At 68.0% G+C, this 54,828-nt stretch carries 56 protein-coding genes and 2 tRNA genes (2 of these 58 running past the window's edge); 27 read left to right on the forward strand and 31 right to left on the reverse strand.

Going from position 1 to position 54,828, the window contains the following annotated elements; genetic code table 11:
• Window positions 1–194 carry the 3' end of an aminodeoxychorismate lyase gene (locus ACCO44_RS08265; protein WP_372469224.1) on the forward strand. It extends 691 nt beyond the left edge of the window, so 194 of the gene's 885 nt are visible here — the last part of the coding sequence; its start codon lies beyond the left edge, outside the window; it ends in the stop codon at window positions 192–194.
• 73 nt (window positions 195–267) lie between these two features.
• On the opposite strand, the gene pstB is transcribed toward ACCO44_RS08265, so the two are convergent.
• The 7 genes from pstB to ACCO44_RS08300 all read right to left on the reverse strand — a co-directional run bounded on the left by pstB (window position 268) and on the right by ACCO44_RS08300 (window position 8,400).
• Entirely contained in the window at window positions 268–1,047 is a 780-nt protein-coding gene (pstB, locus tag ACCO44_RS08270) for a phosphate ABC transporter ATP-binding protein PstB (protein WP_029262782.1), read from the reverse strand.
• Between the two features lie 29 nt (window positions 1,048–1,076).
• Window positions 1,077–2,177, reverse strand: coding sequence for a phosphate ABC transporter permease PstA (gene pstA, locus ACCO44_RS08275; RefSeq protein ID WP_372469225.1), 1,101 nt, complete (start codon window positions 2,175–2,177; stop codon window positions 1,077–1,079).
• Window position 2,178: 1 nt separating this feature from the next.
• Window positions 2,179–3,156, reverse strand: coding sequence for a phosphate ABC transporter permease subunit PstC (gene pstC / locus ACCO44_RS08280; protein ID WP_051662330.1), 978 nt, complete (start codon window positions 3,154–3,156; stop codon window positions 2,179–2,181).
• Window positions 3,157–3,261: 105 nt separating this feature from the next.
• The gene (locus ACCO44_RS08285) at window positions 3,262–4,362 is read right to left on the reverse strand and encodes a phosphate ABC transporter substrate-binding protein PstS (protein ID WP_262001249.1); all 1,101 of its coding nucleotides are present in this window, start codon (window positions 4,360–4,362) and stop codon (window positions 3,262–3,264) included.
• 151 nt (window positions 4,363–4,513) lie between these two features.
• Complete coding sequence (locus tag ACCO44_RS08290; protein WP_372469226.1) at window positions 4,514–5,503, reverse strand: NUDIX domain-containing protein; 990 nt, start codon at window positions 5,501–5,503, stop codon at window positions 4,514–4,516.
• Window positions 5,500–7,665 carry an RNA degradosome polyphosphate kinase gene (locus ACCO44_RS08295; protein WP_029262777.1) on the reverse strand — a complete coding sequence of 722 codons (2,166 nt, stop codon included), beginning with the start codon at window positions 7,663–7,665 and terminating at the stop codon, window positions 5,500–5,502. Before ACCO44_RS08295 ends, ACCO44_RS08290 begins: the two co-directional genes overlap by 4 nt.
• Before the next feature lie 51 nt (window positions 7,666–7,716).
• Entirely contained in the window at window positions 7,717–8,400 is a 684-nt protein-coding gene (locus ACCO44_RS08300; protein ID WP_029262776.1) for a response regulator transcription factor, read from the reverse strand.
• A 73-nt stretch (window positions 8,401–8,473) separates the two neighbouring features.
• On the opposite strand from ACCO44_RS08300, the gene ACCO44_RS08305 reads away from it, so the two are divergent.
• The 3 genes from ACCO44_RS08305 to ACCO44_RS08315 all read left to right on the forward strand — a co-directional run bounded on the left by ACCO44_RS08305 (window position 8,474) and on the right by ACCO44_RS08315 (window position 10,649).
• Entirely contained in the window at window positions 8,474–8,764 is a 291-nt protein-coding gene (locus ACCO44_RS08305) for a hypothetical protein (protein WP_105711395.1), read from the forward strand.
• Window positions 8,765–8,914: 150 nt separating this feature from the next.
• The gene (locus ACCO44_RS08310) at window positions 8,915–9,517 is read left to right on the forward strand and encodes an FABP family protein (protein ID WP_372469227.1); all 603 of its coding nucleotides are present in this window, start codon (window positions 8,915–8,917) and stop codon (window positions 9,515–9,517) included.
• Between the two features lies 1 nt (window position 9,518).
• The gene (locus tag ACCO44_RS08315) at window positions 9,519–10,649 is read left to right on the forward strand and encodes a folate-binding protein YgfZ (RefSeq protein ID WP_029262773.1); all 1,131 of its coding nucleotides are present in this window, start codon (window positions 9,519–9,521) and stop codon (window positions 10,647–10,649) included.
• Between the two features lie 18 nt (window positions 10,650–10,667).
• On the opposite strand, the gene ACCO44_RS08320 is transcribed toward ACCO44_RS08315, so the two are convergent.
• Both ACCO44_RS08320 and ACCO44_RS08325 read right to left on the reverse strand, forming a co-directional pair.
• Complete coding sequence (locus ACCO44_RS08320; protein WP_372469228.1) at window positions 10,668–12,185, reverse strand: amino acid permease; 1,518 nt, start codon at window positions 12,183–12,185, stop codon at window positions 10,668–10,670.
• 142 nt (window positions 12,186–12,327) lie between these two features.
• Window positions 12,328–13,146, reverse strand: coding sequence for a class I SAM-dependent methyltransferase (locus ACCO44_RS08325; protein ID WP_372469229.1), 819 nt, complete (start codon window positions 13,144–13,146; stop codon window positions 12,328–12,330).
• 60 nt (window positions 13,147–13,206) lie between these two features.
• Here ACCO44_RS08325 and ACCO44_RS08330 point away from each other — a divergent pair, with 60 nt between their 5' ends.
• Window positions 13,207–13,956 (forward strand): phosphoglyceromutase, encoded by a 750-nt coding sequence (locus ACCO44_RS08330; RefSeq protein WP_021199094.1) that lies wholly within the window; start codon window positions 13,207–13,209, stop codon window positions 13,954–13,956.
• A 66-nt stretch (window positions 13,957–14,022) separates the two neighbouring features.
• On the opposite strand, the gene phoU is transcribed toward ACCO44_RS08330, so the two are convergent.
• Complete coding sequence (gene phoU, locus ACCO44_RS08335; protein ID WP_029262770.1) at window positions 14,023–14,733, reverse strand: phosphate signaling complex protein PhoU; 711 nt, start codon at window positions 14,731–14,733, stop codon at window positions 14,023–14,025.
• A 216-nt stretch (window positions 14,734–14,949) separates the two neighbouring features.
• Here phoU and ACCO44_RS08340 point away from each other — a divergent pair, with 216 nt between their 5' ends.
• The gene (locus ACCO44_RS08340) at window positions 14,950–16,173 is read left to right on the forward strand and encodes a sensor histidine kinase (RefSeq protein WP_372469230.1); all 1,224 of its coding nucleotides are present in this window, start codon (window positions 14,950–14,952) and stop codon (window positions 16,171–16,173) included.
• Window positions 16,170–16,853 carry a response regulator transcription factor gene (locus ACCO44_RS08345; RefSeq protein ID WP_029262768.1) on the forward strand — a complete coding sequence of 228 codons (684 nt, stop codon included), beginning with the start codon at window positions 16,170–16,172 and terminating at the stop codon, window positions 16,851–16,853. Before ACCO44_RS08340 ends, ACCO44_RS08345 begins: the two co-directional genes overlap by 4 nt.
• 59 nt (window positions 16,854–16,912) lie before the next feature.
• Here ACCO44_RS08345 and ACCO44_RS08350 read toward each other — a convergent pair whose 3' ends face one another.
• Window positions 16,913–17,440, reverse strand: a complete 528-nt coding sequence (locus ACCO44_RS08350) for a hypothetical protein (protein ID WP_029262767.1) — start codon at window positions 17,438–17,440, stop codon at window positions 16,913–16,915.
• 136 nt (window positions 17,441–17,576) lie between these two features.
• On the opposite strand from ACCO44_RS08350, the gene ACCO44_RS08355 reads away from it, so the two are divergent.
• The 5 genes from ACCO44_RS08355 to ACCO44_RS08375 all read left to right on the forward strand — a co-directional run bounded on the left by ACCO44_RS08355 (window position 17,577) and on the right by ACCO44_RS08375 (window position 22,522).
• Window positions 17,577–18,059: a CarD family transcriptional regulator gene (locus ACCO44_RS08355; protein ID WP_017201416.1), complete on the forward strand. Its 483-nt coding sequence runs from the start codon at window positions 17,577–17,579 to the stop codon at window positions 18,057–18,059.
• Between the two features lie 71 nt (window positions 18,060–18,130).
• Window positions 18,131–19,354: a 2-C-methyl-D-erythritol 4-phosphate cytidylyltransferase gene (gene ispD / locus ACCO44_RS08360; RefSeq protein WP_372469231.1), complete on the forward strand. Its 1,224-nt coding sequence runs from the start codon at window positions 18,131–18,133 to the stop codon at window positions 19,352–19,354.
• Between the two features lie 100 nt (window positions 19,355–19,454).
• Entirely contained in the window at window positions 19,455–20,858 is a 1,404-nt protein-coding gene (gene cysS, locus ACCO44_RS08365) for a cysteine--tRNA ligase (RefSeq protein ID WP_372469232.1), read from the forward strand.
• Window positions 20,851–21,858, forward strand: coding sequence for a 23S rRNA (guanosine(2251)-2'-O)-methyltransferase RlmB (gene rlmB / locus ACCO44_RS08370; protein ID WP_372469233.1), 1,008 nt, complete (start codon window positions 20,851–20,853; stop codon window positions 21,856–21,858). The genes cysS and rlmB overlap by 8 nt, the downstream gene beginning before the upstream one ends.
• A 22-nt stretch (window positions 21,859–21,880) precedes the next feature.
• Window positions 21,881–22,522 carry an NAD(P)-dependent oxidoreductase gene (locus ACCO44_RS08375; RefSeq protein WP_262001241.1) on the forward strand — a complete coding sequence of 214 codons (642 nt, stop codon included), beginning with the start codon at window positions 21,881–21,883 and terminating at the stop codon, window positions 22,520–22,522.
• Window positions 22,523–22,630: 108 nt separating this feature from the next.
• Here the strand turns inward: ACCO44_RS08375 and ACCO44_RS08380 are convergent, their stop codons facing one another.
• Window positions 22,631–23,935, reverse strand: coding sequence for a DUF4032 domain-containing protein (locus ACCO44_RS08380; protein WP_262001240.1), 1,305 nt, complete (start codon window positions 23,933–23,935; stop codon window positions 22,631–22,633).
• Window positions 23,936–24,016: 81 nt separating this feature from the next.
• Window positions 24,017–25,120, reverse strand: coding sequence for an ABC transporter ATP-binding protein (locus ACCO44_RS08385; protein WP_029262761.1), 1,104 nt, complete (start codon window positions 25,118–25,120; stop codon window positions 24,017–24,019).
• Between the two features lie 231 nt (window positions 25,121–25,351).
• Here ACCO44_RS08385 and ACCO44_RS08390 point away from each other — a divergent pair, with 231 nt between their 5' ends.
• Both ACCO44_RS08390 and ACCO44_RS08395 read left to right on the forward strand, forming a co-directional pair.
• Window positions 25,352–26,284 (forward strand): DsbA family protein, encoded by a 933-nt coding sequence (locus ACCO44_RS08390; protein ID WP_372469234.1) that lies wholly within the window; start codon window positions 25,352–25,354, stop codon window positions 26,282–26,284.
• A gap of 41 nt (window positions 26,285–26,325) precedes the next feature.
• Window positions 26,326–26,398 (forward strand) — tRNA-Thr (locus ACCO44_RS08395).
• Window positions 26,399–26,432: 34 nt separating this feature from the next.
• Here ACCO44_RS08395 and ACCO44_RS08400 read toward each other — a convergent pair.
• Window positions 26,433–26,756 carry a hypothetical protein gene (locus ACCO44_RS08400; RefSeq protein ID WP_105711333.1) on the reverse strand — a complete coding sequence of 108 codons (324 nt, stop codon included), beginning with the start codon at window positions 26,754–26,756 and terminating at the stop codon, window positions 26,433–26,435.
• A 206-nt stretch (window positions 26,757–26,962) separates the two neighbouring features.
• On the opposite strand from ACCO44_RS08400, the gene ppk2 reads away from it, so the two are divergent.
• Together ppk2 and ACCO44_RS08410 are read left to right on the forward strand one after the other, a co-directional pair.
• Window positions 26,963–27,865 (forward strand): polyphosphate kinase 2, encoded by a 903-nt coding sequence (gene ppk2, locus ACCO44_RS08405; protein WP_372469386.1) that lies wholly within the window; start codon window positions 26,963–26,965, stop codon window positions 27,863–27,865.
• A 45-nt stretch (window positions 27,866–27,910) separates the two neighbouring features.
• Window positions 27,911–28,864 carry an aldo/keto reductase gene (locus ACCO44_RS08410; RefSeq protein WP_372469235.1) on the forward strand — a complete coding sequence of 318 codons (954 nt, stop codon included), beginning with the start codon at window positions 27,911–27,913 and terminating at the stop codon, window positions 28,862–28,864.
• A gap of 4 nt (window positions 28,865–28,868) precedes the next feature.
• On the opposite strand, the gene ACCO44_RS08415 is transcribed toward ACCO44_RS08410, so the two are convergent.
• The 5 genes from ACCO44_RS08415 to ACCO44_RS08435 form a co-directional block, all read right to left on the reverse strand.
• Window positions 28,869–29,552, reverse strand: coding sequence for a response regulator (locus ACCO44_RS08415; protein WP_372469236.1), 684 nt, complete (start codon window positions 29,550–29,552; stop codon window positions 28,869–28,871).
• Window positions 29,549–30,823: a sensor histidine kinase gene (locus ACCO44_RS08420; RefSeq protein WP_372469237.1), complete on the reverse strand. Its 1,275-nt coding sequence runs from the start codon at window positions 30,821–30,823 to the stop codon at window positions 29,549–29,551. The genes ACCO44_RS08415 and ACCO44_RS08420 overlap by 4 nt, the downstream gene beginning before the upstream one ends.
• Window positions 30,824–30,833: 10 nt before the next feature.
• Window positions 30,834–31,649, reverse strand: a complete 816-nt coding sequence (locus ACCO44_RS08425; RefSeq protein ID WP_262003866.1) for an ABC transporter permease — start codon at window positions 31,647–31,649, stop codon at window positions 30,834–30,836.
• Complete coding sequence (locus ACCO44_RS08430) at window positions 31,646–32,557, reverse strand: ABC transporter ATP-binding protein (protein WP_372469238.1); 912 nt, start codon at window positions 32,555–32,557, stop codon at window positions 31,646–31,648. Before ACCO44_RS08430 ends, ACCO44_RS08425 begins: the two co-directional genes overlap by 4 nt.
• Before the next feature lie 93 nt (window positions 32,558–32,650).
• Entirely contained in the window at window positions 32,651–33,277 is a 627-nt protein-coding gene (locus tag ACCO44_RS08435) for an SOS response-associated peptidase family protein (protein WP_029262752.1), read from the reverse strand.
• A 101-nt stretch (window positions 33,278–33,378) separates the two neighbouring features.
• Between ACCO44_RS08435 and ACCO44_RS08440 the strand changes: the two genes are divergently transcribed.
• Entirely contained in the window at window positions 33,379–34,290 is a 912-nt protein-coding gene (locus tag ACCO44_RS08440; protein WP_372469387.1) for a DMT family transporter, read from the forward strand.
• Between the two features lie 4 nt (window positions 34,291–34,294).
• Here ACCO44_RS08440 and ACCO44_RS08445 read toward each other — a convergent pair whose 3' ends face one another.
• Entirely contained in the window at window positions 34,295–34,858 is a 564-nt protein-coding gene (locus ACCO44_RS08445) for a nitroreductase family protein (protein WP_372469239.1), read from the reverse strand.
• Window positions 34,855–35,259: a peptide-methionine (R)-S-oxide reductase MsrB gene (gene msrB, locus ACCO44_RS08450; RefSeq protein WP_029262749.1), complete on the reverse strand. Its 405-nt coding sequence runs from the start codon at window positions 35,257–35,259 to the stop codon at window positions 34,855–34,857. The genes ACCO44_RS08445 and msrB overlap by 4 nt, the downstream gene beginning before the upstream one ends.
• A gap of 71 nt (window positions 35,260–35,330) precedes the next feature.
• On the opposite strand from msrB, the gene ACCO44_RS08455 reads away from it, so the two are divergent.
• The 4 genes from ACCO44_RS08455 to groL all read left to right on the forward strand — a co-directional run bounded on the left by ACCO44_RS08455 (window position 35,331) and on the right by groL (window position 39,002).
• Window positions 35,331–36,323 (forward strand): DUF2332 family protein, encoded by a 993-nt coding sequence (locus ACCO44_RS08455; protein WP_372469240.1) that lies wholly within the window; start codon window positions 35,331–35,333, stop codon window positions 36,321–36,323.
• A gap of 9 nt (window positions 36,324–36,332) precedes the next feature.
• Window positions 36,333–36,590, forward strand: coding sequence for a DUF3263 domain-containing protein (locus ACCO44_RS08460; protein ID WP_029262747.1), 258 nt, complete (start codon window positions 36,333–36,335; stop codon window positions 36,588–36,590).
• An 89-nt stretch (window positions 36,591–36,679) separates the two neighbouring features.
• Entirely contained in the window at window positions 36,680–37,258 is a 579-nt protein-coding gene (locus ACCO44_RS08465; RefSeq protein WP_029273976.1) for a LytR C-terminal domain-containing protein, read from the forward strand.
• A 124-nt stretch (window positions 37,259–37,382) separates the two neighbouring features.
• A complete protein-coding gene (gene groL / locus ACCO44_RS08470; RefSeq protein ID WP_029262745.1) occupies window positions 37,383–39,002 on the forward strand; it encodes a chaperonin GroEL in 1,620 nt (539 codons plus the stop codon).
• Between the two features lie 67 nt (window positions 39,003–39,069).
• On the opposite strand, the gene ACCO44_RS08475 is transcribed toward groL, so the two are convergent.
• From ACCO44_RS08475 to ACCO44_RS08485, 3 genes are all read right to left on the reverse strand, one after another.
• Window positions 39,070–39,357 carry a WXG100 family type VII secretion target gene (locus tag ACCO44_RS08475; protein ID WP_105711327.1) on the reverse strand — a complete coding sequence of 96 codons (288 nt, stop codon included), beginning with the start codon at window positions 39,355–39,357 and terminating at the stop codon, window positions 39,070–39,072.
• 120 nt (window positions 39,358–39,477) lie between these two features.
• Window positions 39,478–41,178, reverse strand: coding sequence for a sensor histidine kinase (locus ACCO44_RS08480; RefSeq protein ID WP_372469242.1), 1,701 nt, complete (start codon window positions 41,176–41,178; stop codon window positions 39,478–39,480).
• Between the two features lie 59 nt (window positions 41,179–41,237).
• Window positions 41,238–41,930 (reverse strand): response regulator transcription factor, encoded by a 693-nt coding sequence (locus tag ACCO44_RS08485; protein ID WP_029262742.1) that lies wholly within the window; start codon window positions 41,928–41,930, stop codon window positions 41,238–41,240.
• 94 nt (window positions 41,931–42,024) lie between these two features.
• Between ACCO44_RS08485 and ACCO44_RS08490 the strand changes: the two genes are divergently transcribed.
• Window positions 42,025–43,041, forward strand: a complete 1,017-nt coding sequence (locus ACCO44_RS08490; RefSeq protein ID WP_372469243.1) for a lysostaphin resistance A-like protein — start codon at window positions 42,025–42,027, stop codon at window positions 43,039–43,041.
• Window positions 43,042–43,065: 24 nt separating this feature from the next.
• Here ACCO44_RS08490 and ACCO44_RS08495 read toward each other — a convergent pair whose 3' ends face one another.
• From ACCO44_RS08495 to ACCO44_RS08505, 3 genes are read right to left on the reverse strand one after another with little or no spacing between them, the layout of a single operon-like run.
• A complete protein-coding gene (locus tag ACCO44_RS08495) occupies window positions 43,066–44,706 on the reverse strand; it encodes a DNA repair helicase XPB (protein WP_029262740.1) in 1,641 nt (546 codons plus the stop codon).
• A gap of 36 nt (window positions 44,707–44,742) precedes the next feature.
• Window positions 44,743–46,455, reverse strand: a complete 1,713-nt coding sequence (locus tag ACCO44_RS08500) for a helicase-associated domain-containing protein (RefSeq protein ID WP_105711325.1) — start codon at window positions 46,453–46,455, stop codon at window positions 44,743–44,745.
• A 10-nt stretch (window positions 46,456–46,465) separates the two neighbouring features.
• Window positions 46,466–46,741 (reverse strand): multidrug ABC transporter ATPase, encoded by a 276-nt coding sequence (locus ACCO44_RS08505; protein WP_105711324.1) that lies wholly within the window; start codon window positions 46,739–46,741, stop codon window positions 46,466–46,468.
• 118 nt (window positions 46,742–46,859) lie between these two features.
• On the opposite strand from ACCO44_RS08505, the gene ACCO44_RS08510 reads away from it, so the two are divergent.
• Window positions 46,860–47,240, forward strand: a complete 381-nt coding sequence (locus tag ACCO44_RS08510) for a cold-shock protein (RefSeq protein ID WP_029262737.1) — start codon at window positions 46,860–46,862, stop codon at window positions 47,238–47,240.
• The gene (locus ACCO44_RS08515) at window positions 47,224–47,796 is read left to right on the forward strand and encodes a DUF3027 domain-containing protein (RefSeq protein WP_262003852.1); all 573 of its coding nucleotides are present in this window, start codon (window positions 47,224–47,226) and stop codon (window positions 47,794–47,796) included. The genes ACCO44_RS08510 and ACCO44_RS08515 overlap by 17 nt, the downstream gene beginning before the upstream one ends.
• A 10-nt stretch (window positions 47,797–47,806) precedes the next feature.
• Here the strand turns inward: ACCO44_RS08515 and serC are convergent, their stop codons facing one another.
• Entirely contained in the window at window positions 47,807–48,919 is a 1,113-nt protein-coding gene (gene serC / locus ACCO44_RS08520; protein WP_372469244.1) for a phosphoserine transaminase, read from the reverse strand.
• A 101-nt stretch (window positions 48,920–49,020) separates the two neighbouring features.
• On the opposite strand from serC, the gene ACCO44_RS08525 reads away from it, so the two are divergent.
• From ACCO44_RS08525 to ACCO44_RS08535, 3 genes are all read left to right on the forward strand, one after another.
• Window positions 49,021–49,722: a metal-dependent transcriptional regulator gene (locus ACCO44_RS08525; protein WP_029262734.1), complete on the forward strand. Its 702-nt coding sequence runs from the start codon at window positions 49,021–49,023 to the stop codon at window positions 49,720–49,722.
• A 360-nt stretch (window positions 49,723–50,082) separates the two neighbouring features.
• The gene (locus ACCO44_RS08530) at window positions 50,083–50,832 is read left to right on the forward strand and encodes a M23 family metallopeptidase (RefSeq protein ID WP_036303711.1); all 750 of its coding nucleotides are present in this window, start codon (window positions 50,083–50,085) and stop codon (window positions 50,830–50,832) included.
• 309 nt (window positions 50,833–51,141) lie between these two features.
• The gene (locus ACCO44_RS08535; protein ID WP_372469245.1) at window positions 51,142–51,639 is read left to right on the forward strand and encodes an HNH endonuclease; all 498 of its coding nucleotides are present in this window, start codon (window positions 51,142–51,144) and stop codon (window positions 51,637–51,639) included.
• A gap of 174 nt (window positions 51,640–51,813) precedes the next feature.
• On the opposite strand, the gene ACCO44_RS08540 is transcribed toward ACCO44_RS08535, so the two are convergent.
• The 3 genes from ACCO44_RS08540 to ACCO44_RS08550 all read right to left on the reverse strand — a co-directional run.
• Window positions 51,814–51,886, reverse strand: a tRNA-Arg gene (locus ACCO44_RS08540).
• Between the two features lie 42 nt (window positions 51,887–51,928).
• Window positions 51,929–54,115 (reverse strand): MMPL family transporter, encoded by a 2,187-nt coding sequence (locus ACCO44_RS08545; protein WP_372469246.1) that lies wholly within the window; start codon window positions 54,113–54,115, stop codon window positions 51,929–51,931.
• A 60-nt stretch (window positions 54,116–54,175) separates the two neighbouring features.
• Window positions 54,176–54,828: the 3' portion of a prenyltransferase gene (locus ACCO44_RS08550; RefSeq protein ID WP_372469247.1), read on the reverse strand. Its footprint extends 241 nt past the window's final position; the window shows 653 of its 894 coding nt (coding positions 242–894); the start codon falls outside the window, past its right edge; its stop codon occupies window positions 54,176–54,178.

Consider the following 54,828-nt stretch of genomic DNA (forward strand, 5'->3'; position numbering starts at 1 on the left):
ATCTCGCGGCACAGGGTTTCGACGTCGGCTACGACCGCATCCCGGCGACGGATCTCCCGCAGGCGGATGCCGCGTGGCTCGTGTCGAGCGTCCGCCTCGCTGCGGCGATCACCGCCGTCGACGATGTCTCGCTCCCGGTCGACGCAGCCCTCACCGCCGACCTGAATCGCTACCTGCTCTCCCCGCGCGACTGAGCGTCGAGGCGTCGCCGACACGCGAGAGGGTCCGAGAACCGAAGTTCCCGAACCCTCTTCCGTCAGCCTCGACTCACCCGAAGCGGCCGGAGACGTAGTCCTCGGTGGCCTGCACGGACGGGGTGGTGAAGATGCTCGTCGTGTCGTCGTACTCGATGAGCTTGCCCGGCTTGCCGGTGCCGGCGATGTTGAAGAAGGCCGTCTTGTCGGACACGCGGGACGCCTGCTGCATGTTGTGCGTGACGATGACGATCGTGAACTCGTTCTTGAGCTCGCCGATCAGCTCTTCGATCGCGTAGGTCGAGATCGGGTCGAGAGCCGAGCACGGCTCGTCCATCAACAGCACCTCGGGCGACACGGCGATCGCGCGGGCGATGCACAGACGCTGCTGTTGCCCGCCGGACAGGCCGGATCCCGGGCGGTCGAGCCGGTCCTTGACCTCATTCCACAGGTTCGCACCGGTGAGTGACTTCTCGACCAGGGCGTCCTGGTCGCTCTTCGACATCCGGGTGTTGTTGAGCTTCACGCCCGCGAGGACGTTCTCCTTGATCGACATCGTGGGGAACGGGTTCGGCCGCTGGAACACCATGCCGACCTGACGGCGCACGAGCACCGGGTCGACGCCGGGACCGTAGAGGTCCTTGCCGTCGAGCAGCACCTCACCTTCGACGCGGGCGCCGGGGATGACCTCGTGCATGCGGTTCAGGGTGCGCAAGAACGTGGACTTGCCGCACCCCGAGGGGCCGATGAAGGCGGTCACGCTGCGCGGCTGGATGTCGAGGGAGACGCCCTCCACGGCGAGGAAGTTACTGTAGTAGACGTTGAGGTCGTTGACTTCGATGCTCTTGGACACGTGGATTCCTGTTCTGAGTTGTCGGGCGCTCAGCGGCCGGAGACCTTCGGGGCGAACCACTTCGCGATGAGACGCGCGAGCAGGTTCAGGACCATGACGATGAGGATGAGGGTGAGGGCGGCGGCCCACGCGCGCGCGACGGCGGCGTCGGGGCTCGTGCCCTGATTCATGTACTGGTTGTAGGCGAACACCGGCAGCGTCATCATCTGGCCGTTGAAGATGTTCAGGTTCATGCTCTGGGTGAAGCCGGCGGTGAGCAGCAGCGGCGCGGTCTCGCCGATGACGCGGGAGATCGCGAGCATGACCGAGGTCATGATGCCGGCGATCGAGGTCGGCAGTACGACCTTCAGGATGGTCAGCCACTTCGGAACGCCCAGGGCGTAGGACGCCTCGCGGAGCTCGTTCGGGACGATCCGCAGCAGTTCCTCGCTGCCGCGCACGACCACCGGTGTCATCAGCACGGCGAGGGCGAGGGCGCCCATGAAGCCCATCGAGATGCCGGGCTTGAAGATCAGGGCGAACGCGGCGTAGATGAACAGACCGGCGACGATCGACGGGATGCCGGTCATCACGTCGACGAAGAACGTGATGGCCTTCGCGATCTTGCCGCGGCCGTATTCGACGAGGTAGATGGAGGTCATCAGACCGATCGGCACCGAGATGACGGTGGCGGTCAGGGTGATGAGCACCGTGCCCCAGATGGCGTGCACGATGCCGCCGCCCTCACCGACGACGTTGCGCATCGAGTAGCTGAAGAACTCGGCGTCGAACCGTTCGACGCCGTTGGCCACGACCGTCCACAGCAGCGACACGAGGGGAAGCAGGGCGATCAGGAAGGCGGTGGCGACGAGCGCCGTCATCAGTCGGTCGATCGCTTTGCGACGGCTCTCCGCGATCGACGAGATCACCGTGATGATGACCATGTAGAGCAGGATGCCGACGATCGCTGTGCCGACGATGTTGAAGTCGGCGAGGCTGGATCCGGCACCGGCGGCGGCGACCCCGAAGATCGCGGCGGAGATGGCGAAGGATGCCGCGAGCAGGGCCCACGGCGCCCACGTCGGCAGCTTGCCGGAGGTGAGCGAGGCCGCGTTGGCCGAGGCGGGGGGAGCGGAGGTGAGGGTGGTCATGTCAGTTCGCTCCCGAGAACTCGGCGCGGCGCGCGACGATCCAGCGCGCCAGCGCATTGACCGCGAAGGTCACGACGAAGAGGATGAGGCCGGTGGCGATGAGCGTGTTCACGCCGGTGCCGTGCGCTTCGGGGAAGGCCAGGGCGATGTTGGCGGGGATCGGCGTCGGGTTGGTGGCGGTGAGCACCAGGAAGCTGACGACGGCCGAGGGGGAGAGCACCATGGTCACGGCCATGGTCTCGCCGAGTGCTCGTCCCAGGGCCAGCATCGCGGCGGACACCATGCCGCCGCGGGCGAAGGGGAGCACCGCCATGCGGACCATCTCCCAGCGTGTGGAGCCGAGGGCGAGTGCGGCTTCTTCGTGGAGCTTCGGGGTCTGCAGGAAGACCTCGCGGCAGATGGCCGTCATGATCGGGATGCACATCACCGCGAGCACGAGGGCTGCGGTGAGGATCGTCTTGCCGGTCGAGGAGACCTGGCCACCGAAGAAGGGCACCCAGGAGGCGTTCGTGTTCAGCCAGGCGTAGATGGGCTGCAGCAGGGGAGCGAGCACCAGCCCGCCCCAGAGGCCGAACACCACGGACGGCACGGCGGCGAGCAGATCGATGACGTATCCGAGGAAGGCCGCGAGCCTCCGGTGCGCGTAGTGCGAGATGAACAGGGCGATGCCGATGGCGATCGGAGCGGCGATGAGCAGGGCGATGAACGAGGCCCAGAGCGTGCCGAAGACCAGCGGCCACACGTACACCCAGAAGGATTCGCCCTTGAGGATGTGGTTGTCGCTGGTGTCGAGCTGGAACGCCGGGAGGCTCTGGATGAAGAGGAAGGCGGCGACGAGCGCGAGGACGATGAGGATGATGATCCCCGCCCCGAGCGCGGTGCCGGAGAAGACCCGGTCTCCGAGTCGCTGCTTCGCCTTGATCGGTGCGGGCGGCGCTTTGGCCGGTGCCGGTGTGGGCGCCTGCGCGGTCGTGCTCATGATCTCCCTGTTTCGGGCCGGGTAGATGTGGATCGGATACTGACCGGGAGGTGCCCCCGCGCCCCGTCGGGACGCGGGGGCACCGCTGTCAGTGGATCGGCTGGATCAGCCGACCTGGATCAGGTCGATCGCGGCCAGCACCTGCTCGCGCAGGCCGTCCGAGATCGGGGCGCTGCCGGCGTTCTCCGCGGCGGCATCCTGGCCCTCGGCACTCGCGATGTAGGAGAAGTACTCCTTCACGAGCCCCGCGACGTTGCTGTCCTCGTACTGCTCGCAGCCGATGAGGTAGCTGACCAGGGCGATCGGGTAGGCGCCGTCCGCGGCGGCGGACGGGTCGACGTCGAAGACGAGGTCGGCCTCGCCGCGGCCCTCGGCCAGCGGCGAGCCCTCGACGAGCTTCGAAGCGGCCTCCGCCGAGTACGGGACGAATTCCTCGCCGACGCCCACGGCGACCTGGCCGAGGCCATCGGCCTGCGATGCGTCGAGGAACCCGATGGCTCCGTTGCCGGCCGTGATGGCCTGCTTGACGCCGGAGGTGCCCTGTGCGGCCTCGCCGCCCTGGATCGGCCACTCGTCGGAGACCTCGTAGGTCCAGACATCGGGTGCCGTCGCGCTCATGTACTTCGCGAAGGTCTCCTGCGTTCCCGAGGGGTCGGAGCGGTGCACCGGCGAGATCGCCAGGTCGGGGAGCTCGACGCCGTCGTTCAGCGCGGCGATCTCCGGCGCGTTCCAGTTGGTGATCGTGCCCGCGAAGATGCCCGCGATGGTGGCGGCATCCAGGTTCAGGGCGTCGACGCCTTCGAGGTTGAAGGCGACGGCGACGGGCGAGATGTAGAGGGGGACCTCGACGATGTCGTCCGTGGTGCAGGCGCCGAAGCCGCCGGCGGCGATCTCCTCATCGTTGAATGCGCGGTCGGAGCCGATGAAGTTGCTGCCGCCCTCGAGGAAGTTCTCACGACCGGTGCCGGAGCCCGTGGGCTCGTAGTTGACGGTCACGTCGGGGTTGGCGGTCTGGAACGCGGCGACCCAGGCCTCCTGGGCGGCGGCCTGCGAGGAGGCGCCGGTGGCGTCGATGGTGCCGGAGAGCGTGGACTCGGCAGGAGCCTCGCTCGAGCCGGTGCCGCCTTCGTTCGCGGCGCAGCCGGCGAGGGCGAGAGCGGCCACGGCGCCGATGGCGCCGATTCGTGCGATTCGGGAGATCTTCACTGTGGATCCTTCGATCTTTGATGGGTGGGGCCCGGTGCAGGGCACACAGTGACGCTAGGGGCGACGGTTAACGAGACTCTCCCGAGCAGGTGAACGGCAGGTGAACGACGGGCGACTCTCTGGGGCGCTCCCGCGAGAAATCAAGGAAGCGTCAGACCTTCGGGACGTGGGTCTCGATCGCGATGATGCCCGATCCGGGATTCGTGGCGGAGAGGTGGACGACGGAGAACGCGGCCGGCTCGAGGTCTGCGGCGCTGCTGAGATACGACCCGTGGATGGTGCCGGTGGCCAGCGCGATCTCCGAGAGCAGGCCGGGCAGCACCGGGCCGTGGCTGCACAGCACGGCCGGCTTGCCGGCGCGGATGCGGCGTCCGACGACCGAGCGCAGATCGGACTCGCCGTCCTCCCAGGCGTCCTGGCTCATCTTGTCGGTCTTCACCGGCTTGCGATCGAGTGCACGGGCGAGCGGGGTGATCGTCTCGACGCAGCGCACCGCGTCGCTCGTCACGATCCGGCGCACTCCGAAGGCACGCAGCGGTCCCACGATCGACTTCGCCTGCTTTCGACCGCGCTCGGTGAGCGGCCGGGAGGCATCCGATCCGTCCCACTCCGAACGGGGCGTGGCCTTCGCATGCCGCAGCGCGATCACGGGGAAGGTGCGCAGCACTCCGTCGTCGACGAGGTTGGCGAAGAAGTCGAGGATCTCCAGGTCGACGGGGTAGCTCAGGCGCGCACGCGCCTTCTTCACACTGACCCACTCCAGCGCGGCGATCTCGCGGTTGGGCACGAACGTCGACTCCCGGATGGCGGAGTCCGTCGCTTCCGCTGCCCAGTAGTGCACGACCTTCTGCTTCTGGGACGCCAGGTGATACCGGCTCACACCGACCGACACCCCGAGCGAGACGCGGATGCCGGTCTCTTCGTGCACTTCCCGGACGGCGGTCTCGGCAAGCATCTCTCCGGGGTCGACCTTGCCCTTGGGCAGCGTGACGTCGCGGTACTTCGTGCGGTGGATCAGGAGGATGCGCAGCTTGCCGTCGACGAGTCGCCAGACGACGGCTCCCGCCGCGTACACGGCCTTGTCCGCCCACTTCGACCCGTTCGCGGTGTCGGGTGGGAGCTGCAGCTGCCGCCCGGTCATCGCACCGCCCGTGCGCGGCGACGCCGCTGGATCAACCCCATGGTCTTATCCTGCAGGTCGATCAGGGGCTTGCCGTCCGCGTCCTCGGCGTGGCGCTCCCAGACTCCACCGGCACCCAGGTGCCACGAGGTCGTCCCGGCATCCATCGCCAGGTCGAAGAACGTCTGCAGCTCCTTCAGGTGGGCGGGGTCGGTGACCCGCACCAGCGCTTCGACGCGACGGTCGAGGTTGCGGTGCATCATGTCTGCACTGCCGATGTACACCTGCGGGTCGCCGCCGTTCTCGAACGCGAAGATCCGCGAATGCTCCAGGTAGCGGCCGAGGATGCTGCGCACGGTGATGTTGTCACTGATGCCGTCGAGATCCGTACGCAGGCTGCAGATGCCGCGCACCCAGACGTCGACCTTCACTCCCGCAGCGCTCGCGCGGTACAGCGCGTCGATGATCTCCTCATCGACCATCGAGTTGACCTTGATGCGGATGTGCGCGGGCACGCCCGCTTCGGCGTTCTTGCGTTCGGCGTCGATCTGGCGGACGAGGCCCTTCCGGAGGTGCAGAGGGGCGACCAGGAGCCTCTTGAACTTCTTCTCGATGGCATAGCCGCTGAGCTCATTGAAGAGTCGGGTCAGATCCTTGCCGACCTGCGCGTCTGCGGTGAAGAGGCCGAAGTCCTCGTAGATACGGCTGGTCTTCGGGTTGTAGTTGCCGGTGCCGACGTGGGAGTAGTGCTGGAGCTTGCCGTCTTCCTCGCGGATGACGAGCGCGAGCTTGCAGTGCGTCTTCAGCCCGACGAGTCCGTAGACCACGTGCACGCCGGCCTTCTCGAGCTTGCGCGCCCAGACGATGTTGTTGGCTTCGTCGAATCGGGCTTTCACCTCGACGAGTGCCAGCACCTGCTTGCCGGCCTCCGCGGCGTCGATCAGCGCCTGTACGACCGGGCTGTCGCCCGATGTGCGGTACAGCGTCTGCTTGATGGCGAGCACGTGCGGGTCGCGGGCGGCCTGCTCGAGGAACGCCTGGACGCTGGTCGTAAACGACTCGTACGGGTGGTGCACGAGCACGTCCGACTTGCGGATCGCCTTGAAGATGTCGGCGCGGTTGCTCGATCCCGCGGGCTGGAAGGCCACGGCCGTGGTGGGCAGGTGCGGTGGGTAGCGCAGGTCGGGACGGTCGATGCGGGACAGGTCGAAGAGGCCGCGCAGATCGAGCGGGCCGGGGAGGCGGTAGACCTCCAGGTCGGTGATGTCGAGTTCGCGGACCAGCAGGTCCATCGTGACGTCATCCATGTCGTCGGTGATCTCCAGGCGGATCGGCGGACCGAACCGGCGACGGAGCAGCTCGGCCTCGAGCGCCTGGATCAGGTTCTCGCTCTCGTCTTCCTCGATCTCCACGTCTTCGTTGCGCGTGAGTCGGAACGCGTGGTGATCGAGCACCTCCATGCCCGGGAACAGGTCGCCCAGGTGGTTCGCGATGAGCTCCTCCAGACGCAGGAAGCGCTTGATCTCGCCGCCGCCGGGTACCTCCACGAAGCGGGGGAGCATGGGCGGCACCTTGAGGCGCGCGAACTCCTGCCGACCGGTGCGCGCGTTGCGGATGCGGATCGCGAGGTTCAGCGAGAGGCCGGAGATGTACGGGAACGGGTGCGCCGGGTCGACCGCCAGCGGCATCAGCACCGGGAAGACCTGGGCCTGGAAGTACTCGGACAGCGCGGAGCGCTCGCCGTCGGTGAGCTCCGACCAGTCGGTGATCTCCACGCCGGACTCGGCGAGGGCGGGGCGCACCAGCGAGATCCACGCGTCCGCGTGGCGGAGCTGCAGGGCGTGCGCCTCGCGGGAGATGTCCGCGAGCGCGTCGACGGGGGAGCGGCCGATGTTGGTCGGCACCGCGAGCCCGGTCATGATGCGCCGCTTGAGGCCCGCCACGCGCACCATGAAGAACTCGTCGAGGTTGCTGGCGAAGATCGCCAGGAAGTTGGCCCGTTCGAGTTCGGGCAGCGACGGATCCTCGGCGAGCTCCAGCACGCGCTGGTTGAAAGCGAGCCAGCTCAGCTCGCGATCCAGGTAGCGGTGGTCCGGGAGCTGGGAGTCGGGGGACTCGATGGCGTCGAAGTCATCGTCTTCGGCGTCTCCGAGGCCGGCGTCGGCGAGTGCGGGATCGATCATGGGGTACATCTAAGCACCGCCGGGTGACGCTCGTGTGAACAGCGTCCGTCCTCACCCGGCTGCGGCGATGCTCTCGTCCTCGTTGACGTTGAAGCGATAGCCGACGTTGCGCACCGTGCCGATGATCTGCTCCTGGTCGCCGAGCTTCGCCCTGAGCCGTCGCACGTGCACGTCGACGGTGCGGGTCCCGCCGAAGTAGTCGTAGCCCCACACCTCGCTGAGCAGCTGCTCCCGGGTGAAGACGCGTGAAGGATGCGTCGCGAGGAAGTGCAGCAGCTGGAACTCCTTGTAGGTGAGGTCCAGCGGTCTGCCGCGCAGCTTCGCCGAGTACGACTGCTCATCGATCGTGACTCCGGAAGCCTGTACGCGTGCGGGCTCGGCGACGTCATCTCGCCGCGCGAGTGCGAGACGCAGTCGTGCGTCGATCTCGGCAGGGCCGGCGGTGACGAGCAGGACGTCGTCGATGCCCCAGTCGCCGGAGAGCGCACTCATCCCTCCCTCGGTGACCACGAGGAGCAGCGGCGCGTCCTGTCCGGTGGCGCGCAGCAGGCGGCACAACGACTTCGCCGCCACCAGGTCATGACGACCGTCGACGATCACGACGTCATACTCCGGGGCGTTGACCAGCTGCGCGGTTTCCGCCGGAATCTGGCGCGCTTTATGGCTCAGCAACTCGAGAGCGGGCAGGACCTGCTCCGAGAGCGGAGCGTTGGTCAGAACCAGGACCAGGGCCACGCGCACTCCTCACCGACGGGCGATCGACGCCGTGCCGCCATGATACCGGGAGCCGATGCGCAACAATGGTGTCATGACGGAACCAGCACTCGCACCGCGTAACGCTTTCGTCGGTGTGATGGTCGTGTGGGCGGTGGCGTTCGTCGCCACCGTCGCGATCGGCATCTTCGTGCCGGAGGAATGGCGCGTGCCCTGGATGCTGGTCGGCTTCGGCGGAGTCGTTCTGCTCTCGTTCGCCGTGCAGCTCTGGTACGGGCGCACGCAGGGTTTCATCTTCCGGGTGGCGAGCAGCGTCACGGGCGCCCTGCTGTTGATGGGCCTCATCTCGATCGGTTTCGGGTTGGCCGCACTGATCCCGTCCTGACGTCGGCCCGGCGCGGTAAGGTGGAGCACATGGACCTCATGGCGCTCGAAATCTTCTTCATCGGCCTGCTGGGCCTCGCGAGCCTCGCTATCGTCTTCGTCTCGGCAGTGGTGCTGCGCAACCTCTTCCGCGGCCAGCGCTGACGCGATCGTGATCGAACTCCCCACCGACCTTCCCGCCGACCTCGCCCCGCTCGCGTGGTTGATCGGCGTGTGGGAGGGCACGGGTGTCATCGACTATCCGGTGGGTGACGAGCGTCTGCAGGGCGAGTTCACGCACCGGGTCAGCTTCAGCCACGACGGCGGCCCGTTCCTCAACTACTCCGGCACCGCGACCTTCCTCGCGGAAGACGGCGCACCGTCGACTCCGCTTCTCGCCGAGACCGGTTTCTGGCGGCTCGCTCGCCCGGCCGCGCCGGCGGATCCGGGTCCCGCACTGCTCCCACCCCTGGCTCCCCCCGTCGCACGCACGGTCGACGATGTCGAGGAGTTGCGCGCACCCAGCGGCGGCTTCCCGATCGAGGTGTCGGTCGCTCACTCCGACGGCGCACTCGAGCTCTACATAGGCGAGATCAACGGACCGCGCGTCGACATCGGCACCGATGCCGTGGTCCGCAGTGCCGGTGCGAAGGTGCACACCGCCTCCTCCCGCATGTACGGCCTGGTCGACGGTCATCTGCTGTGGGCATGGGATGTCGCGGCCCTCGGCACCCCGCTCCGTTCGCACGCCTCGGCCCGGCTGGCCAAGGTCTGACGTGTCGGGCTTCGGCGAGCTCGACGGTGTCGTGTCCGATGGTGATCGGATCATGCACTTCGGTGATGCCTTCCGCGAGCAGCGGCGTCTCGCCGAGGGTGCGGCCCTCGCCCCACTCGGCGACCGGACGATCATCGAGGTCTCGGGCCCGGAACGGCTGACCTGGCTCGACTCGATCACTTCGCAGTCGGTGGGCCGTCTCGCTGCCGGCGAGAGCACGGAGCTGCTGGTGCTCGACCCGCAGGGGCGCGTGGAGCACGCGGCCGGCGTCCTCGACGACGGCACATCCACTTGGCTCCTTGCCGACGCCGGCGATGCCGATGCACTCGCGGGCTGGTTGACCCGCATGAAGTTCCGCACGCAAGCCACGGTCGACGTGCGATCCGACCTCGCGCCGATCGGCTACATCGACGGAGGTGCGGTGGCCCCGACGGCATCCGCCGCAGCGTTCGCGCCGAACGGCAGCCCGCTGATCTGGGCCGACCCCTGGCAGCGGATCAGCAGCGGGGGACACCAGTACGCCGAGGTCGCCGAGCATCCGGCTGCGGATTACGCGTGGCGGGTCGCGATGCTGAGCGCGGACGCGGCGGATGCGCTCGCCGCATCGCTCGACCGCGATGCTCTCGCCGGGCTCCTCGCCGCCGAGGCGTTGCGCATCGCCGCCTGGCGTCCGCGGTGGAGCACCGAGGTCGACGAGCGCTCGCTGCCGCACGAGTCCGACTGGATCCGTAGTGCCGTGCACCTGAACAAGGGCTGCTACCGCGGACAGGAGACGGTCGCCAAGGTGCACAACCTCGGACATCCTCCGCGCCGATTGGCCGCGCTCCATCTCGACGGCAGCGACGCCGTGCTTCCTGAGCCCGGAGCAACGGTGTTCGCGGGGGATGACGAGGTCGGCCACATCACGTCGGTGGCGCGGCACCACGAAGACGGGCCGATCGCGCTCGCCATCCTGTCCCGTCGCGCACCGGTCGGCGATCTCGTGGTGCGTGCTGACGGCATCGACATCGCGGCTTCCCAACAGGTGATCGTGCCGGCGGATGCCGGTGCCACGGCAGACATCCCGCGCCTCACTCGACTGTCTCGTCGTCCGTCTGCGCCCGATCCGCGCGACGCCCCCGCTGCGTCCTGAGGCGATGGGCGTCGCGCGCTACTCGGCGTGATGTGCCTCCGTGGCGCGGAGCGCCGCGAGCTGCTGAATCCTCGGTCGGGCCACAAGCCACCCGGCGATGAGTGCGGGGATGATGACGACCAGACTGGCGACGGTCCAGGTCCCGGTCGGGTAGTCGAACGCCATGAGGACGATGACCGCCGCGAGGAAGGCGAGCGTGAGGTAGGACGTGAAGGGCGCGCCGAACAGTCGGAACGCCGGGCGCTCGAGCCGACCCTGCTTCGCGAGTCGATGCAGCTGGAGCTGGCAGAGGATGATCGTCGCCCACGCGGCGATGATCCCGAGCGCCGACATGTTCAGTACGATCTCGAAGGCATCGTCGGGTACGACCGCGTTCAGAAGCACACCACCGAGAGCGAACAGCCCGGTGAAGACGATGCCGGCGACGGGAACGCCACGCTTGCTCATCCGGCCGGCCACCGCCGGGGCGGCCCCGGAGGCGGCGAGCGAATGGAAGACCCGGCCCGTGGAGTACAGGCCGGCGTTGAGGCCCGAGACGGCGGCGGTGATGACGACGAAGTTCATGATGCTGCCGGCCACGGCGCCGACCTCGGGCCCGCCGACGTGTGAGAAGAACGTCACGAAGGGGCTCTCGCCGGCCTGGTAGACGGTGTACGGCAGCAGGAGCGCGAGCAGCAGCACGGAGCCCACGTAGAAGACTCCGATGCGGAGGATGACCGAGTTCACGGCGCGGGGCATGAGCTTCTCGGGGTTCTCTGTCTCGCCGGCAGCGGTGCCCACAAGTTCGATCGACGCATACGCGAACACGACTCCCTGCATCACGATGACCGCGGGGAGCACTCCTTCCGGCATGAAGCCGTTGTGTTCGGCGAGCATCGCCAGCCCCGTCGCGCCTTGATCCGTCTTCCAGCCGGCAGCGAGGAACACGATCCCCAGGACGAGGAACAGCGTGAGCGCTGCGACCTTCACGATCGAGAACCAGAACTCCATCTCGCCGAACAGTCGCACGGAGACGAGGTTGAGTCCGACCACGACGATGAGCGCGATCAGAGCGAGAAGCCATTGCGGAAGCACGTCGAAGACCGACCAATAGTGCACGTACAACGCGACGGCCGTGGAGTCGACGATCGCCACCATGCCCCAGTTGAGCAGGTAGAGCCAGCCTGCCGCGAACGCCAGTTTCTCCCCGTAGAACTCCCGCGCATACGAGATGAAGGACCCCGACGACGGCCGATGGATCACGAGCTCACCCAGAGCTCGGAGGATGAAGAATGCGAAGACACCGCACACCAGGTACGACACCGCGAGCAGGGGCCCTGCGGAGTGCAATCGTCCCCCAGCACCCATGAAGAGCCCGGTGCCGATCGCGCCCCCGAGCGCGATCATCTGCAGGTGTCGCGGTTTCAGGGCGGTGCGATATCCCCTCTGCTCGTGCGAGAAGTCCTGAACTGCGGTTGCGACGTCTCCGAGGCGCTCACGCCTGTTCTCCTGTGCCGCCGCGGGATCGTGCTCCCGTGGGGGATCGGTGATCGCCATTCAATCTCCTGTCCTCGGAGTTCTGCAGCCACTGTGCTGCCGACCTCGGCGCATGCGAACGCCAGCTAACACGTTACATGTTGCTGTGGGGCCACAGTGTGCTCACCGGAATGCCGCATGACTACATCCGGCAGCGGTTTGCTCAGGGGGCGACGGCCGCCCACGGCAGCGTGAGCTCACCCAGCCGCCAGCGTGTCCGTCCGCCGAGCACCGGCCACCCCTGCGCGCGAAGAGCTCCCACCGCGGCGAGGAAACGCTGTGTGGCACCGAACGTCGACAGGGGTGCGGCCCGCTCCCACTCGCGGTCGAGCTCGACCAGCAGTGCGTGGATGCGTTCCCCCGGGATGTTGCGGTGGATGAGCGCCTTCGGCAGCCGTTCCGCGACGATGCTCGGCCTCTCGAGGTCGGCGAGCCGCAGCGAGATCGTGAAGCGCAGCGGCACGGCGTGCGCATCGACGTCGATCCAGCTCGAGACGCGGCCGATCTCATCGCAGGTTCCCTCGAACAGCAGGCCGCCGGGGGATAACCGTGACGCCATCCGGCCCCACGCGTCGGGGACATCCCCTTCGTCGTACTGGCGCAGCACGTTCATGGCGCGGATCACCGCGGCTCGTCGTCCGCCGGGGAGGGGGACCTCGAAGCCGCCTCGCGCGAACGAGACCGGCAGGTCGGCCGCGAAGGGTGTGTGCCCCGCTCGGACCTCGGCGAGCTGGGCATCGGCCGTGGCCACGCGCACCGGATCGATCTCGAGGCCGCGCACCTCGACGTCGTCGCGCACCCGGACCAGACGCGTCGCGAGTTCGAATGCCGTGACGCCGCTGGCGCCGTAGCCCAGATCGACGACCAGTGGATCGGATGCTCGGAGCAGGGCATCGCTCGCGGCGATCCAGCGGTCGTTCCGCCGCAGACGGTTCGTCCCCGTGGTGCCGCGGGTCGGCCGGCCGAGGGGAGATGACGCCATGTCTCCATCCTCCCAGCATCCGAATCGAGCGTCGGCGCCGGCCACGGATAAACTGGCGACATGACTGCGACGCGCACCCTCATCCTGCTCCGCCACGGCCGGAGCGAATGGAACGAACTGAACCTGTTCACCGGTTGGGTGGACGTCCGCCTCAACGCGCAGGGCGAGAAGGAGGCACGCCGCGGCGGCGAGCTGCTCGCCGAGTCCGGCATCCTCCCCGATGTGCTGCACACCTCGCTGCTGAGCCGTGCGATCCAGACGGCGAACATCGCGCTCGACGCCGCCGATCGTCTGTGGATCCCGGTGACCCGGTCCTGGCGGCTCAACGAGCGCCACTACGGTGCTCTGCAGGGCAAGGACAAGGCGCAGACGCTCGAGGAGTTCGGTCCCGAGCAGTTCCAGCTCTGGCGCCGCTCGTTCGACGTGCCGCCGCCCGTGCTCGACGACGAGAGCGAGTTCAGCCAGGTGAACGACGTCCGCTACGCGGGCATCGACGGCGAGGTGCCGCGCACCGAGTCGCTCAAACTCGTCATCGACCGTCTGCTTCCGTACTGGGAGAGCGCCATCGTGCCCGACCTCGAGGCCGGCAAGACCGTGCTCGTCACGGCGCACGGCAACTCGCTCCGGGGTCTCGTGAAGCACCTCGAGGGCATCAGCGACGACGACATCGCCGAGCTGAACATCCCGACCGGCATCCCGCTGGTCTACGAGCTGGACGAGAACAACGTGCCCACCGGCCCCGGTCGCTACCTCGACCCGGAGGCTGCTGCTGCCGGTGCCGCCGCCGTCGCGGCCCAGGGCAAGAAGTAAGAGCCTCCGGAAGGACGAAGCCCCCGATGCGACCGCATCGGGGGCTTCGTCCTTCCGGGGCGCGGGTCAGGCGTGCCCGAACTCCTGCTGCTCGAGTTCCTGCTGTTCGACGGCGAGGGGTATGTCCTCCTCCTCGACCGCCCAGTCGCCGGTGGCGAGGTAGACGACCTTCTTCGCGACGGCCACCGCGTGGTCGGCGAAGCGCTCGTGGTAGCGGCTGGCGAGCGTCGCGTCGACGGTGGCCGTGGCCTCACCCTTCCAGTTGTCGCTGAGTACCTTCTCGAAGACCGTGGCGTGCAGCTCGTCGACGTCGTCGTCCGCGTTGCGGATCGCGTCGGCGAAACGCAGGTCCTGGGTGCGCAGCAGCTCCGAGAGCGTACGCGCGACCTCGACATCGAGCTCGCCCATCTTCACGAAGGTGCCCTTGAGCCCCTTCGGGATGGCCCGCTCGGGGAAGCGGAGTCGGGCGAGCTGGGCGATGTGCTCGGACATGTCGCCCATGCGCTCGAGTGAGGCGCTCACGCGGAGTGCTGTGACGACGATGCGCAGGTCGCGGGCGACCGGCTGCTGGCGGGCGAGGATCTCGATGGCCTGCTCGTCGAGGGCCACGGCCAGCTCGTCGATCTTCGCGTCGTCCGCGATGACCTCTTCGGCGAGGGCCACGTCGCTGGTGGCGAAAGCCCTGGTGGCCTTGTCGATGGAGACCGTGACGAGGTCGGCGATCTCGACGAGGCGATTCTGGAGGTCCTCGAGGGACTGGTGGAAGACTTCGCGCATGTTGGGGCGCAACCTTTCATTCGGATCTCGGCTGAGTCAGCGCGAGAAGGCGGGTCGTCCGCACAGGAGCAGGTCTGTGCTCCCGCACAAGCCCGAAGCGATTGTCTGCTTCGAAGGTTAACGAACGGTGCCCAGCACGTGAATAGTACTTCTCCTGTTCCCCCCAGGGCGCGGAAACCCGCCGGACGGACGGTGAACGCACTCTACGCTTATGACATGACCTTGCCGCAGCTCGCGCTGTCTTCCCTCGCCATCGGGCTGGTGATCGGCGTCGGCCTCTCCCTGCTCGTGGTGTGGGCCTATCGGGCGCGGGCCCGGGTTCAGGAAGAGACGTCGCTGGCGATCCCTCCCGGCATCACCGATGTGCTGCACAGCATGGACGACGCGGCCGGAGTGGTCGACACGTCGGGGCTGGTGCTCGCGGCGTCGGACGCTGCGAGCAGGTTCGGGATCGAGGTCGGCTCGACGCTCGACAATCCGGAGCTGCGTCAGCTGGTGCGCGGGGTCAGGACGGCCGGCGGTACGGCCACCGAATCGATGCGCATCACGCGAGGCGGACTGAGCCTCGATCCGCGACTCGTCTCGGCTCGTGCGAGCGCGATCGGCACCCGCCTGGTCCTGTTGATCATCCGCGACGTCACGGAGCAGGAGCGGCTCGATCAGATGCGTCGGGACTTCGTCGCGAACACGAGCCACGAACTGAAGACACCGGTGGGTGCGGTGAGCCTCCTCGCCGAAGCGATCGAGTCCGCGGCCGATGACCCGGCGCAGGTGCGCATCTTCGCCGCCCGGATCTCGGCGGAGGCGGGTCGGCTCGGACAGCTCACCGGACGCATCATGAGCCTCTCCCGGCTCCAGGCCGAAGACGGTCTGACCAAGGTGGGACCGGTCGCGATCGACGAGGTCATCGCCTCCTCCATCGAAGCCCATGTCGTGCAGGCCGACTCCGCGGGCGTGGAGCTCGCCAGGGGAGGCGACCGCGGCGTCTGGGTGCGCGGTGACGCACAGATCCTGATCGAGGCCGTCGGTAATCTGATCGCGAACGCCATCGTCTACTCGCCCCGCGGTTCGCGCGTGGGAGTCGGCGTCCGGGCGGAGGACGGCGTGGTCGAGATCGCCGTCTCCGACCAGGGCATCGGTATCGCCGAGGCCGATCGGGAGCGCATCTTCGAGCGTTTCTACCGGGCCGATGAGGCCCGTTCCCGGCGTACGGGAGGCACCGGACTCGGGCTCTCCATCGTCAAGCACGCCACGCAGCGCCACGGCGGGGAGGTGCGGCTGTGGTCGCGCCCGGGCCGAGGATCCACCTTCACGATCCGACTTCCTCGGATCGATGCCCCCGAGCACGCCGACACGGGCAAGAAGAGCAAGAAGAAGCGTGCGCGCAAAGCGGCCAAGGCTGCGGCATCCGCGCGCGTTCGAAACGGAGAGAGAGCATGACCCGAATCCTTCTCGTCGAAGACGAGCCCGACCTCGCCGACCCGCTCGCGTACCTGCTGCGACGTGAGGGGTACGAGGTGGAGATCGCGGAGGACGGCCCCGGCGCGCTCGCGGCTTTCCGGGAGCGGGGCGCCGACATCGTGCTGCTCGACCTGATGCTGCCCGGGATGCCCGGCACCGAGGTGTGCCGGCAGATCCGCTCGACCTCGGCGGTGCCGATCATCATGCTGACGGCGAAGGACTCCGAGGTCGACATCGTGGTGGGACTGGAGCTCGGGGCGGACGACTACATCACGAAGCCCTACTCGTCCCGCGAGCTGCTCGCCCGCATGCGCGCCGTGTTGCGGCGGGTGGTGCAGGCCGACAGTGAACTCGACGAGCGGGTGCTCGATGGGGGCAGGGTCTCGCTCGACATCGACCGGCACACCGTCTCGGTCGCCGGCGAGCAGATCAACATGCCGCTGAAGGAGTTCGAGTTGCTCGAGGTCCTGATGCGCAACTCGGGTCGAGTGCTCACGCGCGGTCAGCTGATCGATCGGGTCTGGGGGAGCGACTACTTCGGTGACACGAAGACGCTCGACGTGCACATCAAGCGCATCCGCTCCCGCATTGAAGAGAACCCGAGCGAACCCGTGATGCTCGTCACCGTGCGGGGTCTCGGATACCGCTTCGAGGGCTGAACACCGAAGAGGCCGGCGCCCCGTGGGGTGCCGGCCTCTTGCGTGTTCCGTGCGGACGGTCAGTCCGCAGGTGCCGGAGCTGCCGTGTCGGTCGGCATCGGGGTCGGAGTGGGTACCGACTCCGAGGGGACCAGGTCTGCGTAGTAGGGGAGCGAGCCGTCGAGCACGGGCACCTCGGCCTTGACGCCCGTGGAGTCGCCCGACTGGAAGTGCATTTCGACGGTCGCGCCGGGCATGGTGTCGAGGCCGACGATGCGCAGCGGCTCCTCGTCGGCGCCGAGGCTCACCGTGCCACCCGCCGGAACGGTGACGGTGAACGGCTCGCTGTCCGCGAGGGCGATGGTGAGCGTGGCGCTCTCATCGGTCGGGTTGACGATGCCGGCGATGAAGTTGCCGACCGAGCCGTCGTCGGTGGCGATGACGAGGGCGTTGCGCACATCGATCGGGCCGTCGGCGTCGGAGATGTTCACTCCGTCGGAGGCCGCGTACTCGGTCTTCGTGGACTGAGGAGTGATGAATGTGCACCCGGTGGCGCCGAGCAGAACGAGAGCGCTGAGCGCAGCAGACGCAACAAGGCGCGATTTCACGGGTCCTCCTGAGGTCCGGCGGGATGTCCGCATCCATTCTATGGGTAAGTCGTGACGGGCCCGGGGCCCAGGGGGGCGCGAACCTTAGCGCATCTCCCCTGTGGTATCCTTGAGGTTGCCGAAAGGACACGTTTTTATGCTTTTTGAGGTTGGCGAAACCGTCGTCTATCCCCACCATGGCGCTGCGACCATCATCGAGGTCAAGGAGCGCATCATCAAGGGTGAGGCGAAGAAATATCTGAAGCTCAACGTCACCCAGGGCGATCTCATCATCGAGGTTCCTGCTGAGAATGTCGACCTGGTCGGCGTTCGCGACGTGATCGGAAAAGAAGGTCTCGATCATGTCTTCGAGGTGCTGCGTGCACCCTTCACCGAAGAGCCCACCAACTGGTCTCGTCGGTACAAGGCGAACCTCGAGAAGCTCGCCTCCGGAGACGTCATCAAGGTGAGCGAGGTCGTCCGCGACCTGTGGCGCCGCGACCAGGACCGCGGCCTGTCCGCGGGGGAGAAGCGGATGCTGGCGAAGGCTCGTCAGATCCTCATCTCCGAGCTCGCGCTCGCGGAGAAGACCGACGAGGACAAGGCGGGCGCACTGCTCGACGAGGTCCTCGCCTCCTGAGTTCTCTGCGAAGGGGCGGATGCTTCGGCATCCGCCCCTTCGTCGTTCCCGCCACGCGGTAGCGTGAGACGGTGACTCTGCTTCCCGTACCCGACACCGCGATCATCGTCGTCGCCGCCGGTTCCGGCACCCGGCTGGATGCGGGGGCGCCGAAGGCCCTCGTCGGAATCGACGCGCACTCGATCCTCCGCCACGCGCTCGACGGCGTCTTCGCCGCGGAACCCGCCCAGGTCATCGTCGTCGCACCGGCCGGATACGAAGGTGACGCACTGGCGGAGCTGGATGCGGCGGCAGGCGATCGACGCGACCTCGGCCGTGTCGTGGTCGGTGGCGCGACCAGGCAGCAGTCCGTCGCTGCAGGTCTCGCCGCGCTGTGGGGCGATGTGAAGACGGTTCTCGTGCACGATGCGGCTCGCGCCCTGACTCCTCCGGCGCAGATCGATGCGGTCGCTCGGGCCGTCGTCCCGGGGGAGGGCGTCATCCCCGTGCTGCCCGTTGTCGACACGCTCAAGAAGGTGGCGGGGGGCGCGGTGGTCTCGGCCGTGGACCGTTCCGAGCTGGCTGCGGCACAGACGCCGCAGGGTTTCCCGCGCGCAGAGCTCGAAGCGGCCTACGAAGCCGCGCGGGCCGACGGGATCGAATACACCGACGATGCGGCTCTGTTCGCCGCCGCCGGACACCGGATCCGGCATATCGAGGGTTCCAGCCGCGCCTTCAAGATCACTACTCCCGGTGACCTGGAACGTGCGCGGCACCTGCTGGAGGCATCGGCGGCGATGGCACGCCCGACCTCGTCGGTGGAAATCCCGGGTATCCCTCGCGTCGGCATCGGCACCGACGTCCACGCCTTCGGCGGCGACGGGAACCTCTGGCTCGCCGGCCTCGAGTGGCCGGGGGAGCAGCCGCTCTCCGGGCACTCCGACGGTGATGCGGTTGCCCACGCGGTGGTCGACGCGCTCCTGGGGGCGGCGGGCCTCGGCGACATCGGCGAACACTTCGGCACGTCCCACCCCGAGTACGCCGGCGCCCATGCCGACGTCTTCCTCGCTCGCACGCGTGAGCTGCTCGCCGAATCCGGATTCGTGATCGGCAACGTGTCCGTGCAGTTGCAGGGGAATCGGCCGCGCTTCAGCCCCCGACGTCACGAGGCGGAGGCGTTCCTGTCCGCGATCCTGGATGCTCCGGTGTCGGTCACGGCCACGACGACCGACGGTCTCGGCTTCTCCGGACGCGGCGAGGGCATCGCGGTGACCGCGATCGCCCTGGTCGTGCCCGACGTTGCGCGCAGCACGTGACGATCGCCTGAGCCCCCCCGATCCATCGGCAGAACGTCACAACCTCCGTGAATCGTCCACGCGGGGCGGGCGCTCAGCAGTCCCCGAGTAGGCTTGACCGGTGACCCTCCGCCTCTACGACACCCGCGCACAGCTGCTGCGTGACTTCGTGCCTCTCGACCCCGAGAACATCACGATGTACGTGTGCGGACCCACCGTGCAGTCCGGGCCCCACATCGGGCACGTCAGAGCGGCGCTGAGCTTCGATCTCCTGCGTCGCTGGCTCGAGCACCGGTACGGGCGGGTCACCTTCGTGCGCAACGTCACCGACATCGACGACAAGGTGCTCGCCAACGCGACGGACGGCGAGCCGTGGTGGGCGCTTGCGTACCGAATGGAGAGAGAGTTCACCGCCGCATATGCCGGAGTCGGAATCCTGCCTCCGACGTACGAGCCGCGAGCCACGGCATCCGTTCCTCAGATGCAGGAGCTGATCGCGCTGCTGATCGAGCGCGGACATGCCTATCCGGCTCCCGACGGCTCCGGAGATGTGTACTTCGACGTGCGCTCGTGGTCCGCGTACGGCTCGCTGACGCATCAGTCCCTCGACGCCATGGAGGCGGCCGAGGATGCTGACCCCCGCGGTAAGCGGAACCCGCAGGACTTCGCCCTCTGGAAGGGCACGAAGCCGGAGGAACCGGCGGATGCGACATGGGTGTCGCCGTGGGGCGCGGGGCGGCCGGGGTGGCACATCGAGTGCTCGGCGATGTCGAAGCGGTACCTCGGTGCCGAGTTCGACATCCACGGCGGCGGGCTGGACCTCCGCTTCCCGCATCATGAGAACGAGCTCGCGCAGTCGACGGCCGCCGGCGACGGCTTCGCCCGGTACTGGGTGCACAACGGGCTCGTGACCGTCGACGGACAGAAGATGTCCAAGTCGCTCGGCAACTTCACGCTGGCGGCCGATGTTCTCGCCGCGCATGACTCACTGGTGGTGCGCTATGCACTCGCTGCAGCGCACTACCGTTCGAGCCTCGACCTCGGCGAGTCGTCGTGGACCGAGGCCGAAGCGGCGCTGGGCCGTATCGGCACCTTCATCTCGCGGGTCCGCCGCACCCTCCCCGGGGAGCCGGACGAGGCAGGGATCGGCGAGGTCCCCGAAGCTTTCGCCCTCGCGATGGACGACGACCTCGGCGTGCCTCAGGCGATCGCCGTGCTGCACGAGACCGTACGACGCGGGAACACCGCGATCGACGAGGGTGCGCACGACGACGCCTGGGCAGCATTCGTCGGAGTGGATGCGATGGTCCGCGTCCTCGGATTCGATGAACTCATGTCGGCCGGGGGAGACCTCGCGGAACACCGGACTCTGGACGCTCTCGTCCAGACGATGATCACCCAGCGCGCGCAGGCACGCGCTGACAAGGACTGGGCGGCGGCGGATCGCATCCGAGACGCGATCGCCGCCGCAGGAATCACGCTGGAGGACACTCCGGCCGGAACTCATTGGAGTATCGATGGTTAAGCCACAGCGCCCCGGCGCGAGCAACGGCAAGAAGAAGGGCCCCACCAAGGGCACCGGCGGACTCGGGCGCAAGGCGCTCGAGGGCCGCGGGCCGACCCCGAAGGCGGAGGACCGCGCGTGGCACCCCGCAGGCAAGCGCAAGGCCGCAGCCGAGCGCTACGCCGCGTCGGGCGGCAAGGGGCGCCCCGGCGGCAGTCGTCCGGGGTCCGGCGGCGGTGCGAACCGTGCGCCGAAGGCCAAGGCGGGGGACGACACCGAGAATGTCACCGGGCGCAACTCCGTCCTCGAGGCTTTGCGGGCGAAGATCCCGGCGACGGCGTTCTACATCGCGCAGCGCGTCGAGATGGACGACCGTGTGAAGGAGATGCTGGCGATCGCCACGAATCGCGGGATCCCCGTGATGGAGGTCACCCGTCCGGAGCTCGACCGCATGGCCGGCTTCGACGGCGTGCACCAGGGCGTCGCGATCAAGGTGCCGCCGTACGAGTACGCCCACCCACAGGATCTGCTCGAGCAGGTCATCGACAAGGGCGAGGTCCCGCTGTTCGTGGCGCTCGACGGCATCACGGACCCCCGTAACCTGGGCGCGATCATCCGCTCCACCGCGGCGTTCGGTGGGCACGGCATCATCCTTCCGCAGCGCCGCTCGGCCGGTGTCAACTCCGCAGCCTGGAAGACGAGTGCCGGAGCAGTCGCACGGACCCCCGTCGCGCTGGCGACCAACCTCACCGCGCAGCTCAAGGAGTTCAAGAAGCAGGGCATGTTCGTGCTCGGCCTCGACGGCGACGGTGACGTGTCGCTCCCCGAGCTCCAGCTGGCTGATCGTCCTGTCGTGATCGTGGTCGGCTCGGAAGGCAAGGGGCTGTCCCGTCTGGTCTCCGAGACGTGCGATCAGATCGTCTCGATCCCGATCTCTGCGGCCGCTGAATCCCTGAACGCCGGCATCGCGACCTCGGTCGCGCTCTACCAGGTCGCGTCTCTCCGCGCCGCGAAGAACTAGACCGTCCGAGGAAAGGCAGATCATGGCCCGTATCATCGTGCTCGGAGGGACCGGCTACGCCGGTCGTCACATCGTCCGGGAGGCGGTGAGTCGCGGCCATGCGGTGATCGCGATCTCCCGATCGGAGCCCACCGAACCGGTGGCGGGAGCCGCATATCTGCAGGGTTCCGCCCTCGACCTCGATCCGATCGCGGAAGCGTTCGTCGGGGCGGATGCCGTCGTGTCGGCGCTCTCCCCTCGCGGCGACATGGAAGATCGTGCGCTCGAGGCGCTGTCGAACGTCGTCGACCGGGTCGCGGGCACCGAGACGCGTCTCGGTGTCGTCGGCGGTGCAGGTGGCAGCCTGGTGGCTCCCGGGGGACCGCGTCTGTTCGACCAGGATTTCCCTGAGGAGTACAAGCATGAGGCGCAGGTCGGCATCGACTCCCTCGCGCTCCTCGAGGAGACGGAGGCCGACCTCGACTGGTTCTTCATCCACCCCGCTGAGGTGTTCGGTCCCTGGGCCGAAGGCGAGCGCACCGGGCACTATCGCGACGGCGGCGACGTGATCGTCCGCGATGCCGACGGCAAGTCGTTCATCTCCGGCGCGGATTTCGCGGTCGCCGTGGTGGACGAGATCGAGCAGGGCAACCACCACCGAGAGCGGTTCACCGTCGGCTACTGACGCCACGACTTTCGGCGACCGCACGGGCTATCGCCGGATGCACGGCTTGCTGACGCACACATGCGGTGTGCTCGGCAGTATCCCGTGCACTCGGCGCCCGCGGAGGTGTCAGACCAGGTCGCGCCAGTCGATGTCCTCATCGTCATCGGCCACCGGAGTCGCACCGGTGACGACCGGCAGGCTCATCGTCTCGGTCGGCGGGCCCATGATGGTCGCCTCGTCACGCCGGTGTCGCAGCACTTCGTTGATGTAGCTGGTCAGCACCTCGGCGAGCGGCACCGAGCGCCCCTGCGCCTGCGAGAGGTACCAGCGGTGCTCGAGCACCTGGTGGAAGACCTCGGCGGGCTCCAGCTTGGCTCGTAGCTCGTACGGGATCGCGCGCACCACCGGCTCGAAGACACGGGTGAGCCACTCGTGCGCGTACATCTCCTCGTCCGCCCACTGCTTCGTCGAGCGGGCGCGGAACTCGTCGAGGTCGTTCAGCAGGCGTCGCGCCTGGTTCTCCTCGACGTCCAGCCCCGTCAGACGGATCAGGCGGCGCTGGTGGTGACCGGCATCCACCACCTTCGGCTGGATCTCGACGACGGTGCCGTCCGCGGTCGTCGACATGGACATCTCGTCGATGTCGAACCCCAGGGCGTTGAGGCGCTCGACCCGCTCCGTGATGCGCCAGGTCTCCGCCGCCGAGAAGGACTCCTGGGCGGTGAGCTCGGCCCACAGCGATCGATACGACGAGACGATGCCGTCGGCGATCGCCACCGCGTCGACACCGTGTTCGAGGCGACCGCCCGCGGCGAGGTCCATGATCTCGCCGGCGATGTTCGTGCGGGCCAGGTCGAGATCGTAGGCGCGCTGACCGTCGGTCAGCCCCTCCTCGTGCAGCTCACCCGTCTCCGCATCGACCAGATACGCGGCGAACGCGCCCGCGTCGCGGCGGAACAGCGTGTTCGACAGGGAGACGTCGCCCCAATAGAAGCCGACGTTGTGCAGCCGCACCAACAGCAGGGCCAGGGCATCGACGAGGCGGGTCGCGGTGTCGGGGCGCAGTACCCGCGTGAAGAGCGCGCGATAGGGCATCGAGAAACGCAGGTGAGAGGTGACCAGCGCGGCCGGAAGAGCCTCGCCGTCGGCATCCGTACGCCCGGCGATCACCGCGACCCGGTCGACGCAGGGCACGTCGAGGCGGGCGAGATTGCCGAGCATGTCGTATTCGCGCTGGGCCATCTCCGCCGTGGTCTCCTTCACGGCGATGACCCGGCCGGAGAGGTCGGCGAAGCGCACGAGGTGGCGGGAGAGCCCCTTCGGGAGCGACACGATGTGCTCCGACGGCCACTTCGCCAGCGTCGTGGACCAGGGGAGGGACAACAGCCCCGGATCGATCTTGCTGGCGGTGATCCGCAGCGAATCCTGCATGATGCTCCCTGGTCGAGGTGGGACAGAAAGAGACGCGGCGCAGGTGACCGAAGTCAGCCTGCGCCGCGTCTGTGGATCCGATCAGGCGGAGACGACCGGCTTGTCGTTCAGGCGCTCGCCGGACTCGATGTCGAACGCGTGCACGTGGCCCGGGTTCGCAGCGAGCGTGACCGTCTCGCCGGCGTTCGGGTGGCTGCGACCGTCGACGCGGGCGACGATGTCGCTGCGCTTGCCGTTGATCTCGGTGTGGCCGTAGAGGTAGCCGTCGGCGCCGAGCTCCTCGACGAGGTCGACGACGACGGGAAGGCCCTTGCCGTCGGCCGGTCCGACCGTGATGTCCTCAGGGCGCACGCCGACCGTGACCTGGCTGCCGTTCGCGCGGCCGACGGTGTCGCGGTCGAGCGGGACGACCTCGGACCCGAAGCGGATGCCGCCGTCGGCGAGGTCGGCCGCGAAGAGGTTCATCGCGGGCGAGCCGATGAAGCCGGCGACGAAGACGTTGTTCGGCTTCTCGTACAGGTCGCGCGGGGAACCGACCTGCTGGAGCAGACCGTCCTTGAGGACCGCGATGCGGTCGCCCATGGTCAGAGCCTCGGTCTGGTCGTGCGTGACGTAGACCGTGGTGACGCCGAGGCGACGCTGCAGCGAAGCGATCTGCGTACGGGTCTGCACGCGGAGCTTGGCGTCGAGGTTCGACAGCGGCTCATCCATGAGGAACACCTGAGGCTGACGCACGATGGCGCGACCCATGGCGACGCGCTGACGCTGACCACCCGAGAGGGCCTTCGGCTTGCGAGTCAGGTAGGGCTCGAGGTCGAGGAGCTTGGCGGCTTCGAGAACTCGGGATGCGCGCTCTTCCTTGCCGACGCCGGCGATCTTGAGCGCGAAGCCCATGTTCTCGGCGACGGTCATGTGCGGGTACAGCGCGTAGTTCTGGAAGACCATCGCGATGTCGCGGTCCTTCGGCGGGACATCGGTCACGTCGCGGTCGCCGATGAGGATGCGGCCGGCGTTGACCTCTTCGAGGCCGGCCAGCATGCGGAGGGACGTGGACTTACCGCAACCGGAGGGACCGACGAGGACGAGGAACTCGCCGTCACCGACCTCGAGGTTCAGCTTGTCGACGGCCGGACGGGTTCCGCCGGGGTACAGGCGGGTGGCCTCGTCGAAAGTCACAGATGCCATTGTCTTTTCTCCTTCACCGGCAGGTACGTGCCGGACGATCCGTAGTGATGAAGCGGCGGGTGACCCCGCCGTGACCCCTCATTGGGTCGGGATCAGTATGACATGAACGGCGGTACCTGGGTATTTCTCAGCCTCACTGACTACCATCGAACTCGGCCGCGCGCAGCGGCGATCGTCGCTCGGCGGCGGTCGGGGCCAACCCGGACCCCCGTTGAGACTCACAGAGGAACGATGTCGAGCGACGAAACGCCGAACGTCCCGACGCCTCGCAATTCCCGCGAGGCCGTACGGGAGAAGGCTCAGAGAGTGCACGCCCAGCAGTCCAGGGCGCGTCTCATGCGACGGATCATCATCGGCGCGGTGGCGCTCGTCGCGGTGGGTGCGATCGGCACGGCGGTGACCCTCGCGGTGTCCTCCCAGGTCACCAAGCCGCGGCTCACGCCTACCGGCATGGAATCGGATGGCGTGGTCGTCACCGACCTCGAGTCGTTCGCGGGAACCGGCGCGGTGCCGGAGACCCCGTCTCCTGAGTCGACCGACGCCGGCGAATCGGCCAGCCCGACGCCGGAGCCGACGGCGTCCGGAAAGGTTGACATCCACGTGTACGTCGACTACCTGTCGCCCGACGCCGGGGAGTTCGAGCGTGCAAACGCCCGACAGCTCGCCGGTTGGATCGGCGAGGACGCGGTCACGGTCAGCTATCACCCGGTCGCCCTGCTCACCGCCAGCTCCAACGGAACCAAGTACTCGCTCCGCTCGGCTGCCGCTGCGGCCTGCGTCGCCACGCACTCGCCTGCCCAGTTCTACGCGTTCAACCATGACCTGCTCGACGACCAGCCCGAGGTCGGCAGCGACGGCCTCTCCGACGAGGACCTCGCGAACCTCGCCGGTGCTGTCGGCGTCGACAACGCCAAGGCCGTGCGGTCGTGCATCGAGGACGGCGACTTCGTCGGCTGGGCGAAGGAGGCGACGACCCGCGCTCTGGACGGACCGCTCGCCGGCTCTGACGATCTGGTGCTGACGGCAGCGCCGATGATCGTCGCGAACGGCGAGGCCTACGTGGGCGCGCTGGACGACCCGGCCGAGTTCTCGCAGTTCGTGCTCAGCGTCGCGAGCGATGCCTCGCGTGCGACGTCGACGCCTTCGCCCACCACGACCCCGTAGGTCGAAGCCGGGTCGATGCCATCGCTAAGCTGGTGGCATCCGCCGACTTGGCGCAATTGGTAGCGCACCGTACTTGTAATACGGGGGTTACGGGTTCGAGTCCCGTAGTCGGCTCTTCAATCCCTCACGAGAGTGGGGATCCGCGGATTCAGTTCTCAGCGGCGATCTCGGGTGCGTCCAGCACCTCGTCGATGAGGCTGATGCCGCCCGTGGAACTCGCGGACTGCATCAGGTCCTGGATCCATTTCGGATTCAGCTGCGGCGCCTCCGGCTCGTCGAAGGTGAAGCGGAGCGGTATCGACGGGTGCAGCCAGATCGTCGACCGTCCCATGGGCTGCCCTTCAGGGTGCCGCCACGAAAGAGTGAAACTCTCGTTGCGTCGGAGCTTCGTCGCGATGACGACCTTCAGATGCGCGAGTGCGCGGTCCTCGATGTGGATCTCGTCACCGCTGCCGTACTGGATCGTGCCCATGCGAGAACGATAGTCGCCCCATGCGGATGGGCCGAATCCCTGTGCCCGCGCCGATGCGGAGGGTGCGACCCTGAAAACACATTCCGATGTATCGCCTCAGTCGATGATATGTTACACATCAGGCAGGTTTCCTGGTGTGCCTCTAGACCGTGCCAGGTAGAAGACGCGCAGGTGGCCGCCTCCCCGCTCCGGCCACCTGCGCTTGCCTGCTTGGTTTCGGGGATCCAGACAGCAAGGGAGAGGGCGACATCTTGAGCAGTGCACCCGATACGGCGACGGTCACTCCGGAGTGGCAGCACGACTACCCGTACGCGAAGAAGCTCTCCACGGCGGAGTACGAACGAGAGAAGCGGTTGCTGCAGATCGAGCTCCTGAAGCTCCAGTCGCACATCAAGCACTCCTCCGATCGCTTGCTCATCCTGTTCGAAGGACGCGACGCGGCGGGGAAGGGCGGGGCGATCAAGCGCTTCATGGAGCACCTGAACCCTCGAGGAGCCCGGGTCGTCGCGCTCGACAAGCCGACGGATGCCGAGCGTACGCAGTGGTATTTCCAGCGCTACATCGCGCACCTGCCTTCGGGCGGCGAGATCGTGATGATGGACCGCTCCTGGTACAACCGCGCCGGCGTCGAACGGGTCATGGGGTACTGCTCATCGGCCGAGTACGAAGAATTCATGCAGACCGCTCCGCAGTTCGAGCGGATGATCGTAGGGTCGGGCATCCGCCTCATCAAGCTGTGGTTCTCGGTCGGAGAGGCCGAACAGCGACGCCGGTTCAGGCGCCGTAGCGAGGATCCCGTCAAGCAGTGGAAGCTGAGCCCCACGGACCTCGCCAGCATCGACCGCTGGGCGGACTACACGGCGGCGAAGGAAGCGATGTTCTTTCACACGGACACGCCGACCGAGCCCTGGATCGTCATCAAGTCGAACGACAAGAAACGAGCTCGGCTCGAGGCGATGAGGTGCGTCCTCGCCCGATTCGACTACCCCGGCAAAGATCCCCTGGTCGCTCACGCCCCGGACACGCGGCTCGTCGGGCGGCCCTCCCAGATCTACGACGAGGGCGAGACGCCCAGAATCGATTCCTCCCCTGCCGACCACGAAAAGTGACGTCATCCGGGAATGCGCGAAGACCGATCCGCGGTTGTCTTCGTCATGACTCGTATCGGCACCAGTGATCTTGACGTCCTCTCGCTCGCGCTCGGCGGCAACGTGTTCGGTTGGACAGCCGATCGCGATGCGTCGTTCGCGGTGCTCGATGCATTTGTGGACGGGGGCGGGGACTTCGTCGACACGGCCGATTCGTACAGCTCCTGGGTGCCGGGCAACGACGGTGGCGAGAGCGAGACGATAATCGGTGAGTGGCTCGCATCCCGCAAGCCATCCGGTGTCGTCGTCGCGACGAAGGTGAGCCAGCACCCGCAGTTCCGCGGCCTCTCCGGGGCGAATGTGCGAAAGGCGGCCGAGGCCTCGCTCCGGCGTCTCGGCGCCGATGAGATCGACCTGTACTACGCGCACTTCGATGATGACACCGTTCCACTGGAAGAGACCGTCGCCGCGTTCGGACAGCTCGTCGAGGATGGCCTGGTGCGTCACGTGGCGGTATCGAACTACTCCGCCGAACGCATCAGAGAGTGGATCGAGATCGCGCGTCGCACGGGCGTCGCTGCGCCGGTCGCCGTTCAGCCCCACTACAACCTCGTTCATCGCAATGAGGTCGAGGACACCATCATCCCGGTCGCCGAAGAGTTCGAGCTCGGGCTCGTGCCCTACTACGCGTTGGCGAGCGGATTCCTGACCGGCAAGTACCGCTCGACCGATGTCGCGGGGCAGGACTCCCCGCGTGCGCAGGGTGCCGCGAAGTACGCGACCGAGGCGGGCCTGCGCGTCATCGATGCGCTCGAGCAGATCGCCGACGCCCACGGCGTGTCGATCGCCGCGACGTCACTCGCCTGGTTGCGGGCGCAGCCGACCGTGGTCGCGCCGATCGCGAGTGCTCGCACGGTCGCGCAGGTGCCCGACCTTCTGGCGGGTGCTCGCCTCGAACTCTCCACCGACGAGGTGGGGCTGCTCGATCGGGTCTCTGAATGGACCCCCGCCGGCGCCTGAGGCCTCAGGTCTCGTTTCCGACGAGGCCGAGTCTGTGCGCGAGGATCACGGCGTGGATGCGATCGCGCGCGTGGAGCTTCGCCAGCACCCGACCGACGTGCGTCTTCACGGTGGATTCGCCGACGTAGAGGGCGTGGGCGATCTCGGCGTTGGTCAGCCCGCGTCCGATCGCGAGGAATACGTCTCTCTCGCGTTCGGTGAGCGAGTCCAGCGCCGCGCTCTCCGCGGCATCCGGTGTCGGGGAGGACGAGGCGCTGAGCTGCGGGGTCACGTGCTCGAGGAGCATCCGCGTGATCCGGGGAGAGAGCGCGGCATCGCCACGGTGTACGGCGTGGACGGCGGAGATCATCTCGTGACGCTGAGCGTCCTTGAGGAGGAAGCCGCTGGCACCGGCACGGATGGCGCCGAAGGCGTATTCGTCGAGGTCGAACGTGGTCAGCACGAGCACTTTCGTCTGAGGGCGATCCCGCACGATGGTCTCGGTGGCAGCGATGCCGTCCAGCTCCGGCATGCGGATGTCCATGAGCACCAGGTCGGGTGCGAGTGCGGCGCTCTGCGCGATCGCCGCCCGCCCGTCGCCGGCCTCACCGACCACGACGATGTCGCTCTCCGCTTCGAGGACCATCCGGAACCCGACGCGAATCAACTCCTGGTCGTCCACCAGAAGCACCCTGATCGCATCCGTCATCCGTCGTCCTCCGTCGATTCGTCTTGTGGGACGGGGGCAGCCGCCTTCGTCGGCAGCACAGCGCGCAGAACCCATCGTCCCCCGTCGGTCGGCGCGGACTCCACGCTTCCCTGCACGTGAGCGGCGCGCTCGGCGAGTCCGCGCAACCCGAAACCTTCGGTCCCGATGCCACCGGTCGCGCCGTCGTTGACGATGTCGATCGTCACGGAGTCCGGTGTGTACTCCAGCCGCACAGTGATGGCCGACGCGGTCGGGGCATGTCGCATCGCGTTCGTCACGCCCTCCTGCACGATCCGCCCGATCGCGTGGGCGACGGCGGGGGAGACCTCGGCCTGCCCCGCGACCGTGAGCGTCGCGGGGTATCCGGCGCGCTGCGCCGCCTCGACCGTGTCGCGCGGCGGCGCGGGCTTCATGGGTGCCAGGGGCAGCGGAGAGTCGTCATCCCGCAGCACACCGAGCATGGATCGCATCTCGGTCAGGGCAGCACGAGCGGTGTCGGCCGTGTGGATCGCCGCTCTGCGTGCCTGCTCGCGGTCGGGCGTCGCGGCGGCACCCTCGGAAAGCGCCACGATCACCGTCAGCGAGTGGGAGACGATGTCGTGCATCTCCCGAGCGATTCGGGCCCGTTCGGATGCGGCGGCGAGCTGCGCCTGCTGGTCACGCTCGACGAGCAGCTGCCGCGAGCGATCGATGACGGCCGACAGATAGCGCTTGCGGCCGCCGACGTTGACGCCGATGAGTGTGCCGATCAGACCGAGCACGATGTAGCTGAGCGCGGTGTCGAGTCCGTTCTGCATCACGATCACGCCGGTGAGCATCAGGAGCCCGCTGAGCAGGAGGAACCACACCGCGCCGATTCCGTAAGAGGTCCAGGCGGTGCGTGACGACCGGTAGACGGCGAGACCGTAACAGGCGACGAGTAGCAGGATGGTGCCACTGGACGGCCCGCTGAACAGACTGGCCGTCCCCAGGATCATGGCCGCGAAGAAGGGAACGAGCGGCGCCCGCCGTCGCCACAGCAGTGTGCTGCACGCCACGACGACCATGGCCACGGTGGCGATGTTGAGCGCGATGTAGGCGGATTCAGGGACGGACTCATCGACGAACCGACCCGCCGGGGCGAGCGAGAGGAACAGGCAGAACAACGTCAGCAGGACGTCGGCGAACACCGGATGACGGGCCCAGTATCTGCGGAAGAGGCCCGGCGCACGCGGGAGCCGCAGCTCCTCGTCCTCTCGGATCGAGTCGCTGCGGCTTCGCGTTCTGCTCACAGGGGGGACTTTACGCGTCGCGGGTGCGCAGCACGCCCCACGCGACGAGGGCACCGCCGGCGACCCAGCAAGCCAGAGTCAGGAACGCGACCGGGGCATCGAGTGTCGCGCCGTCGCTCGGCAGGATCGCGCTCTGCGCAGCTGCTACGGGCAGGTAGGCGGATGCGTCGATGACCCATGCCCACGCCTCGCCGGCGAATGAGAAGAAGTTCGCCACGATCGGCAGGACGAACAGGACGCCGACGGTTGCCGCGATGGCTCCGGCCCCCGAACGCAGGATGAACCCGAAGGCGACTCCGATCAGGGCGAACACCGCCATGGCGAGGGAGGATACGACGATGGGCAGGAACGACGCGGCCGGGTCCGACCAATCGATGCTCTGATCCCGCGGCGCCACGATGAGCGAGACCGCGACGGCCGCGAGACCGAAGATCACCAGGGAAGACAGGAACATGAAGACCGCGAGCACGGTCGACTTGGCCGCCAGCACCGATCCGCGGATCGGGTTCGCGGTGAGCGTCGAACGGATCATCCCGGTCGAGTACTCGCCCGTCACGGAGATCGCACCGATGATGCCGGCGAGCAGCATCGTGAACTGGATCGGCATGACGACGGCCTGGATCGGCTCGAACCCCGGCATGTCGACCGCCTGTGCGATCAGCACGGAGATCCCGATGGTGAGGGCCGCGGCGATGCCGATGGACCACCACGTCGAGCGGAGGGTGGCGAGCTTGATCCATTCGCCGCGTAGGGCGCGGACGAAGGTCAGCCGGCGACCGGTGTCGACTCGCGGCCGCGCGGGCGCGGGTGCCTGTGTCGTGGTCATGAGATCTCCTTGGTGCGGTACTCGACGGAGTCGCCGGTGAGGGCGAGGTAGGCGTCTTCGAGCGATCCGGTGGTGGGGGTGAGTTCGTGCAGCGGGATGCCGCGGTCCGCGGCGAGATCGCCGATGCGGGCGGCGGGGAGACCCACGATGTCGAGGAGGTCGGGAGCCGAGCTCACGATCTCCACACCCGGGCCGCCGACGACCGTGGCGAGATCGGTGGGTCGCGGGGTGCGCACACGCACGGTGTTCTGCGTCCAGGAGCGCACGAGTTCGGCCAGCGGAGCATCCGCCAGCACGCGTCCGCGCCCCATCACGATGACATGGTCGGCGGTCTGCGCCATCTCGCTCATCAGGTGGCTCGACAGGAGCACGGTGCGGCCCTCGGAGGCCGCGTGCCGGACGAACTGACGCACCCAGCGGACGCCCTCGGGGTCGAGGCCGTTGACGGGCTCGTCGAGGATGAGCGTGTGGGGGTCACCGAGCAGCGCCGAGGCGATCCCGAGGCGCTGGCCCATTCCGAGCGAGAACTTCCCGGCCCGCTTGCGGGCCACCGACCCGATGCCCGCGAGGTCGATGACCTCGTCGACGCGGGAGGAGGGGATCCCGTGGGTCGCCGCCATCGCCCGAAGGTGATTGCGTGCCGTCCGCCCGGTGTGCACGGCCTTCGCGTCGAGAAGGACGCCGACCTCGGTGAGCGGCGCGCGAAGCTTGCGGTACTCGCGACCGGCGATCTCGGCGCGTCCGGACGTCGGCCGGTCGAGGCCCACGATCATTCGCATCGTGGTCGACTTGCCGGCACCGTTCGGACCGAGGAAGCCGGTGACGCTACCCGGCTTGACGGTGAACGACACGTCATCGACGGCCGTCTTGTCTCCGAACCTCTTCGTGAGGCCTTCTGCTGTGATCATGTGGACAACGCTACGGAGCGTCGGGCCGCCGCGCGTCCTCCCTAGGTACCGTCCTCCGGAGCAGGATGTCCTCCCCGCGGCGGATGGATCGGCTCAGGAACGGGGACGGGCGTGGACCCGTGCGGCCATCTCGTCGGAGGCGAGGATCGCCTCGTCGATGATCTCCCTCGACGGCGGCGCCGTCAGCCAATCGTGACTCAGCGAGGCCGGGACGAGCAGCGGCATGCGATCGTGCAGATCGACGAGGTGGTCGGGGGCGGGGCGCATCACGATCGAGTAGCACGTGTACCACTCGCCGTCAGCGGTGCGACCCCGCTGTGTGACCGCCGCCATGCCGAAGAGCGTGCCCTCGTCGATGAGGAACTCGTTCCACTGGCGCGACGGCTTCTGCATCTCGTACCAGCTCGTCGCGGGGACGATCGCCCGCGACTTCGCTCCGCCCGGGCGCTCCTGCAGGCGCTCGGATCGCGTGTTGATCGAGGGGAACTTCGCCGGCTCACCGTTCACGAGAAAGCCCCACCACGCGGGTTCCAATGTGGGAGCGGCATCGGGCTGCACGATCACCGGGTTGAGGTTGCGGAGGTTCTTCCCCGTCGGACGGATGGTCTCACCCGCGTTCCCCTCCGCCCAGACACGCAGGCCCTCGAGCACCGCATCGTCGGCGGCGGCGAGGACTTCCGCATCGGTGAACCGGGGATCGAGACCGTAGCTCGCGCACATGCCGTCAGCGTAGCCCCGGCCGCCGACATCCGTCACGCCACGGCGGGCTGGGGCTCCGATAAGGTCGACGGGTGCCAGAAACCCGTCGACTCCCCGCACCCCTGGCACTCGGCGGGGCCGTCGCGATCGGAGTCATGACGGCGATCCAGGCCCGGATCAACGGCGTTCTCGGGGTGCGCGTCGATGACGGCATCGTGGCGGGCCTCCTCTCGTTCTCGGTAGGCCTGCTCGCACTGGTCGCCGTGATCTGCTGCATCCCCTCCGCCCGGCGGGGAGTGGGACGCCTCTGGAGCGGCATCCGACGCCACACGATCCCGTTCTGGATGCTGCTGGGCGGGGCGTGCGGAGCCCTCACCGTGTCCACCCAGGGGCTGACCGCCGGGGTCCTCGGCGTCTCGCTGTTCAGCGTCGGCGTCGTCGCGGGCCAGACCCTGCACGGACTCGTGCTCGATCGGATCGGGTTCGGCCCTGCGGGCGTGGTTGCGGTCACCCCCGGCCGGGTCTCCGGCGGCGTTCTCGCGCTCGCCGCGGTCGGCATCTCGTTGTCGGGCGATGTGCTCGCCACCGCCCCGCTGTGGATGCTGCTGCTGCCGTTCGCCGCCGGAGTCGGAATCGCGTGGCAGGCGGCCACGAACGGTCGCCTTTCGCAGCGTGTGCAGTCGCCGCTCGCCGCGACTCTGATGAGCTTCATCACCGGCACCGTCATCCTGCTGCTCGCGGCCGGGACGAGCATCGCCTTCCGCGGGATGCCCGATGCGCTCCCCGTCGAGCCGTGGCTGTACCTGGGCGGGTTCCTCGGCGCGGCCTACATCCTGCTCGGCGCGTTCATCGTCGCGCACACCGGTGTGCTCCTGATGGGGCTGGGCTCCGTGCTCGGGCAGCTCGTGACGTCGGTCGTGATCGACCTGATCTGGCCTCCGGCAGCAGGACCGGCCCTCTGGCAGGTCATCGCCATGGTCGTCGTCGCGGTGGCGTCCGTGATCGTCGCCGTTCCGCGAAGACGCCGCCGCTGACGCGCTACTTCTTCTTCGCCTTCTTCGCCCCGGCCTTCGGCATCCGCGTGATCAGCTTGCGTGCATCCACGGCCTTGCGGCGGCCGGGCTTCTTGCCCGCGGGCTTGCCTCCCACGTACAGCCAGCCGAGGAGTTCCTCATTCTTGTCGAGGCCGTGTGCCTTGGCGACGGCCATCGCGCGCGTGTAGTGCCCCGTGCGCCAGATGACGCCCCAGCCGGCTTCATCGAGGAGCAGGCTCAGGGTGTGGGCGACTCCGGAGGCGACGGCCTCCTGCTCCCACCGCGGGACCTTCTCGCTCTTGCGATAGCTGGCGACGACCGCGATCAGCAGCGGTGCGCGCAGCGGCTTCGACGACGGGGTCGCGTCTCCCTGAGCTTTGGCGATGGCAGCGCCGAGCATCTCGCGATCCGCTCCGCGCAGTTCGATGAGCCGCCACGGACGGAGCGAGGAGTGATCCGCGACGCGACCCGCTGCGGCGACGAACGTCAGCAGCTCTTCACGGCTCGGCGCCGTCTCGTCGACCTTCGACCAGGACTGACGCGCGCGGACCGCGTCGAGAGCACTCACGAGGCGTCGGGGGTGAAGTTCATCGCGATCGAGTTCATGCAGTAACGATCTCCGGTCGGCGTGCCGAACCCGTCGGGAAAAACATGACCGAGGTGCGAGCCGCAGTTGGCGCAACGCACCTCCGTTCGCACCATGCCCAGGCTGTCGTCCTCGATGAGTTCGACCGCGTCGGGGCGGATCGACTCGTAGAAGCTCGGCCAGCCGCATCCGGAGTCGAATTTGGTTCCACTCTTGAAGAGCTCCGCGTTGCACGCCCCGCAGGTGTAGAGGCCTGCGCGCTCCTCATCGAGCAGCTCACCCGTCCAGGCGCGCTCGGTCGCGGCCTGACGCAGCACGGCGTACTGCTCATCGCCGAGCTCGCGGCGCCATTCGTCTTCGGTCTTGTCCACGCTGTACGACATGTGTCCTCCTCAGTCGATTCCATTCTCTCTCGACGGACGAGGCCTCGGGTGCTGCGCGTCAGAATGGACGGATGACGGATGCCGTGCAGGAGCGCTACGCGCGATTCGCCCGTGACGAGGCTCCGGGGCGGAGCGCGCTGTATGCGGAGTGGGCGGCGGGGGTCGCCGGGGATGAGGAGGTGCAGCGCATCCTGTTCCGGATCCCGGAGACGAGGCGCCAGCCGCCGCTCGTGTTCGCCGTGACCCGTCTGCTCGGCGTCCCGCTCGAGCCGTATGCGCGGTGGCGTGCTTTCGTGCTCCGGAATGCGGACGAGATCGTCGTCGAGTGCGCGCGCAGGTCTTTGCAGACGAACGAGCCGCTCCGTCTCGCGGCACTTCTGCCGGTGCTCTCCGAGATCGAGGGGCCGATCGCGCTTCTCGAGATCGGGGCGTCGGCGGGACTCTGTCTCTACCCCGATCGGTACTCGTATCGCTTCGTGGACGAGGACGGGGTGCTCCGCGCCGGCCTCGACCCGGCGGACGACGTCTCGACGGTCGTGCTCGAGAGCCGGGTGACCGGTCCGCTTCCCGCGCTCCGGATGCCGGAGGTGGTGTGGCGTGCCGGGATCGACCTGGCGCCGCTCGATGCCGCCGACGAACGCGATCGGCGTTGGCTGCGCGGTCTCGTGTGGCCGGGGGAGCCGGGGCGCGAGGAGCGCATCGAGGCCGCCCTCGACATCGCAGCCGGTGATCCTCCTCTTCTGGTGGAAGGGGACGCCGGCACGCACCTCGCCGCGCTGGCGTCGGCGGCACCCCCGCAGGCGACCCTCGTCATCACCACTCCTGGCGTGCTGGTGCACATCCCTCGGGTGGAGCGGACGGCGCTGATCGCGAGGATCTCGCGCATGGACGCCCGCTGGATCACGATCGATCCGCCCGCGGTGACCGACGCCTGGGAGCCGCCCGTCGATGCGGATCGGTGGCGGGGGTTCGTGGTGGCGCTCGACGGACGGGTCCGCGCGGCCGCAGATCCGCTCGGGCGATGGTGGGAGTGGCGACCCGGCCTGCCGGCGGATGCGTCCTAACCTGGAGCCATGCTCGGAGATCTCACGGAGCGCGATCGCGCGATCCTCGCCCTGGAAGCGGCATGGCCGCGTCACAGCGGGGCGAAGGAAGAGATCATCCGCGCCCAGCTCGGGATGAGCGCCGCACGCTACTACCAGCTGCTCGGACGACTGATCGATTCCGAATCCGCGCTCGAATACGATCCGATGCTGGTGCGCCGCCTCCGCCGACTCCGCGATTCGCGTGCGACCCGGCGCAGCGCGCGGCTGCCCGGTTTCGTCGGCTGAGGCTCTCCGGTGACTGCTCGCCGGCGACGCGCGCACCTCCGGCCCGGCGGCGAAACGGATTGACAGGAAGGTGCCGCTAGCATCGAGGGGTGTCAAAGCCCACCCGCGATCGCTTCGATGATGCTCCCCGTACGTCCGGAAGGGTGGGAGCGCACCGTGCCGAAGCGCCGGGGATGAACGGCTGGGTCGTGCTGCTCTGGTCGTTCGTGGCTGCACTCGTGCTCATCATCGCCGGCATCTTCGGCTCGCTGGTGGTCATGGGCCGTGTCTCGCTGTTCCCCGACGCGGCGCCGAGCGCTGTGCCGACGCCGGAGGAGACGGGGATCGTCGACCCCAGCATCTCGGTGATGATCCTGAACGGCACGCCCGACGAGGGCGCCGACACGCGCATGCGCGACACGCTCATCAACAACGGCTGGGCTGCTGACAACGTCTTCGCGGGCGACAGCTCCAGTCAGGATTTCGCCAACACGACCGTGTTCTACGTCGAAGACGCGGACGAACTGGCAGCCGTCGGTCTGGCTGACCTCCTCGGCGGTGCAGCCGTGCAGCAGAGCGACTACTACTCCGGTCAGACGGAGGACGGACAGACGCAGTTCACCGTCGTGATCGGCCTCGATCGGTCGACCTCGGCACCTGAGACGCCGGAAGAGGCGCCTGCCTCCTGACGTCGGGATGCGCCCCGCCTCCGGCGGCTTGCACTCGAAGGTGTCGAGTGCCAGAATGGCGTTAGCACTCTCACACTCTGAGTGCTAAACCCAACGTCTACGTCCAGGAGGGACGAAAAAACTCATGGCAAAGATCATTGCTTTCGATGAGGAGGCCCGCCGCGGCCTCGAGCGCGGCCTCAACATCCTCGCCGACGCGGTCAAGGTGACCCTCGGCCCGCGCGGTCGCAACGTCGTCCTCGAGAAGAAGTGGGGCGCTCCCACGATCACGAACGACGGTGTCTCCATCGCCAAGGAGATCGAGCTGGACGACCCGTACGAGAAGATCGGCGCGGAGCTCGTCAAGGAGGTCGCGAAGAAGACCGACGACGTCGCGGGTGACGGCACCACCACCGCCACGGTCCTCGCACAGGCTCTGGTCCGCGAGGGCCTGCGCAACGTCGCAGCCGGCGCCGACCCCATCTCGCTCAAGCGCGGCATCGAGAAGGCCGTCGCCGCGATCACCGAGGAGCTCCTCTCGAGCGCCAAGGAGATCGACTCCAAGGAGCAGATCGCCGCCACGGCATCCATCTCCGCTGCAGACCCGGCGATCGGCGAGCTCATCGCCGAGGCGATCGACAAGGTCGGCAAGGAAGGCGTCGTCACCGTCGAGGAGTCGCAGACGTTCGGCACCGAGCTCGAGCTCACCGAGGGCATGCGCTTCGACAAGGGCTACCTGAACCCGTACTTCGTCACGGACCCGGAGCGTCAGGAAGCGGTCTTCGAAGACCCGTACATCCTCATTGCGAACCAGAAGGTCTCCAACATCAAGGACCTGCTGCCCATCGTCGACAAGGTGATCCAGGACGGCAAGGAGCTCGTCATCATCGCCGAGGACGTCGAGGGCGAGGCTCTCGCGACGCTCGTGCTGAACAAGCTCAAGGGCATCTTCAAGTCGGTCGCCGTCAAGGCTCCCGGCTTCGGCGACCGCCGCAAGGCGCAGCTGCAGGACATCGCGATCCTCACCGGTGGTCAGGTCATCACCGAGGAGGTCGGCCTCAAGCTGGAGAACGCCACGCTCGACCTGCTGGGCCGTGCGCGCAAGGTCATCGTCACCAAGGACGAGACCACGATCGTCGAGGGCGCCGGTGAGGCAGACCAGATCGAGGGTCGCGTCACGCAGATCCGTCGCGAGATCGAGAACACCGACAGCGACTACGACCGTGAGAAGCTGCAGGAGCGTCTGGCGAAGCTCGCCGGTGGCGTCGCCGTCATCAAGGCGGGCGCGGCCACCGAGGTCGAGCTCAAGGAGCGCAAGCACCGCATCGAAGACGCCGTCCGCAACGCGAAGGCAGCCGTCGAAGAGGGCATCGTCCCCGGCGGTGGCGTCGCGCTGATCCAGTCGGGCACGAAGGCTCTCGACGGCCTGACGCTCTCGGGCGACGAGGCGACCGGTGCGAACATCGTTCGCGTCGCGATCGAGGCTCCGCTCAAGCAGATCGCGCTGAACGCCGGTCTCGAGCCGGGTGTCGTCGCGAACAAGGTCTCCGAGCTCCCCTCGGGTCAGGGCCTCAACGCGGCCACCGGTGAGTACGTCGACATGTTCGCTGCGGGAATCATCGACCCGGCGAAGGTGACCCGCTCGGCGCTGCAGAATGCAGCCTCGATCGCGGCTCTCTTCCTCACCACCGAGGTCGTCGTGGCTGACAAGCCCGAGAAGGCTGCTGCTCCGATGGGTGACCCGTCGGGCGGCATGGACTTCTGATCCAGCCCTCATGACAGAACGCCCCCGGCTCCGGCCGGGGGCGTTCTGCGTTCGTGTCGGGCGAGGTTCAGCGGAACAGGCTGGCCGAGTACTGGTCGGCGTCCGCGTACTGAGAGGCTGCCGACCCGAGCGAGGTGCCGATCGAGTCGAGCACCTGCTCGACATGGAGCTGGGCGCCCTGCCACTGCTCCGCGCAGCCCTGGAAGGCGGTGGATGCACTGCCGACCCAGGAGGACTGCAGCTGCCGCAACTGCGCCATGAGCGTGGCCGACTCGGTCTGCAGTCGTTCGATGGTGGCTCTGGTCGCTCCGTGCGCGGCGTGGACGGCTTCGGTGTCGACGGTGAAGACGGACATGAGAACTCCTTCTGTTGGAGTTCCGACGCTAGGCGGGCTGGCCCTGCCCGCTCCGTCCCCAGGCCGCTCGCGCACAGCGGGTGTGCAGAACCACGAGCCACGGCGGGTCGTGCAGAGCCGTCAGGACAGGTCGAGCCGTTCCAGGGGCTGGGTGTCCTCGAGAAGGTGCTCGGGTGTGGCGCGGGCAGGCGCGAGAGGGAGCGTGACCGTGAACGTCGCTCCACCTCCCGGAGTCTCCGAGACGTCGACGCCGCCGTGCAGCGCCTTCATGATCGACGCGACGATCGCGAGCCCGAGGCCGGAACCGCCGGTCTCGCGTGCGCGGGACGTGTCGGCGCGCCAGAAGCGCTCGAAGATCTGCTCCCGGATCTGCGGGGGGATACCCTCGCCGTGGTCCACGATCGAGATGCTGCCGGTGCCGAGCACCCGGTCAGAATCGACGACGATCTCGATCGGGCCGTCCTCGGGGGAGAAGCGGCGGGCGTTCCCCAACAGGTTCGTCACGACCTGCCGCACCTTGTTCTCTTCGCCCAGAACGATCGGCGGGGTGCGCACGGGGATGTCGGGGATCTCGGTGAAGTCGATCGCCGGTGCCGGATCCGGCTGCCGCGGACGACGCCGCAGGCGCGAAAGCGCGGTGCGGGAGAGCCCTCGTGCGGGCGGTGTCGCCGGCTGATCCGGTTGAGGAGCAGCCGTGTCCTGTAGCTGGATGGGCGACATCGCCTCGACCGTGCGATCGATCACCGTCACTGTCCGCCCCGGTGCTGCGGCGCGCAGATCGAGAGCGGCGTCCCGGGCGATCGGTCGCAGGTCGAGCGCGACGATCTCGGGCTCGCGCTCTTCGTCCAGACGTGCGAGCGCGAGGAGGTCCTCCACCAGGACACCCATGCGGATGGCCTCCTTCTCGATGCGCTCCATGGCTCTGGCGGTGTCCTCCTCGCCCTTGATCGCACCCATGCGATACAGCTCCGCATAGCCGCGCACGCTCACCAGCGGCGTGCGCAGCTCGTGGCTCGCGTCCCCGATGAATCGTCGCATGTGCTGAACGCTGCGGTCGCGCTGAGCGAGTGAGCCGTCGACGCGATCCAGCATCGTGTTGATCGCCGTGTTCAGTCGCCCGACCTCGGTGGTCGGTTCGAGGTCGGTCAACCGCTGCCGGAAGTCGCCTGCCGCGATGGACATGGCCGTCGCCTCGACCTGACCGAGCCTGCGGAAGGTGAGTGTGACGAGCCCCCGGGTGAGGAGTGCCGCGATGAGGATCGTGATCAGCGCGATCGTGATGTAGATGCCGAAGTACTGGCTGATGATGCGGTCGGCGGGTGCGAGCGGCAAGGCGACCAGTTGGATGCGCAGCGCACCGCCCTCCGACCCCACCACCGCGACGGCGCCATGGAAGACGCTGCCGTCTGCGCCGGGGATCTCGAGCGGAATCTGATCGGTGTCTGCGGTCGCCTTGGCGAGTGAGTATTCCGAGGGGAAGAGAGGGGCCTGACCCGACGTGCCTCGCGCAGTGGCACGGAGGACCCCTGTCGCGTCGTAGATCGCGAAAGAGAAGTCCCGTGGCTTCTCTTCACGCGGGGTATAGGTCGTTACGCCGTCGACCGTCGTGGCATCGAAGTACCGTTCGACCAGATCGCTGGAGACCAGTGCGGGCAGCTGCGCATCGATGTTGGCGACGAGCGCGTTGCGGAGGATCGGTACGGTTCCGAGACCCGCGACGAGAAGACCGAGAGCGAGCACCGCCACAGTGACCCCGGTGACCTTCGCGCGCAGGCTGATGCGGCGCCACCAGGCGGTGACCGCATCGGGCTTGCTCGCCATGCGGTCCTCCTCGGGCGTTCTGTACGCCGTGGGACGGCGCCGGTGGTCGGGGTCGGTCGTCAGACCGACTTGCCGACCTTGAGCATGTATCCGAACCCGCGCTTGGTCTGGATGAGCGATTCTTCGGTGTGCGGGTCGATCTTGCGACGCAGGTACGAGATGTAGCTCTCGACGATCCCGGCATCGCCGTTGAAGTCGTACTCCCACACGTGATCGAGGATCTGCGCCTTCGACAGCACGCGATTCGGATTGAGCATCAGGTAGCGCAGCAGCTTGAATTCGGTCGGGCTGAGCTCGATCGGCTCCTTGCCCACGTGGACATCGTGCGTGTCCTGATCCATCGACAGCTCACCGGCGCGGATGATCGACTCCTCGTCGGCCTGCATCGTGCGCCGCAGGATCGCCTGCGCCCTCGCGACGATCTCGTCGAGGCTGAAGGGTTTGGTGACGTAGTCGTCGCCGCCCGCATTGAGGCCCTCGATCTTGTCCTCGGTCCCGTCCTTCGCCGTGAGGAACAGGATCGGCGCGGTGAACCCGGCGCCGCGGAGACGCTTGGTGACGCTGAACCCGTTCATGTCCGGGAGCATGACGTCGAGGATGATCAGGTCCGGCTCCTCTTCGAGGACGGCCGAGATCGTGGCGGCGCCGTTGGCCACCGTCTTCACCTGGAATCCGGCGAAGCTGAGACCCGTCGAGAGCAGGTCACGGATGTTGGGTTCGTCGTCGACGACCAGGATGCGCGGAGCAGTCATGTCCCCATTATGGTGACTTCGGCCATGCAGTTGCTGACTATTGTCCGGAACGGCGCGGAGTCGCGCACCTCTGCATCGTTGAGAGGATGGAAGCATGAGCTCGAACGAGGACGCCTCCGCCGCCCCCGCATCCGCCATCGCTCCGGCCGTGCCCTCGCCTGCCGAGCAGATCCCCTACCACCGTCTTGCACGCCTGCGACCGAAGTACCGCTGGTGGCGGATGCTCGTGACCGGAGTCGTCGGAGTGGCGCTCTACGTGGCGATCCTGCTCCTCCTGATCGTGCCGCTCGTCGTCGCCTCGCTGCTCGTGCCGGGTTGGGGAGCCGAGATTCAGGTTCTCCTCACGACGGTGCAGTACTTCGACCTCGATCGCCCCTGGCTCTTCCTCGCACTGGTGTTGCCCTTGATCCTGATGATCCCCGCGCTCCTGCTCGCGTCGCGCATCGTCGAGGGGCGCGGCGTCGGCCTGCTTTCCTCTGTCACCGGGCGGCTGCGGATGGGGTGGCTCGGCCGGAGCCTGCTGCTGGCACTCGCCGTGTTCGTCGTCTACTTCGCGGTCGTGCTCGGCGTGGCGGCCGCCACGGGCGAGGCGATCGTCGTCGACTTCTCCCACCCGGCGCTATGGGTCATGGTGCTGCTCGTGCTGCTGCTCATCCCGCTGCAGGCCGCCGCCGAGGAGTATGTGTTCCGCGGCTATCTGATGCAGCTCGTCGGTGGCTGGTTGCGGCATCCGGCCTTCGCCATCCTGCTCCCGGTGCCGCTGTTCGTGCTCGGGCACGGCTACGACATCTGGGGGGCGGCGAGCGTGGGCATGTTCGCGATCGTCGCCGCGTGGCTGACCTGGCGCACGGGCGGTCTGGAAGCGGCGATCTCCCTGCACATCGTGAACAACGCGCTCATCTTCCTGCTCGGCACCGTCAGCCTCGTCGATGCCAACGCCACCACGGGAACGCCCGTCGATCTGCTCGCGTCGACGGTCGCGATGGTCGTCTATGCGCTGCTCGCCGACCGGTGGGCGGGCAGGCTCGGCATCGTCCGCACAGCGAGCAGGGTGACGGGCGCCGGCGTCGGAAGCGGAACCCATCGCCTGGACCCGATGCTGCACGGCTGAGCGGTACAGCCGCCGGAGGGAGGCTCAGGCTGCGATCGCGTCCGAATCCATGATCGTGTAGCTGTACCCCTGCTCGGCCAGGAAGCGCTGGCGGTTCTGCGCATAGTCCTGGTCGATCGTGTCGCGCGCGACGAGGGTGTAGAAGCTTGCGGTGTGTCCGGACTGCTTGGGGCGCAGCAGTCGACCGAGTCGCTGCGCCTCCTCCTGGCGGGATCCGAACGAGCCGGACACCTGGATGGCGACCGAGGCCTCCGGCAGGTCGATGGAGAAGTTCGCGACCTTCGACACGACGAGGAGCGAGATCTCGCCCTCGCGGAAGGCGCGATAGAGCTCCTCGCGCTCGTCGATCGGGGTCGCACCCGTGATCTGGGGAGCATCCAGGGCGGCCGACAGCGACTCGAGCTGATCGAGGTACTGTCCGATCACGAGGATGCGCTCGCCCTGATGCTTCGCGATCAGCTCGCGCACCGCCTTGACCTTGGCCGGAGCGGATGCCGCGAGTCGGTACCGTTCGTCGTCGGTGGCAGCGGCGTACTCGAGGCGGTCGCTCGGCGGGAGGTCTACGCGCACCTCGTAGCAGGCGGCGGGGGAGATGAAGCCCTGCGCCTCGATCTGCTTCCACGGGGCGTCGAAGCGCTTGGGGCCGATCAGGCTGAACACGTCGCCCTCGCGGCCGTCCTCGCGCACGAGGGTCGCGGTGAGTCCGATACGGCGGCGGGCCTGGAGATCCGCGGTGAGCTTGAACACCGGCGCCGGCAGCAGGTGGACCTCGTCGTACACGATGAGGCCCCAGTCGAGGGCGTCCAGCAGCGCGAGATGAGCGTACTCGCCCTTCCGCTTGGCGGTGAGGATCTGATAGGTCGCGATCGTGACGGGCTTGACCTCTTTGGCCTGGCCCGAGTACTCGCCGATCTCTTCGGGAGTGAGGCTCGTGCGCTTCAACAGTTCGTCGCGCCACTGTCGTGCGGAGACGGTGTTGGTGACCAGGATCAGCGTGGTGGTCTTGGTGGCCGCCATCGCGCCGGCGCCGACGATCGTCTTGCCCGCGCCGCAGGGCAGGACCACGACGCCCGATCCGTCCTTCGAGAAGGCGTCGACGGCGTCCTGCTGATAGGGGCGGATGTGCCAGCCGTCCTCGGCGAGGTCGATCTCGTGCGGAGTGCCCGGTGTGTAACCGGCGAGATCCTCGGCAGGCCAGCCGATCTTCAGCAGTTCCTGCTTGATCTGCCCGCGCGCCCAGGCGTCCACCACGAAGACCTCGGGAGTCGGATGCCCGATCAGGAGGGGCTGAATGCGCTTGTTGTTCGCGACCTGGGCGAGCACGGCGGGGTCGGAGGAGCGCAGGATGAGGGTTCCCTCGTCGTCGCGCTCGATGACCAGCCGGCCGTAGCGGTTCACGGTCTCGCGCAGATCGACGGAGACCGACGGCGGAACGGGGAAGCGCGACCAGCGATCGAGCGTCTCCAGCATGTCTTCCGCGGTGTGCCCGGCGGCGCGTGCGTTCCACAGTCCGAGGCGGGTGATCCGGTAGGTGTGGATGTGCTCGGGGGCTCGTTCCAACTCGGCGAAGATCGCGAGTTCGTGGCGGGCGCTCTCGGCGTCGGCGTGGGCGACTTCGAGCAGCACGGTGCGATCGCTCTGGACGATCAGGGGGCCATCAGACATAGCTGTCCAGTTTACCGGTCGCGAGAGGCACTGGGCCTACGGCGCGACGATCGTCGCTGCGAGGATGCTCGACACCGGGAGCGTGCGCTCGACGTCGGCCGCACGGTCCCGGCCGCGAAGACGACCACCACCCATCCCCGTGGCTTCGAGGAGGAGTTCTCGGGTGGAGCCGTCCGGCATCCCGACCGTGACCTGGAGGACGGATTTCGCGCGCACCGCCGCCTCGAGCTCCCGGTCGAGCCAGGCGGCGTCGGCATCCGGGCCCTGGTGCGAACGCAGGCGTGTGATGAGGGGGGTGAGATCCAGGGTGTCCAGGTCGGGCAGCGTCGCCGGGGCGGCGGGGTGCCGTTCGCGCACCAGGAGAGCACCGTCCGCGCCGACCAGAGTCGCCGGATACCTCGCGTCGGTGAGCGCCCAGTACACCGTCTCGCGGCTGACGCGGGTGGTGAGCGACCCGACGTGCACCGCGAGCGCGAGCGGACGCAGCGACTGGTCGACGGCCATCGCCTGGATGAGGTGCGAATCCGTGCTCTCGATCCGCGTGCGACCGGTCTCCTCGTCGGTGAACACGCGGACGAGGCCGTGCCGTTGAGCGGTCTGTGCGATCAGGTAGCCGAGCGGCTGCGGTATGCCTGTGAGCGAGAGGGAGCCGAGGAACTCGAGGATCGACTGCTCGGTCTCGCCGGCGACGAACGCGTGCGCCACCGATTCCGTGGTGAACCGGTACGACGATGCCTGGGCCGCTGACTCGCGGGCGGCGATCGTGCGAAGACGCACATCGAGTGCGGGTTCCAGCGGGCCGGGGGCGATCGCCGTGAGGTCGTTCTGCAGGAAGATCCGGTCCACTTCCGCCGGCAGCAGCCGCACGAGGGCCCGAGCGTCGGCATCGCCTCCGGTGCGCAGCCCGACGGCCCATTCCGGTTCGCTGCCGTCTTCGGCGATGAGCCCGAGCAGCCGCGCTGCCTCGTGCAGGACACGGGCGCGGTCGGGCCACGTCGGATCCCACGGATGCGCGTCGCTCCACGACTGTGGAGGCGTCCACCCGCCGTCGGGAGAACGGACGCCGCGCGGCAGGGCGTCGCGGAACGACGTCGCCAGCACGCTCCAGCGTTCGACCGCCGAGGAGCGCAGCCAGGCTTCTGCGGATTGGCTCGATCGCAGTCGGCGGTCCGCCGCGACCGCGAGCCCGGACTCGAGCGCGATCGACACCAGCGTGTCCACGATCTCCACGGGCACGCCGGCTTCGCCGAGCTGACGCTTCTCGCCCGCGTTCACGCCTCCGCCGGTGAGCAGCGAGAACGGATTCTCCCTCGCGACGAGAAGCAGGTCCGCGAGCACGGCGACCGTCGTGAACGCACGTTCTGCGGCGTGGGCCGATGCCGTCTCGGAGGAGGGGACGGCGGTCGGCTGATCGGCCGGGAGGTCCGGAACCGAGCGCCCCGCGAGCGCTGCGGTCACGGGGGGATACGGGGCGCCGTCCGCCCGGAGCAGGGCCAGTGCCGTCAAGCTCTCCTGCTGCACTCCGGCGCCCACGCCTGAGGCCGCGTCGATCAGCGCCTTCGCCTCCGCGGCGGTCAGCGAGGGAAGAACTTTCGACAGGGAGGTGGGGTCGAGGAGGGACTCGGCGGCGTCGAAGAAATCCTGCCAGCCGACGTCCGGTCGCACCCGGCGCGCCGTGAACAGTCGTCGGAGGTCATCGTCGCTCGCCTCCGACAGCCAATCCGCCAGCGGTCGCGCGTGAGTGCTCATGGCCGGTGCCTCACGAACGCGAAGACGCGCGGCCCTTCCGGATGAAGCTCATCGTGAGGAGGGTGATGATCATCACGAAGGCGAGAGGAAGGCCCCAATAGGGGATCGCGGCGATGAGAGGCCACACGCCATGGCCGAAAGCCTCTTGATCCATGCCGACCCAGGTGCCGATGATGATGGCGAAGAAACACACCACAGCGGCAGCGGCGATTCCGAGCGCGCCGAAGGTCAGGAAGCGGTCCACCCGACGGATGGGGACCTCCGGCTCGGAATTCTGCGTGCTCATCCGTCCCAGCCTACTCGTACTGCGCCCATCGGTTCCGCGGGCCGTGCGACCGGTAGGCTGGGGGGACGCGCACGAGCGCGCCCACTGTTCTGCATATCGATCTCAGCGAGGTTCTCCCATGCCCACCGGCAAGGTCAGGTTCTACGACGAAGACAAGGGTTTCGGCTTCATCGCCAGCGATGACGGCCAGGACGTCTTCCTGCACGCCTCCGCGATGCCTACTGGCACCGCTGTGAAGGCCGGTGCGCGCGTGGAGTTCGGCGTCGCCGATGGCAAGCGCGGTCTCCAGGCTCTGTCGGTGCGTGTGCTCGAAGCGCCGCCCAGCCTGTCGAAGGCCAAGCGGAAGCCGGCCGATGACATGGCGATCATCGTCGAAGACCTCGTCAAGCTGCTCGACGGCATCGGCGGAGACCTGCGCCGCGGGCGCTACCCCGCCTCCGGACACGGCCGCAAGATCGCTGCCGTCCTGCGCAAGGTCGCTGATGACCTCGAAGCCTGACGCCGACGCGCGTCTCGTCGGCGCCCACGATCTCGCCCTGGCAGCGCTGGGCGAGATCACTCCCGCGTCCACGGTCGGTCCCGCAGCCGGGTACCTCATCGAAGAGGACGGCTCTGTGTCGTTGCGGTTCGAGAACCGTCTGGCCGGCTACCCCGGCTGGTACTGGACCGTGACCGTCGCGCAGGTCGATGATGAGGATCCGACGGTCCTCGAGCTCGAGCTTCTGCCCGGCGACGGAGCCCTTCTGGCGCCGGAATGGGTGCCCTGGGCCGAACGTCTGGCCGAGTACCGCGCGCATCAGGTGGAACTCGCGGAGGCCGCGGCCGCCGCGGGTGACGAGAGCGCCGAGGATGCCGACGATCTCGATGACGAGGATGCTCTCGACGACGACATCCTCGATGATGACGACGATGAGCTCGACGAGGACGATGACCGTGCTGCGGACATCCTCCACGCGGGCGATCTCGACGGGGTCGACATCGATGAGCTCGACGAATCCGACGACGACGCCGACGCCCTGGATGCGGACGCCGGCGAGGTCGACGAAGAGGAGTGAGTCCGGGCGCTCAGGCGCCCAGGTTCTCCAGCACGAAGTCGATCGAACGGGTGAGCTGACGCACGTCGTCCGGGTCGATCGACACGAAGGTCGCGACGCGTAGCTGGTTGCGTCCGAGCTTGCGATACGGCTCGGTGTCGACGATGCCGTTCGCCCGGAGGGTCTTCGCGATCGCCGCCGCGTCGATGCTGTCGTCGAAGTCGATCGTGGCGACCACCGGAGAGCGGTGTGCGGCGTCCGTCACGAAGGGCGTGGCGATCGACGACGCCTCGGCCCATTCGTACAGCACCGAGGACGACTCGGACGTGCGGGCCGCCGCCCAGGCGAGCCCACCGTTGTCGAGGATCCAGCGCAGCTGGCTGTCGAGCAGGTGCAGCGTGGTCAGTGCCGGGGTGTTGAGCGTCTGGTTGAGCCGGGAGTTGTCCACGGCGTTCTTCAGGCTCAGGAACTCGGGGATGTACCGACCGGATGCCGCGATGCGCTCGATGCGCTCGATCGCAGCCGGTGAAACCGCCGCGAACCACAGGCCGCCGTCCGAACCCAGGTTCTTCTGCGGGGCGAAGTAGTAGACGTCGGCCTGAGCCGCGTCGAAGTCGATGCCGCCGGCGGCGCTCGTCGCGTCGATGACGGTCAGCGCGCCGTCGGCGTCGATGCGGCGGACGGGAGCGGCGACGCCGGTCGAGGTCTCGTTGTGGGGCCAGGCATAGACGTCGACACCCGGGACGGGCTCGGCGACGGTCAGGGACCCGGGCTCGGCCTGGCGCACGTCGGGAGCCTCGAGCCAGGGGGCACCGGCTGCGGCGGCGAACTTACCGCCGAACTCGCCGAAGACGAGGTTCTGGCTGCGACGTTCGATGAGGCCGAAGGCCGCGGCGTCCCAGAAGGCGGTCGAGCCGCCGTTGCCCACCAGGATCTCGTATCCCTCGGGGATGCGGAACAGGGCGGCGAGCTGCTCGCGCACGCTGCCGACGAGGTTCTTCACGGGCGCCTGGCGGTGCGAGGTGCCGAGGATCGACGCTCCCGATGCGACCAGCGCCTCGAGCTGCGCGGGGCGCACCTTCGAGGGGCCGCAGCCGAAGCGGCCGTCAGCGGGCAGGAGGTCACCGGGAATCTCGATCGCCATGGGTCGATTCTAGAGGGCACCCGGCGGGTCGCCGGACCGGCGACGGATCCGATGTCGGTCCGGGAATGTAGGCTTGCCTAAGAACCCCGGAGGGCCTGCACATGACCGATCTGATCGACACCACGGAGATGTATCTCCGCACCATCCTCGAACTCGAGGAGGAGAACATCGTGCCGCTGCGCGCGCGCATCTCCGAGCGCCTCGGTCACTCCGGCCCGACGGTCTCGCAGACCGTGGGGCGCATGGAGCGCGATGGCCTCGTCATCGTCTCGGAGGACCGCACGCTCGAGCTCACCGACGCCGGCCGCCGCAAAGCCGTCGACGTGATGCGCAAGCACCGTCTCGCCGAGCGTCTGCTGTCGGATGTCATCGGACTCGACTGGGCATACGTGCACGAAGAGGCCTGCCGGTGGGAGCACGTGATGAGCGAGCAGGTCGAGCGCCGCCTGGTGGAGCTGCTCGGGCACCCGACCGAATCGCCCTACGGCAACCCGATCCCCGGCCTCGACCAGCTCGGCGACCTGCCGGCTCGCACCTTCGACGAGGGTGTCATCGGCCTCGTCCAACGACTCAACGCAGCGGGTGAGCCCGTCGAGGGGACCGTTCGTCGCCTCGCCGAGCCCGCGCAGGTCGACCCGGAGCTGCTGGAGCAGCTGCGCGATGCCGGTGTGGTTCCGGGTGCGCACGGCGACTTCCGCTTCAGTGAGGGGTATGTCCTCATCCAGATGGACGGCAAGGAAGACGGTCTCGAACTCCCCGTGGAGCTTGCATCGCACATCTTCCTCGTGGGCGAACCCGCCTGATCCGGCACGGATTCCGTGCCTCGCAGCGGCATGTGGAGTGCTCCTGATGCGGCCTCTGCGACGATTGTCAGGTTCCCGGGGTGACACGATCGTTATCTTCCGGTAACCTCGGTCGAGTCGCCAGCGAAGAAGCCCGCTGGAGATGGACCGCGAAGATACGCCTTTCAGGCTCGTCGTCTTCACGGCAGGAACGCACAAAGTACCCGAGATACGTTCGTGCCACGAGAGCAGAGTGCCGACGAGCCAGCGCTACCCGAAAGCGCTAGGGCCCAGGAGGACCACGTTTTGGCCGCAGACATCGAACAGCCCGCGAAGAAGACATCTGGAGACCGAGTGAGCGCACGACGCGCAGGTGCGCGGGTGACCGCTCGCAAGGCCGTCAAGCCACTCCGATCCATCGCCATCTTCGGGGCCGTCGGTGCGCTCGTCGCCGGCATCGCTCTTCCTGCGTTCGCGCAGTCGAAGCCGAGCGAAGCCGCTCCGACGACGTTGCAGCAGCTGGCCGCGGTCGACGCGCAGTCCCTGGTGGTGGCCTCGCAGGCCACAGCTGCTCCCTTGAGCCGAGGCTCCTTCAGTGCGACGACTCCCGAGGAGATCGCGAAGAAGAAGGCAGAAGAGGCCGCTGCGGCTCGCGCGGCCGCTGCCGCAAAGGCATCGACGGCGTCCTCGTCTGCCCAATACAACACGGCCGGCTACGCGCTGACCTCCCCGGGCTCGGGTGAAGTCCGCTACCCGCTCCCGATGGGCTCCTGGAACGTCAGCCGCACGATCGGCGGCGGCCACAACGGTGCCGACATGCTCGCTCCCGCGGGCACCCCGATCTATGCCGCCGCTGCCGGAGTCGTCCGCGCTTCCGCCGAGAGCATCGGCGGCTACGGCGTCGCCGTCATGCTCGACAGCGTCGTGGGCGGTCAGCGAGTGCAGACGACCTACGGTCACATGATCTACGGTTCGCGCCAAGTGCAGGTCGGACAGTCGGTAGCGGCAGGACAGCTGATCGGCTATGTCGGCAGCACCGGACGCTCGACCGCCAACCATCTGCACTTCGAGGTCTGGATCAACGGCGGACTCGTCGAGCCCATGTCGTGGCTCTCGGTCAACGCCGGCTGATTCCCGGACACGCCTCGCTCCATTCACCCTCCGTTTCGCCCCGCATACAGCCGGATGGGTTAGCCTGATCCCGTTGTCGTACAGGTGGGAGAGGCTGATGGAGCGAATACCGACCATCCGAACCATGGATGCCCTCGGTCGTCACGTCCTTCTGCATAGCCCGCGGGGAAGCCACGGCGTCGCCGTGCGCGAAAGGCGCTGTCTTTAGACGGCGCCTTTTTTCGTCCCCACGATCGCTCTGCCACCTGGGCGACCTCGTGTGAGTCGAGAGTGCCGGGAAGCCGTCCCGGCGGATCGAGAGGATGACGAATGCGCACACTGGTCCTGAATGCCGGATACGAGCCGCTCGCGATCGTGTCGTTCAAGCGAGCCCTGGTGCTCGTGATGAATGACAAGGCGACCGTGATCGAACGCGTGGAAGACGACCCCGTCTGGGGCACCCACGGCGTGTATGAACGTCCGGCGGTCATCATCCTCGCTCGGTACGTCTGGGTGCCGACGAGCAGACGCGTGCCGGTCACCCGCCGCGGTGTGCTGCGTCGTGACAATCATCGATGCGGCTACTGCGGGAAAGCGGCTTCGACCATCGACCACGTACTGCCGCGTTCGCGCGGGGGAGCGGACTCCTGGGAGAACCTGGTGGCCTGCTGTCTACGCTGCAACAACGTCAAGAGCGATCGCACACCGCAGGAGATGCGCTGGCAGCTGCGCTTCACCCCTCGTCCTCCGCACGGCACCGCCTGGACGGTGCGCGGAACCGAGCGCAGTGACCCGCGGTGGGAACGGTACCTGGCACTGGCGGCGTGACGTCGCGTGCCCTCGAGTCCTCCACCGGCCCCTCCACGCGCCGCGGGATGGTGAGGCGCGGAACGGTGGGAGCAGGGGGCGGCGCGTGGAGCCTCCTGGCCGGCGGGGCCCGCTGACGAAGGGCCTGAGACGTCGAAGAGGGGCCACCCTTCGGGCGGCCCCTCTTCGACGTCGTGCCCTCGACAGGATTCGAACCTGCGACCTGCCCTTTAGGAGAGGGCTGCTCTATCCCCTGAGCTACGAGGGCGTGCGTCCAGTCTAGGCGACCGCCCGCACGCCCCCTCGCGCATCAGTCCTCGCCGCGGCGCCACAGCTTGGAAGGCCACCAGATCGCCTTGCCGATGTCGTACGTCAGCGCGGGGACGAGCAGCGAACGGACGACGAACGTGTCCAGCAGCACCCCGAACGCCACGATGAAGGCCAGCTGCACCAGGAACAGGATGGGGATCACCGACAGCGCGGCGAAGGTCGCCGCGAGCACGAGACCCGCTGACGTGATCACCCCGCCCGTGATCGACAGGCCCCGCAGGATCCCCTCTCGGGTGCCGTGCTGCTTCGACTCCTCGCGGACCCGCGTCATCAGGAAGATGTTGTAGTCGATGCCGAGTGCCACGAGGAACACGAACCCGAAGAGCGGAACGGCGGGGTCCGCACCGGGGAAGTCGAAGATTCCGTTGAACACGAGCGCGGCGACACCCATCGCGGTTCCGAACGACAGGACCGTCGTCAGGATCAACAGCACCGGCGCGAGGATCGACCGCAGCAGCAGCATGAGGATCAGCATGATCACGAGGAGGATCACGGGGATGATCAGGTTGCGGTCATGGATGGAGGCATCGTTCGTGTCGATCGAGGTCGCGGTGACGCCACCCACGAGTGCCTTCGTGTCGCCGAGGTCGGAACGCACCTCTCTCACGGTGGCGGCAGCGGCGGCCGAGTCGGCCGCGTCGGTCAGCGTGCCCTGAAGCAGCACCTGCCCGTCGACCGTCGTGGGGTCGGGGGCGGGGGTGCCCGGCGGGCCGACGGCCGTGATGCCGTCCTCGGTGACGGGGGCGGTGCCGCTGGGGGAGTCCGCGGCGGCGACGGAGACCGCATCGATCCCGTCGTTCGCGAGCAGGACGTCCGCGGCATCCTGCAGTCGGCCCTCGTCGACGACCACGTACACGGGGCTGCCGGATCCGCCGGGGAAGTGCTCGCCCAGAGCCACCTGACCGTCGCGGGCTTCCGAGGCGCCGAGCACCAGGTCCGATTGCGGCACCCCGTTCGCGTCGAGCTGTGTGACACCTGCCGCGCCGGCGACGAGGACCAAGGTCGTCACGATCCAGATGACCCGTGGGCGCCGCTTGATGAGTCCCGCCAGCCGCGCCCACAGTCCCGTCGTGCGCATGCCGTGCTCTGCGGCGACCACTTCCGGTTCGAAGCGCGGACGTCGCGGCCAGAACACGGCGCGACCGAAGAGCAGAAGCAGGGAGGGAAGCAGGGTGAGGGCGGACAGCATGGCGAAGACGATGCCGATCGCCGCGACGGGGCCGAGCGTGCTGTTCGACTTCAGGTCGCTGAGCAGCAGACAGAGGAGTCCGGCGATCACGGTGCCGCCCGAGGCCGCGATCGGTTCGACCGAGCCCTTCCATGCCGCCAGGAGTGCGACGCCCTTGTCCTGCGCCACCCGGAGCTCCTCGCGGAAGCGTGCGACGAGGAGCAGGGCGTAGTCGGTGGCGGCGCCGATCACGAGGATGAAGAGGATTCCCTGTGTCTGGCCGCTGAGAAGCAGCACCTCGAACTTCGCCAGCCACCACACCACGAGGAGCGCCACGCAGAGCGCGAACAGGCTCGTCGAGAGAACGACCAGCGGCAGCAGGAACGAGCGGTAGACGAGTACCAGGATGACCAGCACCGCCAGGAGTGCGACGCCGAGGAGCAGCCCATCGATCCCGGCGAAGCCGGCGACCAGGTCGGCGCTGAACCCCGCGGGTCCCGTGATGTACACGCTGATGCCGTCCGGGACGCCGGCGCGCAGCTCGTCGCCCAGTGCCGTCGTCGTGTCGGCCAGCTCGGCGTCGCTGTCGATCGGGATGAACGCCTGTACTGCCTGCCCGTCATCGGAGGGGAGGGCGGGAGACACATCCTCGCCGACGCCCTCCACGGTCGAGGCCCCGGCCACCGCATCCGAGATCGCATCGAGTTCGCTCTGCGTGAGCTCATCCTCGGACGTGAAGACGGCGATCGCCGGGATCGAGTCGCTGTCGTTGAACTCACCGAGCAGCTGCTGCACCTCGGTGGCCTGCGCGGATTCGGGGAGGTACGTCGTCTGCTCGTTGGAGGAGACCTCATCGATCTTGCCGAACAGTGGACCGCCCAGAGAGGCGCCCACCAGCCACACGAGGATCAGAGCCACGGGGATGAAGACCCGCGCCCAGGAGTGCTGCCGCGAGCGCTCCCTGAGGGGTGGAGTCGGTGGGGAATCGGGGCGGGACATCAGGTGCCTTTCGGGGAGGACGGTCGTTCAGAAGCAGGAGTCAGTAGCAGGAGGCAGGAGTCAGGAGATCCACGCGAGGATCAGGATCATCGTCGCGAGGAAGCCGGCGAAGTAGTTGAGGGCGATGAACCGGCGCCAGGCGCGATTCGTCGACGCGGAGCTGCCATCGTCGACGTTCCACCACGGTGCTGCGTTGACCACGTAAGGCAGAGCGAGGACGGCGGCGAGCGGGCCGGGCCAGGGGGTGAACAGCATCGCCGCACCGGCGATCGCCCAGAGCCCGAGGGAGAGTCGAACCGTCGCACGCGCCCCGATGACGGTGGCTGTCGAGGAGATTCCGCCTTCGCGATCGGGGCCTATGTCCTGCACGGCACCGAAGGCATGCGCTGCCATGCCCCACAGGAAGAAGGCGCCGAGTGTGATGATCGTGCCGGCCGTGACCGGTGCGCCGACCAGGGCGAGAGCGACGATCGCCGGACTCACGAAGTGCGTGCTCGAGGTGATCGAATCGAGGAACGGCCGCTCCTTGAAACGCAGCACCGGTGCCGAGTAGGCGATCACCGCGAACACGCTGACAGCGAGCCAGAACCAGGATGCCGGGTTCCCGACGATCACGAGGTAGACGAGGAACGGGATGTTCGTGGCGGCCGCCGCCCAGAGCGTAGCGCGATGGATGCGAGGCGCAAGGAGCGCGCCCTCGATGCCGCCCTTAC

Origin of the sequence: Microbacterium maritypicum, from assembly GCF_041529975.1 — a bacterium.
Lineage (GTDB): Bacteria > Actinomycetota > Actinomycetes > Actinomycetales > Microbacteriaceae > Microbacterium.

Excerpts from the sequence above, each read along its gene's own strand:
- ACCO44_RS08385 (WP_029262761.1), bottom strand. The coding sequence starts at position 25,120 with ATGGCATCTGTGACTTTCGACGAGGCCACCCGCCTGTACCCCGGCGGA.
- msrB (WP_029262749.1), bottom strand. The coding sequence starts at position 35,259 with ATGTCGTACAGCGTGGACAAGACCGAAGACGAATGGCGCCGCGAGCTC.
- ACCO44_RS08535 (WP_372469245.1), top strand. The coding sequence starts at position 51,142 with ATGCGCACACTGGTCCTGAATGCCGGATACGAGCCGCTCGCGATCGTG.
- ACCO44_RS08320 (WP_372469228.1), bottom strand. The coding sequence starts at position 12,185 with ATGGCGATCACCGATCCCCCACGGGAGCACGATCCCGCGGCGGCACAG.
- ACCO44_RS08325 (WP_372469229.1), bottom strand. The coding sequence starts at position 13,146 with ATGGCGTCATCTCCCCTCGGCCGGCCGACCCGCGGCACCACGGGGACG.
- ACCO44_RS08510 (WP_029262737.1), top strand. The coding sequence starts at position 46,860 with ATGCCCACCGGCAAGGTCAGGTTCTACGACGAAGACAAGGGTTTCGGC.
- ACCO44_RS08455 (WP_372469240.1), top strand. The coding sequence starts at position 35,331 with ATGACGGATGCCGTGCAGGAGCGCTACGCGCGATTCGCCCGTGACGAG.
- ACCO44_RS08515 (WP_262003852.1), top strand. The coding sequence starts at position 47,224 with ATGACCTCGAAGCCTGACGCCGACGCGCGTCTCGTCGGCGCCCACGAT.
- ACCO44_RS08430 (WP_372469238.1), bottom strand. The coding sequence starts at position 32,557 with ATGATCACAGCAGAAGGCCTCACGAAGAGGTTCGGAGACAAGACGGCC.
- ACCO44_RS08410 (WP_372469235.1), top strand. The coding sequence starts at position 27,911 with ATGACTCGTATCGGCACCAGTGATCTTGACGTCCTCTCGCTCGCGCTC.
- ACCO44_RS08475 (WP_105711327.1), bottom strand. The coding sequence starts at position 39,357 with ATGTCCGTCTTCACCGTCGACACCGAAGCCGTCCACGCCGCGCACGGA.
- ACCO44_RS08415 (WP_372469236.1), bottom strand. The coding sequence starts at position 29,552 with ATGACGGATGCGATCAGGGTGCTTCTGGTGGACGACCAGGAGTTGATT.
- groL (WP_029262745.1), top strand. The coding sequence starts at position 37,383 with ATGGCAAAGATCATTGCTTTCGATGAGGAGGCCCGCCGCGGCCTCGAG.
- ACCO44_RS08375 (WP_262001241.1), top strand. The coding sequence starts at position 21,881 with ATGGCCCGTATCATCGTGCTCGGAGGGACCGGCTACGCCGGTCGTCAC.
- ACCO44_RS08505 (WP_105711324.1), bottom strand. The coding sequence starts at position 46,741 with ATGAGCACGCAGAATTCCGAGCCGGAGGTCCCCATCCGTCGGGTGGAC.
- ACCO44_RS08400 (WP_105711333.1), bottom strand. The coding sequence starts at position 26,756 with ATGGGCACGATCCAGTACGGCAGCGGTGACGAGATCCACATCGAGGAC.
- ACCO44_RS08545 (WP_372469246.1), bottom strand. The coding sequence starts at position 54,115 with ATGTCCCGCCCCGATTCCCCACCGACTCCACCCCTCAGGGAGCGCTCG.
- ACCO44_RS08480 (WP_372469242.1), bottom strand. The coding sequence starts at position 41,178 with ATGGCGAGCAAGCCCGATGCGGTCACCGCCTGGTGGCGCCGCATCAGC.
- ACCO44_RS08345 (WP_029262768.1), top strand. The coding sequence starts at position 16,170 with ATGACCCGAATCCTTCTCGTCGAAGACGAGCCCGACCTCGCCGACCCG.
- ACCO44_RS08525 (WP_029262734.1), top strand. The coding sequence starts at position 49,021 with ATGACCGATCTGATCGACACCACGGAGATGTATCTCCGCACCATCCTC.
- phoU (WP_029262770.1), bottom strand. The coding sequence starts at position 14,733 with ATGCGCGAAGTCTTCCACCAGTCCCTCGAGGACCTCCAGAATCGCCTC.
- ACCO44_RS08380 (WP_262001240.1), bottom strand. The coding sequence starts at position 23,935 with ATGCAGGATTCGCTGCGGATCACCGCCAGCAAGATCGATCCGGGGCTG.
- ACCO44_RS08495 (WP_029262740.1), bottom strand. The coding sequence starts at position 44,706 with ATGTCTGATGGCCCCCTGATCGTCCAGAGCGATCGCACCGTGCTGCTC.
- ACCO44_RS08435 (WP_029262752.1), bottom strand. The coding sequence starts at position 33,277 with ATGTGCGCGAGCTACGGTCTCGATCCCCGGTTCACCGATGCGGAAGTC.
- ACCO44_RS08460 (WP_029262747.1), top strand. The coding sequence starts at position 36,333 with ATGCTCGGAGATCTCACGGAGCGCGATCGCGCGATCCTCGCCCTGGAA.
- ACCO44_RS08485 (WP_029262742.1), bottom strand. The coding sequence starts at position 41,930 with ATGACTGCTCCGCGCATCCTGGTCGTCGACGACGAACCCAACATCCGT.
- ACCO44_RS08290 (WP_372469226.1), bottom strand. The coding sequence starts at position 5,503 with ATGACCGGGCGGCAGCTGCAGCTCCCACCCGACACCGCGAACGGGTCG.
- rlmB (WP_372469233.1), top strand. The coding sequence starts at position 20,851 with ATGGTTAAGCCACAGCGCCCCGGCGCGAGCAACGGCAAGAAGAAGGGC.
- ACCO44_RS08500 (WP_105711325.1), bottom strand. The coding sequence starts at position 46,455 with ATGAGCACTCACGCGCGACCGCTGGCGGATTGGCTGTCGGAGGCGAGC.
- ACCO44_RS08295 (WP_029262777.1), bottom strand. The coding sequence starts at position 7,665 with ATGATCGATCCCGCACTCGCCGACGCCGGCCTCGGAGACGCCGAAGAC.
- ACCO44_RS08305 (WP_105711395.1), top strand. The coding sequence starts at position 8,474 with ATGACGGAACCAGCACTCGCACCGCGTAACGCTTTCGTCGGTGTGATG.
- ACCO44_RS08355 (WP_017201416.1), top strand. The coding sequence starts at position 17,577 with ATGCTTTTTGAGGTTGGCGAAACCGTCGTCTATCCCCACCATGGCGCT.
- pstC (WP_051662330.1), bottom strand. The coding sequence starts at position 3,156 with ATGAGCACGACCGCGCAGGCGCCCACACCGGCACCGGCCAAAGCGCCG.
- ACCO44_RS08425 (WP_262003866.1), bottom strand. The coding sequence starts at position 31,649 with ATGACCACGACACAGGCACCCGCGCCCGCGCGGCCGCGAGTCGACACC.
- ACCO44_RS08390 (WP_372469234.1), top strand. The coding sequence starts at position 25,352 with ATGTCGAGCGACGAAACGCCGAACGTCCCGACGCCTCGCAATTCCCGC.
- ACCO44_RS08330 (WP_021199094.1), top strand. The coding sequence starts at position 13,207 with ATGACTGCGACGCGCACCCTCATCCTGCTCCGCCACGGCCGGAGCGAA.
- serC (WP_372469244.1), bottom strand. The coding sequence starts at position 48,919 with ATGGCGATCGAGATTCCCGGTGACCTCCTGCCCGCTGACGGCCGCTTC.
- ACCO44_RS08490 (WP_372469243.1), top strand. The coding sequence starts at position 42,025 with ATGAGCTCGAACGAGGACGCCTCCGCCGCCCCCGCATCCGCCATCGCT.
- pstA (WP_372469225.1), bottom strand. The coding sequence starts at position 2,177 with ATGACCACCCTCACCTCCGCTCCCCCCGCCTCGGCCAACGCGGCCTCG.
- ACCO44_RS08340 (WP_372469230.1), top strand. The coding sequence starts at position 14,950 with ATGACCTTGCCGCAGCTCGCGCTGTCTTCCCTCGCCATCGGGCTGGTG.